This is a genomic window from Nocardiopsis sp. TRM 82005, from assembly GCF_056312425.1.
On the sequence record NZ_JBWDTQ010000027.1, the window covers coordinates 1 to 56,051 of the forward strand.

Here is a 56,051-nt window from a genome sequence, read left to right on the forward strand (position 1 = left end):
AAGCCCGTTTCGCTTCCGCGTTTCCTTGGGAGCGCCCCCTGAGCTTACCGGATCAAGAACACTGCCTGAACCAGTTCAACTCGGAGAGGGTTCCTTGAACTTCAAGGGGATCCGGCACGCCCGCGAAGAACCCGCGTTCGTTTCGCCGGAAGGAGTGTCGCGGCTCCTCGTGGCCTTGGGCCCTTCGAAGGCGACTCGGAGAACATTACCCCCGCTCCCGTGGTTCGGCAACTCGAACTTCGCGTGACCTGGGTCACGCTAGTTCAACAGCTTGCCCGTGCCGTTCCCCGGTGCGGCGTACAGCCACTCCACCTCCAGTTCAACGGCCGCGACCGTGGACGGTGCGTAGGCCGTCAGGGCCCCGTTTCCCACGAAGGACGCCGCCAGCTGCGCCACCGTCGGGTTGTGCGCCACGACCAGGACCGTCTCCGCGTCGCTGTCGACGTAGTTCACCAGCTCCAGGAGCGTGTCCACCCCGGACGAGTAGGCGGCCTCGGAGTAGTCCACCTCCGGCCGGGGCACGGGCCGCATCGCTCCCAGCACCCCGTCCAGGGTCTGACGGGTGCGCTCGGCCGTGGAGCAGATCACGTGGTCCGGTACGTGTCCCAACCCGGTGAGCAGGCGCCCGACCGCCTCCGCCTGGCCGCGCCCCCGGTCGGTGAGGGAGCGGTCGGGGTCCTGGAGCCCGTACCCGTTCTCGGCCTCGGCGTGCCGCATCAGCAGCAGCGTGCGCGTGCCGCTCATGAGGCCAGGCTCGTCGCGACGACGGCGAGCGCGCCGATGAACCCCACCATGATCGCCACGATGACGAACAGTCCCTTCATCCCGGACACCGGGAACCACTCCTTCGGTTGTCGACACGACCAGCGTGTGTGCTGGTTCGTCCCCGTGGTTCCAGATTAGGTGCGGTCACGCGCACGGGTGCGGCCGCCCGGGAGTTCCCGGGCGGCCGCACCTAGGCGTGTCTTTTGCATCATTTCGGGCTCGCGTCCACCGGGCTGCCTCTCGCTACGCCTGCGCGCTCGTGAAGCACGACCAGGCTGAACTTCGCACACCGTCTTGCGAGAGACGGCCCAAACGGCCGCTCACTGACCCGAAAGCCTTCTAAAAAACACTCCCTAGGTCCACGCGCCACCTCGGAGGCTCCGGACGCTCCCCGGAGGCGGAGGTCCTCCTACCTACTTGCCGTCCCCGGCACGGGCCTCCTCCCTGCGGTCGTCCGCGCCGGGGTCGACCGCGCCGTCCTTCGCACGGGTGGCCCCGCCAGAGGAGGCGTCCTCCTGCGGATCGGCGTCACCGCCCCCGGCCTGGGGAGCGCCCTTGGGCGCGGACCGGCCGTCCGTCTCGGCGAGGTCGGTCTCGGTGCCCGCGCCGCGGCGCTTGGACCACAGGACCGCGCCGACGATCGCACCCACCGCCACCGCGGTCACCACCACGCGAAGGACGACGTTGTCCGCGTAGATCACCACACTGGGCGCCACGATCAGCGCGACGAGGTTCATGACCTTGAGCAGCGGGTTGATGGCGGGGCCGGCGGTGTCCTTGAAGGGGTCGCCGACCGTGTCGCCGATGACCGTGGCCTCGTGGGCCACCGAGCCCTTGCCGCCGTGGTGGCCGTCCTCGACGAGCTTCTTGGCGTTGTCCCAGGCGCCTCCGGAGTTGGCGAGGAAGACCGCCATGAGCACGCCCGCGGCGATGGCGCCGCCGAGGAACGCGCCCAGCGGCGCGTAGCCCAGGGCGAAGCCGACCGCGATCGGCGCGAGGACCGCCAGTAGGCCCGGGGTGATCAGCTCACGCAGGGAGTCCTTCGTGCAGATGTCGACCACCCGCGCGTACTCGGGCTTTTCCGTGCCGTCCATGATCCCCGGACGGGTGCGGAACTGGTTGCGCACCTCCAGCACCACGCGGCCCGCCGCACGGCCGACCGCCATGATGGCCAGTCCGGAGAAGAAGAACACCACGCTGGCGCCGATGATGACGCCGACGAGCACGTCGGGCTGGTCCAGCGAGAGCGAGAACGCGTCGGCGTCGCCGAGTTGCGCCTGCACCGAGGTGCGGAAGGCGCCGAACAGCGCGGTCGCGGCCAGGACCGCGGTGGCGATCGCGATGCCCTTGGTGATCGCCTTGGTGGTGTTGCCGACGGCGTCGAGCCCGGTGAGGATGTCCGCGCCCCCGCCCTCGATGTCGCCGGACATCTCCGCGATGCCCTGGGCGTTGTCGGAGACCGGGCCGAAGGTGTCCATCGCCACGATGATGCCGACGGTGGTGAGCAGGCCGGTCCCGGCGAGGGCGACGGCGAACAGGCTCAGGGTGATGGAGCCGCCCCCGAGCAGGAACGCGGCGTAGACCGCGCCCGCGATGAGGAGGGCGGAGTAGACGGCCGACTCCAGTCCGACGGAGATGCCGGAGAGGATGACGGTCGCCGCGCCGGTCTCGGAGCTCTCACCGATGTCGCGGACGGGACGCCGGTCAGTCTCGGTGAAGTAGCCGGTGAGCAGCTGGATGGCTGCGGCGAGCACCAGGCCGATGAGGACCGCCGCGACGGCGATGAACCTCGGGTCCGGGTTGGTTCCGGCCGCCTCGATCTCGTCCAGGACCTGCGGGCTGACACCGGACAGCCCGTCGAAGCTGCCGGGCAGGTACCAGAATGCGGTGCCGATGACGAGCACGGCGGAGATCCCCGCGGAGATGAAGAAGCCGCGGTTGATCGCCGACATAGCCGTCCTGTCCCGGGCGCGGGGAGCGACCAGGAAGATGCCGATGATGGCGGTGAGTACGCCGATCATGGGGACCAGGAGCGGGAACACCAGGCCCTCGGTGCCGAAGGCGACCCGGCCCAGGATCAGCGAGGCCACGAGCACGACCGCGTAGGACTCGAAGAGGTCCGCGGCCATGCCGGCGCAGTCGCCCACGTTGTCGCCGACGTTGTCGGCGATGGTGGCGGCGTTGCGGGGGTCGTCCTCGGGGATGCCCTGCTCGACCTTGCCGACGAGGTCGGCTCCGACGTCCGCGGCCTTGGTGAAGATTCCGCCGCCCACACGCATGAACATGGCGAGGAGTGCCGCGCCGAAGCCGAAGCCCTCCAGGACGATGGGTGCGTCGCCCCGGTAGAGGAGGACGACGGCGGCCGCGCCGAACAGGCCGAGGCCGACGGTGATCATGCCTGCCACACCGCCGGTGCGGAAGGCGATGCGCATGGCGGTGCGGTTGGCGGCGTCGTTACCGCCCCGGGCGGCCGCGGCGACCCGCACGTTGCCGCGTACGGCGAGCCACATGCCGATGAAGCCGGTCGCCGCCGACAGCAGGGCGCCGAGGGCGAAGAAGACCGACCGGCCGATGGCGATGGCCCAGGAATCGGCGGGGAGCAGGAGTAGCAGGAGCGGGATGACGACGGCGAAGACCGCGAGGGTACGGAACTGTCGTTTGAGGTAGGCCGCCGCTCCTTCCTGCACCGCGACCGCGATGTTGCGCATTCGCTCTGTGCCCTGCTCTGCGGCGAGGACCTCACGTACCAGCATTCCCGCGACGGCGAGCGCCAGAAGGGCCACCACCATGACGATGATGACGAGGGTGAAGTCGGTGCCTGCCAGTGATAGGGCCATGCCGCTTTCAGCGGCGAGGTTGAGCCCAGACAATCCGTCCTCCTTGAGACGGGCACGACCTTTTCGGCCCCGTCCACCGGAAAACGCACGGAACGGCTCGCCGTAGGGGCGGCGTTCCCGCGCGCAGCTGTGGACGTACCGCCGTCCGGAAGGAGCCTGAGCTGGCCCGACGGCACGCTTGGCGGGGTCGAAGCGGTGCCACCTTTGGTTGTGGTGCGTACCGCCCGTGCCGCGTAATCACGGGCGGTGATCCGGGGATTCTACGCACGACACGGAAAAAAGGTGAGGCCCGGCCCGGGTGTTCTTCAAGACAATCCGAAGATGTGATCTCCCGGTGACCCAGAAAGAGGATAAATGACTTTATTGGCAATATTCGACTTACATAACATCGTATAATGCCGCAACACGATGTTAACGCTAAAGCCCACATAAGGCTATAAAAAGGAATAAGCACCACTGGCCACACAAATCCCACTGGCCTCAGAGGTACCGCACTCTCAGCAGGCTGGAGAGGCCGCCGGGAACCGGCGGCCGTGTGCGCCCGCTCCGTCGCGGCCGCCTCCTCCCACGGGCGCCCGGGTGCCGTCGGCCCTTCGGCGCGCCCACGGGCTACCGTCCGAGCAGCCGCATCCCCGAGGGATCGATACCGTCGCCCGGCTGGGCGCGTCCGGCGTCCAGGTCGTCGGCCAGGGCACGGGCGAACGCCGCCACACCGGCCACGTCCACCCCGTGCGGAGCGTCCGGACCGAACGGCTCCACCCGGTCCGCGCCCCGCCTCAGCAGACGTGCGGCGCCGACCGTGTTGCCGCGTTGTGCGTGGGTGATGCCCACCGCCGTCTGGGCGAGGCCGCGCCACAGCTCCCGTTCCGGGTCGGGCGAGGACTTCCACACGGCTTCGAGAACTTCGTGGGCGGTGAAAGCGTATCCCCCGTCAAGCAGGTTCTGGGCCTCTTCCAGGCCTTCGGCGGCGGAGAACACGGCGTCGTCGGGGACCCGCTCGACCTCGCCCTCGCTCCCGTGGGGCATCGGCCGTCCGTAGCGGTCCCGGGGCCGCTGGTTCTGCGCCTGACCGGTGGTGTTGCGGTCCCGGCCGCCGGCCCGGCCCCGGTGGCCGGGGGCCTGCTCGGTGTGTCCGTTCGCGGGTTCTGTCGTCATCAGTGCCTCACCGCCGTTCCCCCTCGCCCCCGAGGGCTCCGTCCGCCTCCCCCGGAGAGGCCTCCGCCAGCCACTCCACGAGTGCTTGGGAGAACTCATCGGGACGTTCCTCGTGCGGAAAGTGTCCCGCATCCGGGATCCGCCTCCAACGGTAGGCCCCCGTGACCATGCGCCGCGAGGCGCGTGCCGTCTCGGGCGGGAAGACCGGGTCGAGGTCACCATGGATCTGGAGGACGGGGACGCGCGCGGGCGTGCGCATCCTGGCGTAGTAGCGGAGGCCGTCCGTGCGCCACCGCGACCGGAAGATCCAGCGGTGGCACTCCAGGGAGCAGTGGGAGACCTTCGGGATGGCGAAGGCGCGGCGGTAGCGCTCCTCGGCCTCGCTGTCCGGCCAACCGGGCCCGGACCACTCCCGCAGCAGGTCGCCCAGGCGCACGCACCCGTCGGCCAGGAGCCGGTGCTCGGGAAGGATGGGGATCTGGGCCTTGAGCATGTGACGGACCCCCGGTCCGCCGGAGACCAGGGCTCGCGCGGTGGCGCGCGGGTGCGGCGACGACACCGCGGTCAGGGCGCGCACGGCTCCCGGGTGGTAGGCGGTCATGGTCCATCCGACGAGGCCGCCCACACCGTGCCCCACCACGGCCGCGTCCTGCGATCCGAGCGCCCGGACCAGCCCGGCGGTGTCCTGGGCGAGGGTGACGAGGTCGTAGCCGCGCGGGGTCTTGTCGCTGGCGCCGTAGCCGCGCAGGTCGACGGCGACCGCACGGTAACCGGCGGCGGCGAGCGCGCTCAGCTGGGAACGCCAGGCCCACCAGAACTGGGGGAAGCCGTGCAGGAGGAGTACGAGCGGTCCCTCACCGGCCTCGGCGACGTGGAACCGGGCCCCCGCGGCGCTTACGGTCCGGTGGCTCCAGGGGCCGTCGACGTAGGCGGCGGAGTCGTCCAACACTGAGCGGGACTACCGTGCCGCGGGGGCGGACGCCTCGACGGAGCCGGCGGTGTCGACGGAGTTCCCGGGCGGGCGGATGTCACCGCGCAGGATGCCGCTGAGGCGCGAGGTGGTCAGCGTGGTGCGCCGCAGGCCCTCACGCTTACGGAAGTTGGTGAGGGCGTACAGCCCGAAGGCCACGATGAGCAGCAGGTAGGCGAGCGTGACGATGCCGAGGCAGGCCCACACGGGCAGACCGAACAACTCGTACAGGGCGAAGGCGACGGTCACCGAGAGGAGGATGATGAAGATGTGGGCGAGGACCCCGACGATCACGAAACCGGTGGCGCCCTTGCCGACACGGACCGCGTCGGCTTTGGCCTCCATCTTGGCCAGCCTGATCTCCAGGCTCACCAACCTGGAGATGTTGCCCGTGGCGTCTGAGACCAGTTCGCTGATGGAGCGGTCGGTGTCCCTGGTGGCGCCAGGTGCACCGGTACCCGGCTTGTCCGCCATCGTGGGGGTTCCCTTCTCTCGGTCCGAACGCACGGATGATCCTCCGCATCCTCGCACATACCCCATCTCCCATGTCTCTCACGGCACGCACAATGACGTCGCCGGGTTTCGTCACACGGGTGAGTGGGAACGGGGCGGCGCCCCGGCCCGTGGCCGGGGCGCCGCGGTCTCCCGTCAGGCGGAGGCACGCCCCTCGCGGCGTGCGGACCGTCCGGACCGCACGCTCAGCCCTCCTGCTTGGCGGACGGCATCTGCTTGGCGATGACCTCCATGATCGAGGAGTCGGTCAGTGTGGAGGTGTCGCCGATGGCCCTGTTCTCGGCGATGTCGCGCAGCAGGCGCCGCATGATCTTGCCGGAGCGGGTCTTGGGCAGCTCGGGGACCGCCAGGAGCCGGGCGGGCTTGGCGATCGGACCGAGCGAGGCGCCGACGTGGTTGCGCAGCTCCTGGACCAGGTCCTCGGGAACCTCCTCCTCGCCGCCTTGCAGGATCACGAAGCCGACGATGGCCTGCCCGGTGACCTTGTCGGTGGCGCCGACGACCGCGGCCTCGGCCACACGCGGGTGCGAGACCAGTGCGGACTCGACCTCGGTGGTGGAGAGGTTGTGTCCGGAGATGAGCATGACGTCGTCCACGCGGCCCAGCAGCCACATGTCGCCGTCCTCGTCCTTCTTCGCGCCGTCTCCGGGGAAGTACAGGCCCTCGAAGCGCGACCAGTAGGTGTCCTTGTAGCGCTCGGGGTCACCCCAGATGCCGCGGAGCATGGACGGCCACGGCTCGCGGACGACGATGAAACCGCCCTCGCCGTCGGGAACGGAGTTGCCCTCCTCGTCCACGACGTCGGCGGCGATGCCCGGGATGGCGCGCATGGCGGCGCCGGGCTTGCCGGACGTCACGCCCGGCAGGGGGCTGACCATGATGGCGCCGGTCTCGGTCTGCCACCAGGTGTCCACGACCGGGGTGCGGTCACCACCGATGTTCTTGCGGTACCAGACGTAGGCCTCGGGGTTGATGGGCTCGCCCACCGATCCGAGGACACGCAGGCTGGACAGGTCGTACTTGGCGGGGATCTCGTCGCCCCACTTCATGAAGGTACGGATCGCCGTGGGCGCCATGTAGGCGATGGTGACCTTGTACTTCTCGACGATCTCCCAGAAACGGCCCTTGTGCGGGGTGTCCGGAGTGCCCTCGTACAGGACCGTGGTGGCCGCGTTGGAGAGCGGGCCGTACACGATGTAGGAGTGGCCGGTCACCCAGCCGATGTCGGCGGCGCACCAGTAGACGTCGGTCTCGGGCTTGAGGTCGAAGACCGCCCAGTGGGTGTAGGAGGTCTGGGTGAGATAGCCGCCCGTGGTGTGCAGGATGCCCTTCGGCTTGGCCGTGGTGCCGCTGGTGTACATGATGTACAGCGGGTCCTCGGCGTCGTGCGCCTCCGGGGTGTGCTCGGTGCTCTGGGACTCCACGGCTTCGTGCCACCACACGTCGCGCTCGGTCCACTCGACGTCCTGGCCGGTGCGGCGGACGACGAGGACCTTCTCGACCGCGGGGCGGTCGGCGACCGCGGAGTCCACCGTGGGCTTGAGCGCGCTCGCCTTCCCCCGGCGGTAACCGCCGTCGGCGGTGACGACGAGCTTGGCCTGGCTGTCGTCGAGGCGCTGACCGAGGGCGTCCACGGAGAATCCGCCGAACACGACCATGTGGACGGCGCCGATGCGGGCGCAGGCGAGCATGGCCACGACGGTCTCGGGGATCATCGGCATGTAGATGGCGACGCGGTCGCCCTTGCGGACCCCGAGCTCGGTCATGGTGTTGGCGGCCTGGGACACCATGTCCTTGAGTTCGGCGTAGGTGATGGTGCGGGTGTCGCCGGGTTCGCCCTCCCAGTAGTAGGCGACCCTCTCGCCCAGACCGTTGGCCACGTGGCGGTCCACGCAGTTGACGGAGGCGTTGAGCTTGCCGCCGACGAACCACTTGGCGTAGGGCGGGTTCCATTCCAGGGCGGTGTCCCAGGGCTGGTCCCAGTGCAGCCTGCGGGCCTGCTCCTCCCAGAAGGCGAGACGGTCCTCTTCGGCCCCGGCGTATGCGTCGGCCTTGACGTTGGCGTTGGCGGCGAGGTTCTCCGGCGGGGGAAAACTGCGCGTCTCGTGGAGAAGGTTGGACAGTGTCTCCTGGCTCGGGGGAGTGCTGTCGGCCACTGTGATTCTCCTTACGTAGGCTGTTCACACCCAATTAATCATGTGGTGCGATACCGCGTGAACAACCGGGTCGCCGTACAGCGGCGGGGGCGTCCGGAGACGCGATGAACGGGCGGCGAACGGTCGCCCGGCTGCGACGAGCGGTCGCGGGGCGTCGGTGGAGGCAGCCGGTGTTACCGGCGCGTAGTGTTGTTCCCCGTGAGCCAATCGACTTCTGCCTCCGCGTCCGACCCACTGGCCCGGATCGCCGAACTGCCCGGTGTGGCGGACGCGGTCGCCGAGACACGAACCCTGGTCGACCGTCTGCTGGGACACCGCGTGCTGCGCCGCCGCAGCAGTGATGTGTCCATGGAGTCCGCCCTGCGCGGCGCGTGCGCTTCGGCGGCGCTGGAGGGCGCCGAGGTCTCGATGGACGAGGTCCGCGAAGGACACGTGTACGACACGCGTATCAAGGGCGCGCTGCGGGTGTCCGGGGAACTGGGGACCCTGGTGGACACCTGGCCGAAGGCGCCGCGCCAGGCGCTGGCCCGGCTGCACACCCTCGCCGCGGCGGACGCGGTGTCCGAGGACGCGCTGGGCCGCCCGCGGACGGCCGGGGAGCGGGTCGAGGACCCGCTGGAGCTCGGCCCGGCCCCGGCTCCGGAGGTGGCGCTGACCCGGCTGGAGGGCCTGTACTCGCTACTGGGTGCCCGTACGACGGTTCCCGCGCTGGTGACGTCGGCCCTGGTGCACGGCGAGCTGATGGCCGTCCGTCCGTTCGGGTGGGGTGACGGCCTGGTGGCGCGCGCGGCGGAACGGCTGACCCTGGTCGAACGCGGGCTGGACCCGAAATCGCTGGTGACGTCGGAACTGGGACACCAGACGCTGCGGGACGAGTACGGCCCGGCGCTGCGCGGGTACATGGGCGGCACCCCGGAAGGTGTGGCCGGGTGGGTGGTGTACTGCTGCCGCGCGGTCCGCGCCGGCGCGCAGGACTCGCTGGCTACCTGCGAGGCCCTCAAGCGCGGTTGAACGCAAGGCGGTGAGCGGACGGACGGGACCGTGTGCGTGCTCGGACGCCGGATGGGGCGCGGGAGCGTCCGCGTGAGGCCCGAATGCGTGCGTGAGGCGCGGAACGGATACCGCCTTCGCCAAAAGACAGTTGTGCCCCACTGAAAAGGTGGGGGCCAATCACTTCCCGACTCACGCGCAACGACGACAAAAGGTCTCGTTTGTGTCACGCTTCCTGGCGTGCGAATGGCACGGGATTGCGACGTACCCGTGCGCGCACAAGCGGGACGACGCCCCGTCCTGTCTTGCGGGGCGCCGTCTCCGGCGCGTCCCACCGGGTTATCAGGCGTCCGTGTTCTTAGTCTGACCGGGCGAGACATCAAGTCGTCCGGCCTAGACGGGCCTCACGGGGCCAGGTGGCGCGTGGGTTCCCGGCTGACGCGTCGGGGTGGGTCTGAGCCACCAACTGCTTTCTTTCTACGCTGGGGTTCCGGCTACGAAAAGGTGGTTTACCCAAGTTTTTCTCCTGGATTCCCGAACCTATACACAGCACCACGTGGTACCGTCTGTTCCGTCGTTCTCCGGAGGACCGGCCCACGCCGCTTCGCCGTCCCGCCCAACGCGCCCCATTTCGCGTTTTGGCGGATGCGTCCTCTTGGGAGAACGTCAGCGAGTCTGGTCTTTCGGTGGTCACGAGAGCGCGCCTCTCCACAGACCCTCACCGGAGAGCGGATCCGGTTCGACCCCCCGGAACCGGAACCCGCGTGGCGGCCTTCGCTCCCCCGGCGAAGGCGGGCCCGCGTCCGCTCCTCTCGCCTGTCGGGCGGGGATGCGTATTCGCCCCCGTGTACGCATCCCGCCCGTCAGGTGAACCCGCCCGCGAGCCGCGGACCCACGGCCCTTCTTCCGGCCCTCGTGCGTCCGATCCCCTCCGGAGTTGTCCACAGCTTCCGGACGGGGCTTTTTTTGTGCCTCCGGGTCGGCGAAGGTCAAGGAGAGCTCCTCCTGATCCGGAAGGTCCCATGGACGTCCAGCACCGACCCCTGCTCGCGACCGCCGACCCCCTCCTTCTCGACGACCTCCTCAGGCTGGCCACCGCGGCATCCACCGAGGTCGCCGTCGCGCACACACTCGACCGGGCGCTGAGTCTGTGGCCACACGCCCCTCTCGTCGTGGTCGGTGCCGACCTGCGCACGGTCCTGCGGAACACGGACCCCCCGCCGGGCCACCACGTGGTCGTGGCCCGCGACTCCCAAGTCCGAGCCCCCCAGGCCCGCGACTCCCAGGCCACGGCCGCAGGAGGACAGCGCCTTCTCCTACTGCCCCGGGACGAGCCCGTGCTGGTGGACCTGCTGGCGAGGGCGTCGGCCCCGGCCAGAGCACCGGCGCCCACCGTCTCCGTGGTCGGGGGCCGGGGAGGCGCCGGAGCCAGTCTGACCGCGGTCGCCCTCGCCCTGGCCGGTGAGCGGACCGGGCGCTCCACCGCCCTGCTGGACGCCGACCCGCTCGGGTGCGGTGCCGACCTCTACCTCGGCTGCGACCACGGTTCCGCCCCCGGGCCCCGGCGGCGGACCGGCTGGGAGGACCTGCTGCGAAGGAGCGGCCGGGTGCGCTGGCGCGACCTGCGCGCCGGGCTTCCGGGCACCCCCCGGGTGTCCGTGCTCACCTGGACCCGCGGGAGGGAGCCGGCGGATCCGCTGCCGGTCGGGGCGGTACGCGCGGTCCTGTCCTCGGCGAGGGAGGGCACCGACCTGGTGGTGGCCGACCTGCCGCGCTCCTTCGATCCGGCCACCACCGTGTTCCTGAACCGCTCCGACCTGGTGCTGCTGGTGGTCCCGGCGGACGTGCCGTCGGTGGTGGCGGCGACGAGGGTGCTCTCCCGGCTGCGGGACGAGGCTCGGGCCGTGCGGCTGGTGGTACGGGGTGCCCGGGGGGAGCTGAGCGCGGACGTGGTGGCGAACACGCTGAGGGTGGGCCTGGGCGCCGACCTGCCACCCGAGCCGGGGCTGGCGCGCCTGCTGGCCGCGGGAGAGGTTCCCGCCCGCCGGCCCCGCTCGCCCCTGGCCCGGTTCGCTGACCGGATCGTGGCGGGACTGCCCTCCTCGGAGGCGGCCCGGTGAGCGCGCTGGTGGAGGCCGTGCGTAACCGCCTGGTGGCCTCCGGGGTACCGGTGAGCCCGTCGAGCGTCGCGGCGGCGCTGCGTGCGGAGGGAGGGCCGCTGGGCGACACCGAGGTGCTGTCCATGACCCGCCGCCTGGCCGCCGACCTGTCCGGTGCCGGGCCGCTGGAGGAGCTCATGACCTCGGGGGTCACCGACATCCTCGTCAACGGCCCCGACGAGGTGTGGGTGGACGACGGCGGCGGTCTGCGCCGGGCCGGGGTGCGGTTCGAGTCGGCGGACGAGGTGCGCCGCCTGGCCCAGCGGCTGGCGTCACAGGCGGGGCGGCGGTTGGACGCGGCCGTGCCCTACGTGGACGCCCGGCTGCCCGGAGGTGCTCGTCTGCACGCGGTGCTGCCGCCGGTGGCGCCCTCAGGAGCGTGCGTGTCCCTGCGGCTGCCGCCCCGGCGTGCGTTCACCCTGGAGGACCTGGCCGGGAGGGGGACGGTGACCCCGTGCGGGGCCGCGCTGCTCCGGGCCCTGGTGGCGGCCCGGGCGCCGTTCCTGGTGAGCGGGGGGACGGGCACGGGCAAGACCACCCTGCTGTCCAGCCTGTTGTCCCTGGTGGATCCGGGGGAGCGGGTCGTACTGGCCGAGGACTCCCCCGAGCTGAGGCCCGACCACCCGCACGTGGTCCGGCTCCAGACCCGACCGGCCAATATCGAGGGAAGCGGCGAGGTGTCCCTGGAGACCCTGGTGCGGCAGGCGCTGCGGATGCGCCCGGACCGGCTGGTGGTGGGCGAGGCGCGCGGACCGGAGATCGTGTCGCTGCTGGGTGCTCTGAACACCGGTCAGGAAGGCGGGTGTCCGGCCTAACCACACACGTAAGGGGAAAAGGGGGCCCCGGGCGTCCCCGGGGCCCGTACGCGGTGCGCGGAGGCGGCTTACCCGTGCGTGATGCGCTCCGGGTCACCGGACGCGATGGCGTCCGCGTCCCGCGTCCAGCGCTCCGCCTCGTCCTCCGTCATGCGGCCGTCGGCCACGAGGTCCGCCACGAGGTCCGTGACAAGCATGGAAAGGCCGTTGATTCGGTCGGTGTCGGTCATGCTGTTCTCCATGTCGGGGGGTGTAAGTCCGAGGGCCGGGGCGTTCGCGGTCGTGGTTGCGTCCAGTATCAGCGAGGCACGGGAGCGGGACACGGCTAGCGCGTCCACGGGTCGGGAAACATGCCGTCCCGGGCGAACCCGTCCAGCCGCTCCCATTCCAGCCGTGCGGCTTCCAGCGTGGCCCGCGCGGCCACGACTCCGCCGCGCTCCCGGAGGGCTTCCGAGAGTGCGTCATACGCGCTTGTGGCCACGAGGCACACAACCGCGCTGGACGGAGCGGCCCGCCAGCCGGACGGGCCCGGCCCGCCGTCGCGCATGTGGCGGTCGATCGCGCTAAAGATCCGGTCGCACTGCCGGAGGCGGATACCCGCGTGTGCGGGATGGCCCGGACGGCGGAGGATCGCGTCTAGCTCGTCCACGCGCGCGTCAATGCGGGTCACGGACACGGTGTCCTCCGTCGTGTCGTTGGTGTCTAGGGCGTCCTCGTGGGCGTTCACGCGGCCCCCTCGTTCACGTACGCGGAGAGATCGGCCAACACGGCGAGTCCCAACCGGGAGCGGTCCGCACGCGCCACGCGGGCCCGCGCCTGCCTCCGCTCCCAATCGCGGAAGTGGCCCCGGACAAGCTCCGCCGGGACGGCCACGGCCTCCGGGTCCACAACGCGGACGTAGTCGGCAGGAACGGGAACGAGGACGGCCGGAGCCTTGTCCGCCGGACGGCGTGGAGCGGGGACGGCCGGGACGGCGTCCGCTGCCTCCGTCACGGTGTCGAACCCGGGGCCGGACGGCCAGGCCGGGAGCGGCCGGGCGTACTTCCGTACGCGGTTCGCGCGTGCCTCGTCCTGAACGTCACGACGGACCGCCAACGGCGCACGGTGGACGCCACGGGACGGCCGGAGGACCCGGAGGATCAAAGCCAAAAGGGACGTTAGGGTCTTCACTGTCTGCCTGCTTTCTCCAGGTGGACCACGCCCCGGAACGTGTAACAGCACGTTGCCGGGGTTCCGCGTGTGCGGAGCACCTACCTTACGTGCTCCATACCGCTTTATGAAGCGGCATAGAGCTATCGGGGCGTTTGTGCAGCTCAAAGGCGTCTTACGGTGCTCTCATGAGTGGAGTTCCCGACTTTGAGCCATCAGCAGACGCCTACGTGTACGCCGAACTTGCCGACTACATCGCGGCCCGCATCGCGGCTGGAGACCTGCCAGCAGGGGCGAAGCTTCCCGGGGAGAGGGAACTAGCCGAGACGTACGGCGTCGCCATCGGGACGGCCCGGCGTGCCACGAAGGAACTCCGGGACCGGGAATTGGTCAAGACGCTCCCCGGGAAGGGGACCTTCGTGGTCTAGTCGGTTACCAAACCGTCACGGATTGTTGTATAGCGCTATAAAGCTCTGTATCGCACCGTGCCGCGTTGGGCCCCGTTCTCCGGACGCCCACACGCGGGTAAGGCTGTTCGGGATTTCCCCTGGTCAAATGGGGTGCGTCTGTTTGACCGGTACTGATCAACTCCAGGCACAAAAAACGAGGGGACGCGTCCCGCGTGGAGCGCGTCCCCTCGTTCACTACTCGTCCGCCTCGTCCACGACGGAGCCGATAGCCACGCGGCGGACCTCGTCCACCGTGGCCCCGCATTCCTCGCACGGGCCCGCCGTCTCCGCCGGGCCAACGACCGTCCGTGCGGGCCGGAGGATCGCACGGTGACCCGCTCCGCGCTCGTCCGGACGGACGTCCGGACGGACCGGCGGGGCCACGCGCTCCACAACGGCCGTAGCGCACGACCGGGAGCACGCGGGGAACCGGACGGATAGCGGTACCGGCTCCACGCGGCGGACCGTCACCGTGAACGGCCCAACCGCCGGAGCATGGGCCCACGGGTCCACGTCCACGACCGGCCCCGGAGCGGGACGAGGTCCGTCCGCGCGTTCGGGCCCTCGTCCACCTGGACGGCGTGCGGGCCGCGTGTTCTTCGCGGCGGAACATGCTTTGCAGACGTAACGGCGTCCGTCCCGTGTCCCCGCGTGACGCGCGAACGCCGTAAGCGGTTTCACGAGGCCACAACGACCGCACGGTTTGGACACGGTCGGTTCGTTGACGTAGGTCATGCTTCCCCCTCCGGCCACGGGCGTACGTCCGTGGCGGTGTTCATGGTTGGGCCCGGAGGCGGCCCGTGTCCCGGCACGGGACGGCACACGAGGCGGCACGGCCGGAACGGCGGAACGAGGCCAGCGGCAACGGCGGCACGGGCCCGGCACGGGGGACCTCGTCCAGCGGCACGGCCGGAACGGGCCCCGGAGGGCGGCACGGGAGCGGTAAGCGCGGGGGCCAGAGACAAGAATTTCCGGAACGAGCGGCATAACGACTGTTCACAGGGTTGCCGCTTTCCGGCCCTCGTCCGCCTGGTGGACGAGGGCCCCGGCACGGCCCGGCATGCTCCGGCACGGTTGCCGCCCTGGACGTGGCGGAGCGGCACGGGACCGGAACGGCGTCCGGGACGAGGCGGTAACGCCAGCGGCACGGGGCCGGGACCGTACCGACACGGCCCCGGCATGGGCCCCGTCCGCGTCCGGCACGTTGCCGCGTCCTCCGGCGGAGCGGAACGGCCGTGCCACGCGTGCGCGCGTGTAATGTGCGCGCGTTGGTCCGCGTGTTCGTCCTGATCAGTACTGGTCAAGGAAAAGGCCAGACTCGTACACACCCAGAGTCGCTACCCCGGACCGAGGAGGCTTCCCCGTCGATCGGGGACCCCCCCGCCACCCCCTGACCAGGGGAAACGCCACGGATCACGCGCGCGGATGCTGCTCTGGCTTGCGTGTTCGTGTTCGTCGTGGAATCCACGCGTGATGAATGGCACGGACTTGTTCATAGACAACGCGGTCCAAGACATCACCCTCTGAAAGCGCGTCCAACGCGGTAAACGCGTGCGTCACTGCGCGGGCGTCTCGGCTCCTATCCCGCCCATAGGGCGCGTTGGTACGGCGCACAATGGCCACGGCCGCATGATGCGCCATGAAACACGAGACACTGCAATAGGCGTGAGAATGTCCAGGATTGCGACCGTCATTAGTCTTTTCCCGCTGGCATCCTGGACGGATACAACGGCGGTTAATGTCAGACAAGGGAACTCCAGGATCACAGCAGAAAAGCCCCGGGAGAATATCCCGGGGCCAATTTATGAAGGTTCGCGGATGACTAAGCCGCAGTAGCAACCGCGAAAGCCATGAACCGTCGGGGGTCCATTACGGCGGCCCCAACGAACGTCGCCATGAGGGACACGTCCGCGCGGACGGAAATGTCGAAATCACGGAGGTAACGGAGAGAATAGCCATTGTAGGCGCGCGTCTCCGCGTACCCGGCTCCCTCGGGGGGAAGCGGGGCCCGGCACGCCAGCGTGAAGGCTTCCCGCGTGAAAGCAACGGCCCCCTCGGTATAGGGGGAAACGCGAACAGAGAAACCCATAAGCCGGGTCAACTCTCCACCACGAAGGGCCTCGTCCGCTCCGGCGGAACCTACATCCTGGAGGGCGGGAAGGTTCAGAAAGGCTTCCAGCATCTCCGGCCCGATGACCAGAACGCGGCCGTCCATGGAAAGCTCGCGACGCGTGAACTCCGCCGCCGCCTTTGCGATCGCGGCGAGCGGGTTAGCCGGGTCAATGGTAAGCGTGTTCGCCGCGTCGTTGACCTGGGCGTTCATCACGCCCGCAATGGCCTTTTCGCAGTACTTCGCGACGCCGGACGCCTGCGGCTGGAGAACCTGGGAACCGAAGTTCTCCAGCTTGAGCGAAAGCTCTTTGTCTGTGAGCTTGACGGCGGAATAGGCCTCGTCCGTGAGAGTGACGGAGACGGCCCCCTCCGCGATGTCAGTAAATACGGTGGCCTGCCCGCTGCCGTTCTGGGCTTCAATCACGTTGGGCACGCGGACGCGGACGGCGTCACCTACTCCGCCAACAAACCCGGCCTCCGCGTCACGGTAGACGAGGTTTCCTAGAACGCTTTCGGCTTCGATCAGTCCGAGCGATGCGTTAATAACGTCGGAAACCGGAATGGTGTTGGCCATGTGGCCACCTCCAAAATAGAAACAGCGCTACGGGCATGCCGTGCGCTGGAAGTCAGAAATAGGGCGGCTTACTTGCCGTTCTTTGCCTTCATAATCGCGGAGACGAGGGCGCGGGGATCGTCCTTCATCTGTCGATCCACGAGCCGCTTATTGAGCGCGGAGGCGACGCGCTTAAGCTCGGAAAGGTCCCCGTCCGTCGCCAGCTTTTCCAGCTCCGGCGGAAGCTCGTTTCGCCTTTCCTCGATTGCGGCTGTCACGCGGCCCGTCTGGCCGATGGAAACGGCCACTAGTCGCGCTCCCCGGCGGGGACGTAGGCGTCCCGGAGGTCCGGGTAAAGGGCGGCGAACTCGTCGCGGGTAGCGATCAGGCCGGGAACCTGCTTCGGGTCGCGTCGGGTCGCGGCTCCGTGGATGGCGTAGGTAAGGCCGTCGATAACGCGGGTATACAGATCAATGGTCACGGGAGAACTCCGTTGGTTGCGGGAACGTGCCGGGCGGAAAGCTGCCCGACAGAGTTCTGTGTCCCGGTGTTCATAGGGCCCTCCACGGACGAGGCCGGAGCCGGGCCGGGGCCGCATAACGAACGGGAAAGCCTTGTAATCAATTCTCCCGGCCTAGAATCGGCGGGGCCTATCCCACTCCGGAGGGCCCTCGTTCGGGCGTCCACGGGCATTTTGTGGACGCATAGGGATATGGCGGGGCCGTGTCCCTCGTCCAGGTTCGCGGGGCCGTCCCGGAGGCCACTCCGGACCGGGGCCGGGGGCCGTTCGCGGACGAGGCGGACGAGGTCCGGCGGGCCGTTCGCGGGGCCGTGTCCGTGCCGTTCTCCGTCGTCCTGGACGAGGACGGAGCGGGAAGCGCGGGACACATGAGGGCCGGACCGCTGGACGATCTACATAGAAGCTCTCAGATCAATTCTAACAGCTTCTATGGATCTACCCTTACCCGTGTTCGGAAACGGAGCAACGGGCCGTCTGTGTGGATTCTGTGGATGCACAGAGGGCATAGGGGGTCCCGTGCCCTCGTCCCGGAGGGCCGGGGCCGGGGACCGTGCTGGACGCCTCCGGTTCGCGGGGACGAGGTCCGGCGGGCCCGCTCGCGGGGCCGGAGCCGGAGGCGGTGACGGAGGCGGTGACGAAGTGACGTTTCGGACGGTACTTCTGTATTTCCTTAGAGTTTTCTTATAGATACCAAAAAACATCTTCAAATCGTCACTTCGTCACCATCCCTGGTCAGAGGGCGTTTCCCGGAGAGTGGCCTAGAGCACTTCGTCACAGGCGTCACGCGCGTCTCCGCGCACAAAGCCAGAGGGCACCCGCTCCGACACGTGCCGTAACCAATCATGTAACTATTCGTCGCCCGCCGTCACCTGATGGGCTACCGTCCGATTACACATTGTCGCCAGCGGCCCCGCTCCGCCGTGACGCGTCCGTGCGGTCCCGGGGCCCGGAGGGCGGCTACTCCGCCGCGTCGTCCTCGTCCTCGTCCTCCGCCGGAGGCTTGGCCGTGGCCGGTTCGCGGGGCCGTCCAGGGGACGGAACGGAGGGCATCCGGTACTTTATGGCAGACACAAAAAAGGCCGCTCCGGAACCCGGAGCGGCCTCTATAATTCACGCGTCCACTAGCACGCGTTCACGCTGCTTTCTGCGGCCGTCCCATTCTCCCACCTTTGATGCCCAAGACTTACAAGCCCTGGAGCAGAATACCGGCTTCCCCGGAGCGGACTTGTAAACCAACGTTGCGTCATTCCGGCAATTCTTCCGCTGGCATTGGCGCGGCGTGCATTCCTCCGCGAAAGCGGCGGCGACGCGAGAGTTAAACGGAAATTCTGCCAATGCCTCCGCCATTACCACGCGGTGTAGATCAATCCGCTTGCGAACCTCGTTGGCCTGGACTCCGTAGAGTCTGGACACATTGTCCAGGGCAGAAACGTAGGCGTTGCGAAGTTCGTTGATAATCTCTGATTCGGTCGCTGTTGCTATCGCCGTTGCGCGCATAGGGCGGTATCTCCTCGTCCACGGTTCTCCCTCGGTTGTGTGTCCCGGCGGCCCGGAGCGTTCGCGGGAAGTCCGGAAAATTCGCGGGGCCGGGGACCGTCCCCGTCCGGCCGTGCGGTCCGCCGGAGGCGTCCAGGTTCCGGACGGCGGACCGCGAACGAGGACAGCGCGGACGCGGCCTGGTGGACGAGGACGGGCCCCTCCGGGACCTGGACGAGGCGGCCCGGCTCCGGAGCCGGAGGGGGCCGGACATGACGACGGGCCCCGCTCCCTACGAACGAGGGAACGGGGCCCGGGGGCCGGAGACGGGGGCCGGAGCTACGCGGCGTCTTCTAGGGCGGCGGCCTCCGGGTTTTCACGCCACCATGCGGGCCCCGCAACGTCTACGTGAACGCGGGAAGGGTCGAACTGTCGCGGCGTCCCGGGGACGTACGGGGACACGGTGGCCGATACGCCGAACTCCCGGAGTAGCGCGTTCCGGCCCGCCGTGTCTCGCCTCGTCCACTCGTCCGCGATCGTGCGGCCGGTAGGTACGTGCTCCACGCCAGCGGGGACAGCGTCCTCCGCCTCTAGCTCTGCGTACTTGCGTTCCAGGGCTTCCAATTGGCCAACCACGGCCTGTGCCGCGCGGCCCCCGGTGGGAAGGGCCGCTAGGTTCCCTGCTAGCTGGTCAATGGATGTGGCGGTCTGTCGCAACTCCCGGGACACGTCACGGCCCCCGGTACGAACCTCTTTCATCAGGTCGAAGCGGCCTAGCACCTTGAGAAATTCGGTCTCCACGGCCGTCTCAAGTCCGTTCGCGTTGATGTTGTTGCCCTTGTGTCCTCCGCGTTTGGCCCCGGTCCGGCAGACGTACAGAGAGAAGTCCTTTCCCCGCTCTGTCCTCCGCTGGCGATACATCAGGTCCCCACAGACGCGGCACGTGGCGACGCGGAGTAGGACGGACTTCCCGGAGCGCTCCGCGCTCTGCCCGCGTGAACGCTTGCTCAACTTGGCCGTGACGGCCTCGTGGACGTCCGGGGCCAACAGCTCCGGACCAATCTTGCGCGGCTCTCCGTCCTCGTCCAGGACGGGGAGCAAGTTCCGCGCTTTGCGCTTGCCGTCGGGGGCCGCTTGGAGCATCCAACCGCGCACGGCCAACGACGTCATGACGTCGCGGAGCGTGGACGTGGACCACTTGGTCCCGCGCGGCTTGTGGCCGTCCCGGATACGTGCGTGGTCCGCCGGGGACGGGACTCCGCGCTCGTTCAGGTCGTACATAAGGCTTGTGAGTGACGCGCCCTCGTCCAGGATGCGCCGTGCGCATTCGCGGACCACGGCGGCGGACTCCGGGTCAAGGTCTAGGTATGCGCCACCGGAGCGGCGGACGAGGCGATATCCGTAGGGAGCGGCCCCACCAAGCCAGCGGCCAACGCGGCGAAGGTGTGTTTTGGAACTGGCGACACGCGCGCGGATCATGTCGCGCTCGTACTCCGCAAACGCGGACAGGACGTGAACGATCAAACGCGATGTCTCCGGGGCCAACGTCCCGTCCGCCGTGACGAGGACGGCCCCCGTGTCATCCCCTGCTTTAAGCAGACGGGAGAACTCCAGGACGGACCGCGCGTAGCGGTCTAGTTTGGCCGCAAGTACGTAGTCCGCGCGCGGCATGGCTTCCAGAACTTCCGCCATGCCTTCCCGGTCTTCTAGACGCGACGCTCCGGAGACGTCCACGTCCTCCGCCACAAAGAGGACTTCCCATCCGCGCGCTTCCGCGTACACGCGGCACGCTTCGGTCTGGGATTCAACGGACGTGGACGCGTCAGAGTCACGGGAGAGACGAACGTAGATGATGACCAGCGGCTTTGACATCGGGGACCTTCCACACAGAACACGGTCCCGGGAGTTGTGTGTCCCGTTCGGGCCGTGTGTTCGGGCCGTGTGTGGTTAAGCCGTGCATCCGGGCGGGGCCGGCACCCTGCACGCCAACGGCGCCGGTGACGTGCCCGCGCGGGTGGAGGCGCTGGGATGCGCGGCCGGGCTGGACCGGGCGGCCGTACACAGCCAGCTGGCCGCCACACGGGTCATGGTCGTGCACCTGGTCCGGGACTCCGGAGTGCGCCGCCTCGCCGAGCTGAGGGTGCTGCACCGCGCCCCGGCGGGGCTGGTGCGTGCGGTACCCGCGGTGTCCTTCGGCCCCGACGGCGTCCGCCGGGAGCACCCGGGCGCGGAGGATGTGGTGGCCCGGCTGGGCGGGGGGTGGCGCCGATGGTGACCGTGCTGGTGGTCTGCGTCGCGGCCCTGTCACTGCTGTGCCTGGTCCCCGGGAGTCCACGGAACCGGTTGGAGACCGTGCTGGTCCGCCCCCGGCCCCGGACGCGCCGGCTGCCGGGGTGGAGGGCGCTGGTGGTCCGTTCCGGCGAGGGGGCCGAGCGGCGCCGCGCGGTGGTGGTGCTGTGCCGGGTACTGGCCACCGAGTTGCGCGCCGGGCAGCCGCCGGATGAGGCCCTGCGGATCTCCGCCGCCGAGGCGGGTCCGCTGCTGGGTGCGGTGACCGACGCTGAGTCGTTGCGGCGCGGTGCCGATCGCGACCCGGACCTGTGGGCGCTGGCCTACCTCGCGGTGTGCTGGGAGGTGGCCGCAGACACCGGCGCGGGCCTGGCCGAGGTGGTGGACGCGCTGGCGGAGAACCTCACCGAACAGGAGGAGCAGCGCGCCGAGGCCGACGCGCGTACCAGTGGCCCGCGCACCACCGCGATCGTGCTGGCCGGCCTGCCGCTCGTCGGTGTGGTGATGTCCGCCGGCCTGGGCGGGTCGCCGCTGACGTTCCTGTTCACCACGCTGCTGGGCCTGGCATGTCTGGTGTCGGGGGTGGTCCTGGACGTTCTCGGAGCCTGGTGGACCCTGCGTATGGTGCGCTCGGCCACCGCCGTCCCCTAGGACGTGCTTTTGCGTCCTCCCGGTCCCCTGCCGCGCGCTCCGACACGGATTCCGTGCTCTGACAGGCGTCCGCGGTCCCGCGGTCCTCCGATCGGGCGAAGACGGCCCCTGGGCCCCTGAAACGCGGGGAAGTCCCTGGCCCGGGCTGACAGAACACGGATGTGGACGCATGGGTGCGCGGGGCCCTCCCAGGCCCCTCCGCGGGCCACAGGTCGCGACGGGTGGTCCAGCCCGGCGCCGAACGACGGTTCCGCCACTGTGGTGGGCGGATGAGAGGGGGGCGGGTGTTCCTGACGGCTGCGGCGGTGCTCGGATCCGCTGGTGTGTGGGTGCTGATGGGGGGAGGGCCGGCACGCAGACTGCGGCCGCCCTCCCCCGGGGCGGACCGGAGGGAGCTGCCGATCCGGCAGCTGGGGCTGACCCTCGCGGGAGTGTTCTCGCTCGTCATGGCGGTGGCCCTGTTCGGGGCGCTCGGGGGTGTACTCGTGGTCGGGGCGTGCGTGGCCCTGTGGGTGCGTGCCCGCAGGGTCCGGGCCCGCCCCGACCGGCTTCCGGTGACCGCCGACCTGCCCGTGGTGATCGGTCTACTCGCCGCGGGCATCCGCGCCGGGGCGACGGTGCCCGTCTGCCTCACGGCGGTCTCCCGCGCGACGCGGGGGCGGCTGGGAGAGGAGCTGTCGGCGGTCGCCGAGCAGCTGCGGCTGGGGGCGGACCCCGCCGGGGCGTGGCGACGCCCGCTGCTTCCCGGCCCCCTGGTCTCGGTGGGACAGGACCTGGCGCGGGCAGCGGACACGGGGGCGCCGGTCGCGGACCTGCTGGACCGGCACGTGTGCGACCTGCGCCGGGCTCTTCGGGCCCAGGGGACGGCCCGGGTGGAGCGGCTGGGCGTGCTGGTGGTGGCGCCGCTGGGACTGTGCTTCCTGCCCGCGTTCGTGCTGGTCGGGATCGTCCCGATGGCCGCGGAGCTCCTGTCCCGGGCTCTGGGCGGCTGAGCCCGGGCCCGGCGGAGGACGGAGATCTTCGGATCAGTGTTGCCGGCGTCCGGATCCGCGGCGCCGCTGTCCCTCGTACGGGGTGGGAAACCGCGGCCAGCCGACGGACAGGCGCAGGGCCGGTACGGCGACGCACAGCACCAGCAGGATCCCGGTGGAGGCGCTGCCGATGACACGGAGCGCGGTGTCGGCCGGGTCCGAGGCCGACGTGTGGTGGGCCGCCCGCGCGTCGACGGGTGACGGGGCGGCCGCCGGGCGGCGGCCGCCCTCACGCGGTGGTTCGGACGCCTGGGGGTCGGCGGGTACCGCGGAGGGGAGGGCGCACGGCTCCGGAGCCGCCGGACCGGCGGTGTGCGGCGCGGGCGTGGCCGAGGCGGGGCAGGGGGACGGTGTTTCCCCGGACTGGACGGGACCGCACAGCATGAGGACGCACATCAGCGTGGAGACGGGGGCAGGGCTCATTCCACTTCCTCGTTGGAGATGGCGGCCGGTCCTGCGCGGGCGCGCGCCGTGACGGGCCGGTCGATGAGGGATGAGGGGACCGAGACCACCACCTCGGCGATGGAGCCGGTGAGGCCACAGGATTCGAGGGATGCCCGGTTGGCCTCGGCGGTGTCCCGAGCCTTCGCGCAGGCTCGTTCCGTTCCGTGGACGGCCCGGGCGGCGGCCGCGAGTGCGGCGAGATCGGCGGCGGTGGTGGCGCGGTCCCTGTCGAGCCGTGCCGTGGCGGTAGCGAGAACGGTGAGGGTGGCGAACCAGAGCAGTGTGCCCAGGGCCACCCACCAGACGGCGGCGTAGCCGGAGTCGGAGCGCATGGGGTCGGGCCGTGTTCCGTGGACCATCTCGCTCTCGCATCCCAGGCCGTCTCCCACCGCGCCGATGACGCCCGCGAAACACGGCCAGGTTGAATCACGTGTCACGTCCTGAGGGGAGACCGCCTCGGTGGCCGCGCGCGAAGAGCGGCTTCGCCGATACGGGTGAAAGCGTCCAAGGACGCTTCCTAGCTCCCGGGTTCGAGGGGTACGGCGGCACTGCCGTCCACCTCCACGGAAAGCGCGGTCAGGGGACCGAGGCCGGGTTCGGCCCGCACGGTGACACGGGCCATGCCCCCGTCCTCGGACAGGTGGACCTCCGCGTCGGCGGGCGCCGCGGACAGGGCCAGGGCGCGGACCTGGTCGTGGTGTTCGCCCCGAGCCAGGGCCCGGGCGCCCACACGTGCGGCGTCGGCACAGGAGAGCTGGGCCGACGCGGCCCCGACGGCGCCGAGGGCCACGCCCAGGACGAGCAGCAGGGAGGGCAGCGTCATCGCCGCCTCCGCGGTGACCGCGCCGCGGTCAGAAGCCCGAGCTGAGCGCATCGACGACGAGGTTGGTGAGAGCCTCCCGGACCGCTCCGCTGGTGAGGACGGCGTAGAGGACTCCGGCGAACGCGACGGCGGTGATCGTGCAGAAGGCGTACTCGGAAGTGGTCATTCCGGTGTCGTCCCCAGCGGCTTCACGCGGGAACGGGCGTGCGAGAGCGAGCATGGCGGTCTCCCCGGCCAGGGGCCGACGGGGTGTCGGCCCTCCTTCTTCCAGGTTCGGGTGGCCGGAGCCGCGGCGAAAGCCCCGTCCCCAGCCTGTGGAAAACTCCGCGGCTCCGACTCGGTACACACGTTCGAATGGGTCGAAGGAGAGTCGTCCACAGGCTGTGGACGGACTCAGCCCCCGCCGCCCCGCTCGGTGAGCACCTCGTCCAGCAGCCGCAGCGCCCCGGCCTTGCTCAGCGGTTCGTTGCCCGTGCCGCACTTGGGCGACTGGATACAGGAAGGACAGCCCTGCTCGCACTCGCAGTCGGCGATGGCCATGCGGGTCGCGGACAGCCACTCGCGCGCCGCCGAGTACCCGCGTTCGGCGAAGCCCGCGCCGCCCTCGTACCCGTCGTAGACGAACACCGTCAGCCTGCCCGTGTCGCCGTGCACGGAGGTGGACACCCCGCCGATGTCCCAGCGGTCGCAGGTCGCCAGCAGCGGCAGCAGGCCGATCGCGGCGTGCTCGGCCGCGTGTGCGGCGCCCGCCAGCCCCACGTCCTCCCCGCGCAGCCGCGCTTCGCCCTCGGCGGGCAGTGTCCACCACACCGCTCGGGTGTCGAGGGTGCGCTCGGGCAGATCCAGCGGCTGCTCCCCCAGCACCGAGCCGGTGCGCACGTCCCGCTTGAGGAATCCCACCACCTGCCGGACCACCTGCACCGCGCCGAAGTACACGGTGGCCCCGCTCGGCCACTCCTCCTCGCGCAGCACCGACCGGACGGTGATGTCGGTGGTGTCCCGCGCCCAGGTGCTGTAGGGCGGGTCAGCGGCGCGGACCAGGGCGACGCCCTCGTCGAGGTCGAGGTCGTCGACCAGGTACGTGGACCCCTGATGCAGGTACACCGCCCCCGGGTGCACGGTGCCGTGGGCGGCGGGCTCGTCCACCTCTCCGAGCAGCTGTCCGCTCCCGGTGTCGACGATCTGGACCGGCGGGCCACCCGAACCCCGAATATCGGCCAGGTCACTAGCTCGTTCATTTCTGGTCCAGAACCAGCCCCGTGGGCGCTTGCGCAGTAGCCGACGCTCGACGAGTTCGCCGAGCCGCTCCTCCGTCGTCCCTCCGAAGAGATCGAAGTCGTCCTTGGTGATCGGCAGCTCCTGGGCGGCCGCACACAGATGCGGGCCCAGGATGTGCGGGTTTTCCGGGTCAAGGACGGCGGACTCTACGGACTGGCCGAAAATGGCCTTCGGGTGATGCGCCAGGTACGTGTCCAACGGGTCGTCCCTGGCGATGAACACCGCCAGCGCGTCCTCCCCGCGCCGGCCGGCGCGGCCCGCCTGCTGCCACAGCGACGCCAGCGTCCCCGGCCACCCGGCGATGAGCACCGCGTCCAGCCCGCTGATGTCCACGCCCAGCTCCAAGGCGTTGGTGCTGGCCAGACCCAGGAGCTCCCCCGAGCGCAGCGCCTCCTCCAGGTCCCGGCGCTCCGAGGCCAGGTATCCGCCCCGATAGGCGGCCACCCGGCCGGCCAGGGCGTGGTCGCCACGTTCCGAGAGCATCCGCTGGGCGGTCAGCGCCACCACCTCCGCACCCTGGCGGGAACGTACGAACACCAGTGTGCGCACCCCGTCCCGCACCAGGTCGACGAGCATCTCGGCGGCTTGGGAGGGCGCCGTCCGGCGGATCGGGGCGCCGTTCTCACCGGTCAGGTCGGTCAGCTCCGGCTCCACCAACGCCACGGACATCCCGGGACGCGGCGAGCCGTCCTCGCTGACCGCCGTGACGGGCACACCCGTCAACCGGGTGGCGCTCTCGGCCGGACTGCCCGAGGTGGCCGAGGCCAGCACGAACACCGGCTCCGAGCGGTAGCGGGCACAGACGCGGCGCAGCCGCCGCAGGATCTGCGCCACGTGCGAGCCGAAAACCCCCCGGTACCGATGGGCCTCGTCGATCACCACGTAGCGCAGCCGCCGCAGGAAGCGCGACCACGCCCCGTGGCGGGGGAGGATGCCGTGATGCATCATGTCCGGATTGGTCAACACGTAGTTGCCGTGCTCGCGTACCCAGGAGCGCTCCTCAGGCGAGGTGTCACCGTCGTAGACGGCTGCCCGCACACCCGGTAGGGACAGGTCCGATATCCACCGCAGCTGGTCCTGGGCGAGTGCCTTGGTCGGGGAGAGGTAAAGCACGGTCCCACCTGCGTCGACCGCGTCCACCGCGGGTACGAGGAAGGCAAGCGACTTTCCCGAGGCGGTGCCCGTGGCTATGATCACATCACGGCCCGAGCGTGCGAGGTCGGCGGCCTCGGCCTGATGGGACCACGGTTTCGCGATCCCCCGGTCGGCGAGCCTCTCGATCAGGTGGGGCGCGGCCCATTCCGGCCATTGCCCGCCCACCCCGCCGTTGCGGGCCACGTGCTCGATGTGAGTCACTTGCGGGTACCGGGTATCGTCACGCCACACACTGGGGAGCACGGGCTCCGGCCGCCTCATCCGAGACCCCTCCTCACTGGACACGTTCGAGGCCCGCATGCGCTCTCCGACGGAGGGCGGGGCGCTGGGACATCGGTTTCAGTGTGACATCCGAGGGAACAGTGGCGCGGTGTCACGGTTTTTCTGTGCATCACAGGAAGACGCACTCGACACGCGTGGTTGAATGCGTGCTGGTGGGGTAACGCCCGGCAGAGATCATTCGCGATTTTTCGCGGTTCGGCGCTGGAGGACTAGTGGACTTGAAGCTTGATCATTACACCGAGGGCGACACCGAGATCGTCGTCGTTGAGGGTGAGATCGATGTCTATACCGCGCCCCGGCTCCGCGAGCTGCTGATCGACCTGGTCAACAAGGGCAACTTCCACCTCGTGGTCAACATGGAGAAGGTGGAGTTCCTGGACTCGACGGGCCTCGGTGTGCTTGTGGGCGGGCTCAAGCGCGTCCGGGCCCATGACGGGACGCTCGATCTCGTCTGCACCCAGGAGCGCATCCTGAAGATCTTCCGGATCACCGGTCTGACCAAGGTCTTCGGTATCCACGGCTCGGTGCAGGAAGCCATCGACAAGCGTTCGGCGAAGTAGCCCAGAGCGAGCGATGGCAACCATCACGCTCACGATCAGCGCGCTTCCCGCCCACGTGCGCACGGCACGGCTCATGGCCGCGACCGTGGCACGTCGGGCGGGTATCGCCGCCTCTGCGATCGACGAGATCAGACTGGCCGTCGGTGAGGCGTGCTCCCGGGCGGTGGCGGCGCACAAGCTGCACTGTCCGACACAGCCGATCCTGCTCCAACTGATCGACGGCAACGGGCCTGAGGCGTCGGAGTCCCGCACCGACGCCACGAGCCACATCCTGCGCGCCGACGGGAGCGCGACACAACGTTTCGAGGTTGTCGTCTCCGACCGTGCCCCCGCCAAGGACACGGAGGAGAACGCCGACGCGTCCATACTCGACGGGCTCTTCCTGGACGGTGAGGACACACCCCCCGGCGGGATCTCCGGGTTCTCCCCGGGGCTGGGCCTGGCGGTCATCACGGGCCTTGCCGACGAGGTGAAGATCGATCCCAGCGACAGGGGCACCGTCGTACGGATGAGCTGGCCGCTGGCGGCGGAGCACTCCCCCGACCCTCGTTCGAACTAGAACCGACGCGAAAGAGGGCGCCTTCCCGGTGAGGGCGCCCTCTTTCCGTGTTCTCCGGGACCGGATCAGTCGCAGGTCTGGGAGGAGACCTCTCCGGTGGCCTCCATGCCCGCTTGGGTGTTCTCCGAGATCTCGTCCGCTGTGAGTACGTATCCCGTCTCCGGCTCGTTCGTGGCGGCGGCGAACACCACCCCGTACACGGTGCCGTCCGGCGCCAGCAGCGGGCCGCCGGAGTTGCCCGGGCGCACCACGGCGCGCACCTGGTAGATCTCCCGGCTCACTTGCTGCGAGTGGTAGAAGTCCGGCCCCTGCGCCGTCTGGCGGGCCCTCACACGCGCTGGGACGGCCGTGAAGCCGCTGTTGCGCGGGAAGCCTGCCACCACCGCGTCACCGCCCTGCGGCGCCTCGTGGGTGAACTCCAGCGGCTCCAGGTCCAGGTCCGGCACGTGCAGCACGGCCAGGTCCTGCTGGGCGTCGAACAGCACCAGGGTGGCGTCCAGCTGGTACCCCTCCCGGGTGACCACCCGCAGGTCCTCGCTCACCCCGGCGACCACGTGCGCGTTGGTCATGATCCGATCCCCGGAGTAGGCGAACCCGGTCCCCTCCACGCGGCGCTGGCAGGACGGCGCGGTGCCCAGTACCTTGACCACGCTCCGGCTCGACTCGATCAGCTCCGGCGTTGTGAGCACGTCCGGGTCCGGCGGCTCCACCTCGGCCAGCTCACCGGTGCCCAGGCCGCTGAACACTTGCGGGAAGGCGCTCTGGTCCACGATCCGACGGAACGTGGAGAACCCGTGGTGCGCGGACTCCGGCATCAGTGTGTCCACCGCTTGCAGGATTCGCGATTCCTTCACCTGGCCGGCCACGAACGGCAGCGCCGAGTTCGCGACCGTGCTGCCGATGAACCAGGCCACCAGCAGCACCGACAGCCCGCTGACCACGGCGCCGCCCGCGGCGTCCAGGACCCGGGCCGAGTCCCACGTGACCCTGTTGCGCACGAGGGTGCCCAGGTAGGAGCACAGGAACTGGCCGAGCGCGGCGGACAGGAACACCACCGCGATGGCCAGCAGCGCCTGTCTGCCGGGATCAGCCACCCACTCCTGGATGAGGTCCGGGGCGGTCAGTGCGGCGAGGACGCCTCCACCGATGAAGCCCGCGAAACTGAAGACACCGACGATGAAACCCTGTCGGTAACCGGTCACCGCGAACAGCAGCAACAGGACGACCAGGATCACGTCGAGCACATTGGCCTCCAAGAATGAGCGCTACCCGACGGGCCGCAGGCCCTGCGGGGTGGCTTCGAACACGTCAGTGAGACCCTCGTCGCGCCAAGGAAGTTCCCAGCCGCCCAGGCCGAGCAGACTGTCGATGATCGCCCCGGTGAAGCCCCACACGAGCATGCCGTCCACCCGGAAGCCGGGACCCCACCGGGAACCGTCGCCGTAGCGCACCATGACCCGGTTCGCCGGTTCGGCGAGGTCGGCGACCGGAACGCGGGAGACGGCGGCGACCTCGTCCAGGTCGGTGGGGCGCACCTCGCTGGGAACACGCCACCAGCCCAGGACGGGCGCCACCCGGAAGTCACTGAAGCTCAGGTACAGCTCGGGCAGGCGGCCGACCACGTCGACCCCGGCTGGGACGAGCCCGGTCTCCTCCTCGGCCTCTCGGAGCGCGGCGGCCTCGGGGGAGGCGTCGGAGGGCTCGATCCGGCCGCCGGGGAAGGCGGGCTGGCCGGAGTGCCTGCGCAGGCCGTCGCTGCGCTGGATCAGGAGCACGTCCGGTCCATGGGCACCCTCACCGAAGAGGATGAGGACGGCGGACTCGCGCCCGCCGCTCCTCGGCGGCCGCATGGGCGGCGGCACGGTCATCGTCGCGGCGGCGTCCGCGAGCGCGGCCAGCCAGAGCGGGAGCGGGTTCATACGTGGGACCTGTTCCGAGGATCGTCGCGCCATCGGGTGGGTGGTTGGGACCGCGTGTGCGCAACGCTTCGCGGGACCGCGGGGTTCCCGCTGGTCACGGGGCGCCGCCGAGTGGGGGGACGCGTCCGGAAGAATTCATCACGTGATCGGACCTTCCCGGGGCCGGTGGGCGGGATCGCCGCCGTCGTACGGGTCCCCGAGGGACGAGGGGCCCGCGGTGGAGCCGATGTGCGCGCACTCACGTAATCAGGGTACAAATGCCGGTGCGTGCTTTCCGAGGGTCGTCCGGCGCCGCGAGTCCCTCCCGGTGCCGGGCCGGCGGGGCCCCGCCGGCCCGGCGCCCCGGTGGGACGCCGTTCCCGGGCACGGCGTTTCGCCGGAGGTTCAGGAGAAGGAGCGCATCCTCAGCAGCTTGGTGGCCGTCACGGTGTCCGTGGGGCCCTCGCCAAAGGAGGGGCACAGGCGGGCCAGACCGCAGGCGCCACACGCTGGTTTGCGGGAGTGGCAGACCCGGCGTCCGTGCCAGATCACCCGGTGGGAGAGCATCGTCCAGTCCCGGGCGGGGAAGAGCTCGCCGACGGCGTGCTCAACCTTCACCGGGTCTTCCTCGTCAGTCCACCCGAAACGGCGGACGAGCCGCCCAAAGTGGGTGTCGACGGTGATACCAGGCACATCAAAGGCGTTACCGAGCAGTACGTTTGCGGTCTTTCGTCCTACACCGGGTAGTTTGACCAGGTCGGCGAGGCTCTCCGGAACCTCTCCGCCGTGCCGGTCACACAGCGCCTGTCCGAGTCCGATGAGGCTGTTGGTCTTGGCCCGGAAGAAACCGGTCGAGCGGATCATCTCCTCCAGCTCCTCCCGCCGGGCCGAGGCGTAGGCCTCGGCGTCGGGGTAGCGGGCGAAGAGCGCGGGGGTGACCTGGTTGACCCTCTTGTCCGTGCACTGCGCGGACAGGATCGTCGCGACCAGCAGTTCCAGCGGGGTCGTGAAGTTCAGTTCGCAACGGGCGTCCGGGTACAGCTCGGTGAGCTGCCGGTACATCTTGCGTGCGCGGCGGACCAGCGCGAGCCGGCTCTCACCCGTGGGAGTGGGAGTGGCCGTCTCCGCCGTCGCGTCTGGTGTGTCACGGGGCATCGTCACAGGGTAGGCGCCCCGGCGACGGTGCGGGGGCGCCGTCACCGGCCGGATACACGGATGTTCCGGGCCCCCTCCGGTGTTCGGACCGATGCCGGGAGTATGTAACCAATGTCCGGTGGCGCGGCGCGGGCGGCCCTGATACAGAACTGATGACGACTAGGATCGTAGGGGCTGGCGTCGGCTGTTGTGGGCACGTTGTCTCTCGGCGGACAAGCCGAGATAACACCCTGGTTTCACACCAGGGTGCGATATACGTCACACTGTTGACGGTCAGGTTTTAGGAGGACGTGTGGTGGACGAGATCAATGAGGTGCTGCGGAAGGCCCCTCTGTTCGAGGCGCTCGACGAGGAGGACACGGCCGCGCTCCGCTCCTCGGTGAACGAGGTGCGTCTCGGCCGCGGTCAGACCCTGTTCGGCGAGGGCGACGAGGGCGACCGCCTGTACGTCATCCTCAGCGGAAAGGTGAAGCTGACCCGCACGGCCGTGGACGGCCGTGAGAACCTGCTCGGGGTACTCGGCCCCAGCGAGATGTTCGGTGAACTGTCCCTGTTCGACCCGGGCCCGCGCACCGCTAGTACCGTCGCGGTCACCGACTCCGTGCTCGCCGGACTGGGCCACGACGACCTGCGCCCGTTCCTGTCCAGCCGCCCGCAGGTGTCGCTACAGCTGCTCAAGGCACTGGCCGCCCGTCTGCGCCGGACCAACGACGTGATGGCCGACCTGGTCTTCACCGACGTTCCCGGCCGTGTCGCCAAGGCCCTGCTGGAGCTGGCCGACAAGTTCGGCAAGGAGGGCGAGGACGGCCTGCACGTCCACCACGACCTCACCCAGGAGGAGCTCGCCCAGCTGGTCGGCGCCTCCCGCGAGACGGTCAACAAGGCCCTCGCCGAGTTCGCCCTGCGCGGCTGGCTGAGGATCGAGGCCAAGGCCGTCGTCCTGCTCGACGTCGAGCGGATGCGGCGCCGCGCCCGCTAGGGACCGCACCGGACGCCCCGGGCCTGAACGCTGTGTGGCCGCTCTCCTCCAGGGGTGAGCGGCCACAGCGCTGCCCGGGTTCCCTCCGTTCCCGGGCCGGGGACCGCCCGGACGGCGTGCTCATCGTCGCGCGGCCGGGTGCGCCGCTCAGAGCTCGACGCCCTCGGGCAGTCCACCCCGCGACGACAGGTAGCGCAGCTGGGCGCGCACCGACGAGACCGCCGCGAACCGGATCTGCTCGGCGACGTCGGGGTAGACACGGTCGACGATCGCCTCGACCGTGGTCGCGCCCGCCCGGACCGCCTCCAGGACCTGGGCCAGACGCGATTCGCGGTGGTCGACGTAGGAGTCCAGCACCGCGGCGGGGGACGTGAGGATCGGACCGTGCCCGGGCAACAGGGTTCGCACGTCGTACTCGCGCACGAGTCCGCGCAGCCGGTACAGCGAGTCCATGTAGCGGCCCAGGCCGTCGTCGCCGTCGATGACCGTCGTGCCGTGCCCCAGGACGGTGTCACCGGTCAGGACGGTGTTGTCCGCCTCCACCATCAGGCACACGGAGTCATCGGTGTGCCCCGGGGTGGCGACCACCCGCACCTCCAGGCCGTCGGCCTCCAGGACCTCGCCGTCGGTCAGGCCGTGCCCGCTGATCCGCACCGCCGGGTCGACCGCGTGCACCGGCGCGCCGGTCAGCTCCGAGAAGTACCGGGCGCCCTCAGCGTGGTCGGGATGGCGGTGGGTCACCACGGCCATCAGGACCTGGGCCCCCTGCTCCTGCACGGTGCGCGCCACCCGTTCCAGGTGGCGCTCGTCGTGGGGCCCGGGGTCGACGACCACGACCCCGCGTGCACCCGGTTCCCGCAGGATCCAGGTGTTGGTGCCCTCCAACGTCATCGGGCTGGGGTTGGGGCACAGTACGCAGCTGGCGCGCAGTGTCCCGGAACCATCGATCCTCATCGCACCTCGCTTCGCTCGCCGAACCGGACCGGGGAGAACGGCCGGGGGCGTGGAACCCGCCTGGCGGTCCGCGCCGTGGTTCGGGGCACTTCAGGGGGTCGCGCCAGGTTTCGGCAGAGGATAGTCGACCCCGTTCGGCAGGACGACGCGGATCTGACCGTCAATCTTCCGGAGAACCGGTTCAATGGGGACGATATCCCGTCGCGCCTCCCGCACGCCCCGCAGGGTCCGGCAGTCCGCGAGCTCGGCGCAGGACGCCACCGTGGGCGGCAGCATCGGCATTCGGCCCTCCTCCCACTCCGAGGCGACCCCGGCCGGGTCGGTCCACCGTGTCAGGTCGGCCTCGCCGCCCACGTCGCGCGGGGCCTGCCCCGGGGGGAGTTCGGCGACGAAGAACCAGGTGTCGTAGCGGCGCTGCTCGGCCCGCGGGGTGACCCACCGCGACCACGCGCGCAGCCACTCAGCACGCAGGACCAGGCCGCGCCGGGACAGGACCTCGGTGAAGGAGCGGGAGCGGTCGATCAGGCCCAGCCTGTCCCGCTCCCACTCCTCGGTGTCCGTGTCGAGGGTGATGGCCTCCCCGCCCGTGCGAGCGGGCTCGCTGGCCAGGAGGACGCCGGTCTCCTCGAAGGTCTCGCGGACCGCCGCGCACACCAGCGCACGCGCCATCGGCACATCGGTGCCGAGCGTGCGCGCCCACTCCTCGGGGCCGGGTCCGGTCCAGGGCACACCGCCGTCGGCGTCCCGCTCGTCCACCCTGCCTCCGGGGAAGACGAAGGCGCCCGGCGCGAACCCCATGGAGCGGACTCTGCGCATGAGCAGAACCTCCATGCGGCTGTCCGTGGCCGCCCCGCTCCGGTCGGGACCGCCCGCCGCGGCCCGCCCGCCCTCGGCGGACCGCAGGAGCATGACCGTGGCGGCGGGACGGGGCGGAGCGGCGGCGCCGTCCCGCCCTCCGTGCGCCGGACCGCCCTGCTCGTCGCCGTTCGGCACTGGGCCGTTGTGCATCGACGTACCCTCCTGGGTCTCGGGGTCGGGAAGCCGCGCCGCGGCCCGGAGGTCCTCACCCCGCAGGGGCGGACCGCTCAACGGACCTCGACGATCATCTCAACCTCGACCGGGGCGTCCAGCGGCAGGGCGGCCACGCCCACGGCGGCCCGGGCGTGCACGCCCGCGTCACCGAAGACCTGCGCGAGCAGGTCGCTGGCACCGTTGACCACGCCGGGGTGGCCCGTGAAGTCGGGGGCGCTGGCCACGAAGCCGCCCACCTTCACCACCCGGACCACGCGGGACAGGTCACCGACCTCGGCGCGCACCGCCGCGACCGCGTTCAGCGCGCACATCGCCGCCAGCTCCTGCGCGGTCTCCGGGCTGACCTCGGCTCCCACCTTGCCCGTGGCGGGCAGCTTGCCCTCCACGAACGGCAGCTGGCCGGACACGTACACGTGGTCGCCGCTGCGCACCGTCGGCGTGTAGGAGGCCACGGGCGCCGCCACCTCGGGCAGGGTCAGCCCCAGTTCGGAGAGCCGCTCCTCGGGTGTGGCCATCACAGTTCACGCTTCATGTAAGCCACGTACTGCTGGTTGCGGGGGTCGGTGCCCTCCGGCAGCGGTGCGGGCACGACCGAGACGAGCTCCCAGCCGTCGGCACCCCAGTTGTCCAGAATCTGCTTCGTGGCGTGCGACAACAGCGCCACGGTCTGGTACTCCCACTTGCTCATGCGTCCTACCCCTGTTCGGTCACCGGCGGCCCGCACCTGACAGGCCGGGCGCCGCACGTCAACGCCGCCACCCTACTCACCCGCGCGATCTCGCGCGTCCACCCCGACGCGGCCCCGGCCCCTCCCGGACGCCCGCATAGACTGCCTGGAGTGAGCGAGGGCGAGCACGGACCGCAGCCTCCGGACGGGAGGCGCACAAGAGCACGACTGCACATCGTCACCGGGAAGGGCGGAACCGGCAAGACCACGGTGGCCGCGGCGCTGGCGCGGGCACTGGCATCCGGCGGCGGCAAGGTGCTGTTGGTCGAGGTGGAGGGCCGCCAGGGCATCGCCACCCTCCTCGGCGGTCCTCCGCTGCCCTACGAGGAGCGGGAGATGATCTCCGCGCCCGGTGGCGGCACGGTGTGCGTGCTGGCGGCCGACGCCGAGGCGGCGCTGCTGGAGTACCTGGAGATGTTCTACGGGATGCGCCGGGCCGGTCAGGCGCTCAACAAGCTGGGGGCCGTGGACTTCGCCACCACCATCGCGCCGGGGCTGCGTGACGTCCTCCTCACCGGCAAGGCCACCGAGGCGGTGCGCCGGCGCCGGGGCCCGCGCCGCAAACCCTCCGACGCTCCGTCGACGGCTCCCTTCCACTACGACGCGGTGGTGATGGACGCGCCGCCCACCGGACGGATCGCCCAGTTCCTCAACGTGAACTCCGAGGTCGCGGGACTGGCCAGGGTGGGGCCGATCCGCAACCACGCGGACCGGGTCATGGAGGTCATCCGCTCCGACCAGACACGAGTGCACTTCGTGTCCCTGTTGGAGGAGATGCCCGCCCAGGAGACGCGGGACGGTATCGCCGCGATCCGTGGGCTGGGACTCAGACTAGGCATGGTGTTGGTGAACATGGTGCGGCCGCCGCTACTGGACGAGACCGACCTGGCCGCCGCCGCGGACGGGGGGCCGGACCTGGACACGCTCTCCGCCGGGTTGAGCGAGGCACGGCTCGAGAGCCCCGGGGAGCTCTCGGCGGCACTGGCGGCAGAGGTCCGGGCGCACGCGCTGCGGGTCCTGCTTGAGCGCCGGGTGCGCTCAAGCCTGGAGGAGCTGGGTCGCCCGCTGATGGAGCTGCCCCTGTTGGAGGGCGGTGTGGGCCGCGCCGCGCTGGACGTCCTGGCACGCCGGCTGGCCGAGCAGGGGGTGGGCCGGTGAACCCCGCGGCCACCGAACGGCTGGACGTGGACGCGCTCGTGGACGACCGCGGGACACGGATCGTCGTGTGCTGCGGCGCGGGCGGGGTCGGCAAGACCACCACCGCCGCCGCGCTGGGGCTGCGCGCGGCCGAGCGCGGCCGCAGGACCGTGGTGATCACCGTGGACCCGGCACGGCGGCTGGCCCAGTCGTTGGGGCTGGAGTCGCTGGACAACACCCCGCGCCCGGTGCCGCTGCCCGAGGGGACCACGGGCAGCATGCACGCGATGATGCTCGACATGAAGCGGACCTTCGACGAGGTCGTGGAGCAGCACGCGGACCCCGAGCGGGCCCGGCAGATCCTGGCCAACCCCTTCTACCAGACCCTCTCCACGAGCTTCTCGGGCACGCAGGAGTACATGGCCATGGAGAAGTTGGGCCAGCTGCGCCAGTCGGGGGCCTGGGACCTGATCGTGGTGGACACCCCGCCCAGCCGGTCCGCCCTGGACTTCCTGGACGCGCCCAAGAGGCTGGGCCGCTTCCTGGACGGGCGCCTGATCCGCTTCCTGAGCGCACCGGCCAGCACGGGGGCGTTCCGGCTGCTCGGTGCCGGGTTCAACCTGGTGACCTCGGCGGTCAGCAGGATCGTGGGGGCCCAGTTCCTCGACGACCTGCGGTCTTTCGTGTCGGCGTTCGACACGGTGTTCGGCGGGTTCCAGGAGCGCGCGGAGCGCACCTACCGGCTACTCCAGACGCCGGGGACGGCGTTCGTGGTGGTGGCCGTCCCGGACACGGACGCGATGCGCGAGGCGTCCTACTTCGTGGAGCGGCTGGCCACCGACGCCATGCCGTTGGCCGGACTGGTGGTCAACCGGACCCACCCGCTGCCCGAGGGCCCCGCGGCGGCCTTGGGCGCGCGTGAGGCGGCGGCGGCCGCGGAGTCGCTGGAGCGCTCGGGCGCGCACCCGCTGGCGTCGGCGGCGCTGCGGCTGCACTCGGAGAGGGTCCTCGCGCGCGAGCGCGAGGGTCGGCTGCGGGACACGCTGCTGGCCACGCACGGCGGCGTGCGCGTGGCCGAGGTGGCCGCCCTGCCCGAGGACGTGCACGACCTGGCGGGGCTGCGCGGGATCGGTGAGGCGCTGGCCGGCGCGGTACCGGACCGCTGACCGGTCAGGCCGCGGACGTGCTGGCGGCGCGCGCGGCCGCGTGGGCCGTGAGGCCGCCCCCGCCCTCGCGGTCGGCCTCCTCCAGGAGCGGTTCCCAGCTGGTGACGCCGGGGTGCTTGCGCAGCAACGCGCGCCGCTCACGCTCGGTCATACCTCCCCAGACCCCGAACTCGACCCGGTTGTCGAGGGCGTCGGCCAGGCACTCGGTGCGTACCGGGCACCCCTGGCAGATGAGCTTGGCGCTGTGCTGCGCCGCGCCCTGGACGAACAGCGCGTCCGGGTCCACACGTCGGCACAGTGCCCTGGTCGTCCACTGGTCGGTCCACATGCCCTACTCCCCTGTGTGCGCCCCCTCGCGGGCGTCAGCGGGCTCCCGGAACACCGGACCCCCGTGTGTCCCGGACCGGTGAGGCGGACACGGTAGGCTCCCGCTGCCGCGTGGGGTGCGTTTCGTCCACCCCCGTTGCCTAGAAGTTACGGATCTGAACGCCGCGCCGACAGAACCCGATCGGCCCACTTTCCGTCTCACTGAATATGGCCCGTCCGGGCCATTGCGTGGGGGCTCGGTAGCTCTCCGCATCAGGTGGGCAGACCCTCGCAGCACCGAACCGTGTAGCGATTGGTCTGCGATAAGCATGAAAAGATGGCATGGGGGCGCAGCCCGCGGTACAGCGCGGGCGTTTCGGCGCGTTCGCGCACTATCCGTTCCACATCGCACCACTTCACGCGTTCGTGGTCACTTAGTCTGATGGGGTGGGTCAGGGGACATTGCTTCAACGAATCAGCCAACTGCTTGTCGTCGGCGTCATCGCGGGTCTCCTCGTCGCCGCTCTCGCACTCCCAGCGGTCGGGGGCCTGGGGATAACAGCCCGCAACGTCGCCAGCGGCTTCCTGGACATGCCCGGCAACCTGGAGACTCCGCCGCCTCCGCAGAGATCGACGATCTACGACAGCGAGGGCGGCGTCATCGCCGAGATCTTCGACCAGAACCGGGAACTGGTCGAGATCGAAGACGTCTCGCCGGTCATGATCGACGCGATCCTCGCCATCGAGGACGCCCACTTCTACGAACACGGCGGGCTTGATGTGGCGGGCACGCTGCGTGCCGCCGTCCGTACGATGGGAGGAAACACCCAGGGTGCTTCCTCCATCACCCAGCAGTACGTGAAGAACGTGCAGGTCGAGTCGGCCACCTCCCAGGAGGAGCTCGACGAGGCGCGTGAGGAGACCATCGCCCGCAAGATCCGGGAGCTGCGCTACGCAGTGGCCCTGGAGCAGCGGATGTCCAAGGACGAGATCCTCGAGGGCTACCTCAACATCGCCTACTTCAGCGACGGCGCCTACGGCGTCGAGTCCGCCGCGCAGCACTTCTTCCAGGTGTCCGCCAGCGACCTGGAACTGCACCAGGCCGCCACCATCGCGGGCCTGGTCCGCTACCCCTACCTGTACAACCCCCGGTTCTTCCCCGAGCAGACCGTCGAACGACGCAACGTGGTGCTCGACCGCATGGTGGCCTCCGACGCCATCACCGAGGCCGAGGCCGCGGAGGCCAAGGAAGAGCCGATGGAGCTGGACCTGTCCACCCCGCCCAACGGCTGTGTGCCCAGCGACCAGCCGTTCTTCTGCGACTACGTGGTCCAGGAGATCGAAAAGGACGAGCGCTTCGGCCCCAACGAGACCGAGCGGGCCCGCTGGCTGCGCACCGCGGGCCTGGACATCCACACCACGCTGGACCCGCAGACCCAGCAGGCCGGGCAGGATGCGGTGGACGAGTGGGTGCCACGCGACAACGAGTCCCGCAAGGTGGCCGCGGAGGTCGTCATCCAGCCGGGTACCGGCCAGATCCTCGGCATGGTGCAGAGCCGCGACTACGGACCCGACGAGAGCAAGCTCGGCGAGACCTCCGTCAACTTCGCCACCGACGCCGACCGCGGCGGCAGCAACGGCTTCCAGGCCGGATCGACGTTCAAGGCGTTCACCCTGGCGGCCGCGCTGGACGAGGGGCTGCCGTTCAGCACCTCGTTCAACTCCCCCTCACAGGTGTCCATCTCCGGGCAGCGCAGCTGCAACGGCGGCTCCCTGAACACGTGGGAGCCCAGCAACGCCGGCGACACCAACTCCACCACCACGCACAACATGATCTCCGGGACCAAGGCGTCCTCCAACACCTTCTTCGCGCAGTTGCAGGAGCGTGTGGGCATCTGCGACGTGATGAAGATGGCCGAGACCCTGGGGCTCAAGCGCGCGGACGGCACTCTGTTCACGGAGAACGAGAGCTCACTGGCCAACAGCAGCTTCACGCTGGGCAGTGAGGAGGTCTCCCCGCTGCGGGTGTCCAACGCTTACGCGACCTTCGCCTCGGGCGGGATCTACTGCGAGCCGCAGGCCATCACCAGGATCGAGGACAACCAGGCGGGCACCACGATCGAGATCGAGCCGGAGTGCTCGCGGGTGATCGACGAGGAGGTCGCCGACGGGGTCAGCTACCTGCTGACGCAGCCCTTCAACGGCGGCACCGCCGGAAACATCAACATCGGCCGTCCGGCGGCGGGCAAGACCGGCACCACCGACCAGTCGGCGGCCGCCTGGTTCGCCGGTTTCACCCCGCAGATGGCCGGCGCCGTCTTCGTCGGTGACCCGCGCGGCCCCCAGCAGCACAAGCTGCGCAACGTCACCATCGGCGGCCAGTACTACAGCGTGGTCTACGGGGCGACGATCCCCGGCCCCATCTGGGAGGAGACCATGCAGGGCGCCCACGAGGGGCTGGACGTCGAGCAGCTGCCGTCGCCGCCCTCGCAGTTCGGTTCGACGTCGGGTCCGCCTCCGCCGTCGTCGGACTCGGACGAGGACGCCGACCAGGCCAGTGACGAAGGCGGTGTGCCGAACGTGATCGGCTTGTCGGAGGGAGCCGCTGTGAGCGCCCTCGAGGCCGCGGGCTACACGGTCAACGTGTCCGGGACCCGGGTCCGCTCCCCCGAGGCGGCGGGCACGGTGGCCGCGGTCAACCCGGATCCGGGTACGCGGCTGCCGGACGGGGCCACGGTGAACGTGTTCCTGAGCCGGGGCGGCGAAACGGCCAGCGATCTGGACAACGACGAGGACTGGTTCCCCGTCGGGCCCGCGTCCACTCCCACGGTCAGGAACGAGGAGTAGGCGGGACGAGCGGTGAAGGGGCGGCGGTGCCGGGCACCGCCGCCCCTTCGCGTGCCGGGCGCGGCTCGGCGGGTGCGCCGAACGCGCGCGGAGCCCGCACCACGGGAGCCGTACCGGTGACCGGATCAGCGTGACCCGGTCCTCCCCGGCCCGGTCACCCGGTGAGCTGGCGCTTGACCTCGGCCGCCACCCGGGAGCCTTCGGCCCGACCGGCGATCCTGGGGTTGACCGCCTTCATGACCTGGCCCATGGCCCGAGGGCCGTCGGCGCCGGCCTCCGCGACGGCTTCGCTCACCAGCCCGGCGAGCTCCTCGTCCGTGAGCTGCTCGGGCAGGTAGTCGGAGATGACCTCACTCTCGGCACGCTCGGCCTCGGCCTGCTCGGGCCGGCCGCCCTTCTCGAACGCCTCGGCCGCCTCACGGCGCTTCTTGGCCTCGCGGGTCAGCAGCCGGGTGACCTCCTCGTCGCCGAGGTCGTGCTGGGCGGAACCGGACGCCTCCTCGGTCGAGATGGCCGCCAGGACCATGCGTAGGGTGCCGGTGCGCACCTTGTCACGCGCCTTGATGGCGGTGGTCAGGTCGTTCTTGAGGCGCTCTTTGAGTTCGGACATGGACTGATCCTATGGCGGCGTGCGACCGCCCCACCAACGGTTTGCGCGCGGGTGCACCGCCGGGTCTGCGACGATCGTTCCGACGACGAAGGAGGAAGATGGGCGCCGACAACAGACGACTCCTACGCCGGGTGGGGCGCGCGGCCGCGGTCACGGGCGCCGTCGGGGCGGCGGGCCTGGCCTACGCCTCGGTCATCGAGCGCAACTGGTTCCGGCTGCGCCGCTACGAGCTGCCCCTCCTGCCGCCCGGCAGCCCGCGGCTGCGGATCCTGCACCTGTCCGACGCGCACCTGACGCCGGGGCGGAAGATGCTCATCGACTGGATCCGGGGGCTGGACGCCCACGATCCGGACCTGGTGATCAACACGGGCGACTCGCTGGCGCATCCGGACTCGGTGGGACCGTTCACCGAGGCCCTGGGACCGCTGCTGGAGCGGCCGGGCGCGTTCGTGTACGGGTCCAACGACCTCTTCTCCCCGCAGCCGAAGAACCCGGCCCGCTACCTGTGGCGAACGAGCAAGGACGACTACGGCAAGCGCCGGGTGCCTGACCTGCCCTGGCGCGAGCTGGGCGCGGCCATGTCCGCGTCGGGGTGGCTGGACCTGAACAACCGCAAGGGCGCGCTGGAGGCAGGCGGTCTGAACGTCGCCCTGGCCGGTGTACACGACTCCCACATCAAGCTGGACCGGTACGAGGAGGTCGCCGGACCGGCGGACCCGTCGGCGAACCTGCGCCTGGGCGTGCTGCACTCCCCGGAGCCGTCCAACCTGGACCGGTTCGCCGCGGACGGCTACCAGCTGCTCCTGGCCGGGCACACGCACGGGGGCCAGCTGTGCCTGCCGTTCTACGGGACGCTGGTCACCAACTGCGGGATCGACCGCAGGCGCGCCTGGGGGCTGCACGAGTACCAGGACGCGTGGCTGCACGTGTCCGGCGGCCTGGGTACCTCGCCGTACGCGCCGGTTCGGTTCTGCTGCCGGCCGGAGGCCGCGCTGCTGGACCTCGTGGCGGCCTCCTGAGGGCCCGTCTGGAGACAACCGGAAAAAGCGTGCCCGAGCACTCCTGACGTCCGCTAGACTTGGGGACGTTGCTTCGGGGTGTAGCGCAGCTTGGTAGCGCGCTTCGTTCGGGACGAAGAGGTCGTGGGTTCAAATCCCGCCACCCCGACAAAGGAACGGGTGTCCACGCAGGTGGGCACCCGTTCTTCGTTTTGTGGGCTCCGAGCCCTCAGGGCCGCAGTGCACATTCATTGCACATGGCGGGGGTCGGGGTCGGTCTGTTGGTCAGGCGGCGAGCACCCGCAGCCGGGCGGCGTCCATGGCTTCGGCGACCTCGTCCAGGCGGTCGGGGAACAGGTGCCCGTAGCGGTCGAGGGTCATCGTCGCTGTGGCGTGGCCGAGCATGGCCTGTACAACCTTGACGTCCGCCCCGGCCGCGATGGCCAGTGACGCGGCGGTGTGCCGGAGCTTGTGCGGTGTGAGCCCGAGCCCGTCCAGGCCCGCCGCCTTCACGGCCTTGCCGAATTCCCGGTTGCGCCAGTTGCGGAGACGCACCTCACTCCCCCGCTTGGTGGTGAACACCAGATCGGATTCCGCGCGCCCCCGCACGAGCGGAAGCAGCTCGGCGACGAGGGACGCGGGAATGGGCACGGTCCGGCTCTTGCCCGTCTTGGGGGACTGCTCTACGAGCTTGCCCTCCACCTCGGCGAAGGCCGTCACGATCCGGATGCGCCGTCGGTCCAGATCAACCCGCCCCACGCGCAGCGCGGCGGCCTCGTTGAAGCGCAGGCCCGTGTAGGCCAGCAGGAGGATCAGCGGCCGGTTGATGTTCGCGGCGGCGGCGATCTGCCCGTACTTGGTACGCAGCGTTCCGGCCGCGTCCGCCAGCGCCTCCACCTGGAGGTGATCGAGGTAGACGTGTTCGGCCTCACTCGGCTTCGGAAGTGGGACACCCCGGGCAGGGTTGGCCGGGAGCCGTCGAGGAACGCACCACTCCAGGACCATGGAGAGGACGCCGTAGGCGTGCCGGGTCTGGGAGGCCCCGAGGTTGGCCCCGTCCTCGTCCTGCGGCTTCTGGAGTTCGGCCACCCACACGGCGACGTCTTCCGAGTACACCGCCGAGATCGGGAGTTCTCCCCAGCGCGGCAGCACGTGCGCGTCCAAGAGCCCCCGGTACTTCCACCAGGTGGACCGCTTGATGTCGGTGCGCGTGCTCAGCCACTTCTCGGCCATCTCCGCCACGGTGACCTTGGCATCGTGCGGATTGCGGTAACTGCCCTCGTGCAGGCTGTTCTCGATCTCGGTCTGCTTCTTCTCCGCGTCCGGCTTCTTCTTGAAGGTGCCACCGCTCTTGATCTTGCCGGAGGGGTCGTAGTAGCGGACCATCCAGCGCGCGGGAGGCGTGCGCCTGGTCGCCCTGGCCTTTCTCACCGCCTCCACGTACGCCTTGTCCTTGGTGCGGTCGTAGACCCACGCACGGGCCATGAGTGTTCCTTTCGGGGGGTGGAGTGGGGTGGCGTCAGCGGGAGGTGACCCAGGCACGGACCTCGGCGGGCACGTAGCGCACGTACCGGCCGATCCGATGGGACGGGGGACCGTCGCCCTTGTAGCGCCACTCGTAGAGGGTCTTGGCGGGCACACGGAGGTAGGCGGCTGTGTCCGTGACCGACCACAGAGCAGAGTCGGTACGGAGCCGGGGAACGGTCGGGGTGGTGGGTGTGGGGTCATGCGGCTCTCGTTTCCGGAGTTGCCGAAAGTTCGTTCTGCCGTGCGGCGTCGAGTTGGGCGCGGCGTTTGAGGGCTTCTCCCACCGCGCGGAGGAGGCGTTGTTCCCGGGGTGCCACGTCGGGGTCGGTGGGTTTGGCCAACTCCCATTCGAAGGAGCCCGAGGAGACCGAGGCCAGCACCGGAGGCCGGTTCTCCTCGTCCGCCTGGTCCTCGTTGGCGGGATCGACGCCGAGGGTTTCCAAGACCCAGGAGAGCCGGTCCGCCTTGTGATCGGCCAGGGTCTTGCCCGACCACTTGCGCGAGACCAGGACGCGGCGGCCCGCGTAACCCAGGTGTTCGCGGCGGTGGGCTTTGGACCGACAGAACCCGGGGCGCAGACCGGCCTTGGGGTCTTGGGGTTGGATGCCGTAGCGCAGCCAGTTCGCGCACCGGGGCGAGCAGGGCTCGAAGCGCAGCGCCTCCAGGAGCCGGTCCACGTGCTGTTCCTGGGAGATCGTCTCCACCTGGTGGCAGTCGGCGATGTACTTGGCCAGGTAGCGCACGCACCGGTTGGCGTCCTCGGAACCCGCTACGACCCCTTTGGCGTCGACCTGTCGGCCGAAGCGGACCACGTGGAAGGGTTCCGCGTCCGGGTCATCATCGAGGGTGTCCAGTGCCTCGTCCCAGGTGGGCAGGACTTCCCCGGTGGTGGGGTCGAGGTAGGTTCGGGCGTCCTCGTCCCACACGGGCAGGTGGTCCCCTTTGAAGCGGACCGTGTCGGCGGCAGGCCACCACACCTGGTGGTAGGTCGCGGCGGCGATCTGCCGTAGCTCCACCCGGGGGATGGTGCCGCGTGTGGCCATGTGCAGATGCGGGGCCAACCGTCGTTGGGGTTCCACGGCCGCGAAGTACTGGACATCGAACCCAGCCACTCGGCGCAGGTTCTGCACGAACCGGTCGATGAGCTTGGAGAAGTGCAGGGTGTCCCGAGCGGCCCGCCGGTAGTCGTACGTCGAGGGGTCGACCGGGGTGCCATCAGAGCGCACCCGCCCGTAGGAGTCCAACGTGAGCGTGATGAACAGCGAGGGCCGGAACACCTTCCCCGAGGCAGGGTCGGTGAAGGCGCGCCCGACCGTCTTGCGGGTCATGGGTCGCTTGGGAAGGTCCGGGACGTCCTGACGTCGCTTGGTCGAGCGGACCCGACGCGCCTCCGACGAGCCCGAGGAGTCAGCGGAGCGGGTGATGGAGCCGCGTAGGCCGGAGGCGGTGACCTCTTCGTCCAGGTCCGCGATCGCCGCATCCAGCGCCGAGAGCTGTTCCGGGTCAGCGGCCCCCGTGGCGGCGAGGCGGTCGCGTTCGGCGGTGACCATCGCACGCTGTTCCACCCAGGCCCGTTGCTGTTGAGTGGGCGGGTCAGGTTCCACGACGGGTTCGGTGGCCAGGTGCCAGCCCTCTTCGCACTGGGTGCGCCGCAGCGACCGCTTGCGCTTCGCGCAGGCCGGGCAGCGGGATTCCAGGGTGGAGCCGCACGGAACGTCGATCACCTCACTGGCACCCGTCGCGAGGTCAGTGCGTCGAAGGGACACGGGGCGGATGCACACGCCGTGGTCGGCAGCGACCTGTTCGGCGACCTCCCGGGCCAGGGGTTGCGCCAGCCGTTCGGCCCGTGTCGACTTACCGGTAGGAGTCGGCATCAGACCACCACCCGGAAGGCACGAAAGCCTTGTCTATGGACGAACGACGCCGCTTTCGGCTCATACTCTTGTGCGTACTGCCCACGATGCTGCTCATACAGTTTGTCGACTTTCCAACACACGTGATCGGAGTCGTTCTGTGGTTGGCTCTGGTATTGGCGTGGGCCGAGTGGTACAGGCGTAGGAAGGCACGGGCCAACACCCATCAAGCCACCTCCGGATCGGAAGACGAAGCCGCGCCGTAGACGTCGGTCATGGCCGTGATGTTCTCGTCTGAGACGTAGGCAGCCCGCACCCGCACCGGGGAGGGAGAGTCCTCCAGACGGACGTAGGCCACCCCGGGAAGCGCGGGGTCGATCAGGTGCGCTTCCGCACCCCGTTCCCTCGCGCCTTCGCCGAGGACCATGTCCACCTGCGACGCCTCGTCCAACCTCAGGGCGACCTTGTCCGGGAACAGGTTCCGAAGGTTCATGACCTCCTTGCGCGGGTCCTGCAACGCGGCCAGGACGGCGAAGCCGACCGAACGTCCCTGTGAGGTCAGGGTGGCGATGGCGTTCTCCGCCCGACGCCGGATGTCGCGGTCGGGGTGGTAAGCGGTCAGGAAGGCGACCTCGTCCAGGAGCACGACCACGAACGGGTCATTGACCGTGGCCACGTGAGAGCGCTGCTTTCCGGCATAGCGTTCGGCCCTCTCCTGCATCGAGGCCACCGCACGTTCGAGCAGGGCCACCGCGGTTTCCCCGGTGTCGGCGTAGCGCGCGAACAGGTCCCGCCCGTAGGCCAGCTCCATACGCTTGGGATCAATCGCCCACACCTGCGCCGTGCCGTCCGCCAGGGCGGGGAGCATGGTCCGCACGGTGGACCAGATCACCGACCCCTTGCCGGCCCCGGTCACCCCGACCACGAGCACGTGGGTTCCGTGCAACCGCAACAACCACGGGGAGCCGTCTTCCCTCTGCCCAACCGGGAGCGCGTCCAGGTCCGGGGAGTCGGACACGGGCAGGGCGTCGAGGGGTTCAGCCAAGGTGTCACGCCGGGGGAACTCCAGGGTGACGTCCCGGGGACCGTTGACGACCACGCGGCAGGAGGGGGCGGCGAAGCCGTGCGCCAGCTCGGCCACGCGGTGTTCAAAGTCGGCCGGGGCGGTGCCAGCGACGAGGGAGACGCGGACGTAGTCGGCCCAGGAGTTACACCGGACTCGGCGGATGCGGGGCAGGTAACGGCGTTTCTGGTAGGACTCGGCCAACCCGGAGATCACCAACACCGGCTGCCAGTGACGCTTGTACACCGCCACATGCCGCCACCACGCCAGCAGACGCAGGGTGACGCAAGTGCGGTAGGAGTCCGGCCAGGTCCGCCACCACACCAGGGACACCACGGCAGCGGCACCCCACAGCGAGGCGAGGCCGGGCCAGTCCAGCCACCACCAGGCCCCCGCCGAGGCGGTCAGGCAGGTGACCATGACGGGGAATCGGAAGGGCAGCGTGACCAGGAAACGCAGGAGCCGCCAAATCCAGGAGGCCAGGACGACGATGCCGGGGGTTTCCACGATCGGGGTCGTCCACCGCACCCCCTGAGCCGGGGTCGGCAGGGTCGGAGAGGACTGGGCGGAACCGATCTTGGGCTGTCGCATCATCACAGGCCACCCCGGTTCTCGTCCTCGATCTGGGCCAGGAGTCGGTCACGGTCGGCACGGGCACGGGCGGCGAATCGCGCAGCGGTGGGGGTTCTCGTCCCGGTCCGCAATCGTGGCGAACACACGGGCCTTGAAGTCGAAGAACTCCACCCGCTCAGCGTCGGTGGTGGGTGGGGGGTTGGTCGCGTCCAGCAGCAGACGGACCAATTCCGGGCCGCTCAACCCGGACAGGTCACGGGGGTAATCGGACATACTGAAGACACCTCTTCACGAAGCTTGTGCAAGGGCTTGGGGAGGGATTCAGGGGCGGCCCAGGTGTTGCAGCACCAGGCCGCCCCGCTTTCACGTCTGGGGCAGGGTCAGGCGGCATCCTTCGCAGCCGGGGCACGGCGACCACCGCCGCCGGGAGCCTTCACGCCACGGGCTCGCAGCGAGTACGCCACCCGGGGACGGCGTCCGTTGTCGTCGATGTAGGGCATGACCGCCATCTGTTCGAACTCGATCGGGCGGAACGGCAGGCCGGGAACCTCGTCGGGCAGGGTGGGGCACACCTCGGCGGCGACCTTGACCTTCACCGACTTGGCCTTACCGCGCGCCTCGGGATCGGCGTCGATCACGTCCACCGCCCACAGCGGAAGACCGGTCTCCTTGTCGAGTTGGGGGCGCTTGGTCTCGAAGTCGGTGATCGCCTCCACCCCCAACGCGAACGCACCGTGCGGGAACACCGTGCCGAACGCCACCGGCAACGCACCCTGAATAGCCATCTCTCAGCCTTCCTCTCATGACCACTCAACCACTCGATCGGTCAAGTAGAGGCTCAGAATAACCGGCCACACTTGATCAGACAAGCAGATAAGTGGCCGGTGTTCTGCCCGCGCCTACACGGCCGGGTAGGAATCCTCCAGTTCGTGCAGGTCACCGGGGAGCACCACCTCGGCGACCGCGATCACCTTCTCTGAGGCATCCAGTATCCGCGCGGTGATGCCCAGCACCGGAGTACCTTCGCCCAAACCCAGGAGTTCGCGTTCGGCACTGGTGACCACGCGTGCGCAGAGCCGTTCGACGACCTTGGAGGGCCGGAGCTGCTTGACCATCTGCACGTGTTCGCGTGCGCCGATGCTGATCGGCTGCTCTTCGCCCAGGTCGGTTCCCTCAGCCACGTCCAAGGGGAACCACAGAGTGACCAGCTCACTGGGTTCGCCCTCGTCCAGGACCAGGCGTTGACGCATGATGGCCGGGGAGCCTTCAGGCACACCGATTGCCTCAGCAACGGCAGCGGACACCGGGGCGCGTCCAGCGATCAGGATGCGGCTCTTCTTAGCCTCCTCGGAGGCGTCGAAGGCACTGGCCCCGGCATGGGAGCGCTCGGAGCCCTGCTGGGGCACGCCGCGCACGAAGGAGCCTCGTCCGTGTTCACGGTCGATCCACCCCTGCATGCTCAGGATCTGCAAGGCCCGCACCACCGTGGAGCGCCCGGCCCCGAACTCGCGCACCATCCGTGACTCGGAGGGAAGCATCTCCCCCACCGGATAGGTACCGTCCTCGATGCGCTCTTGGATCGCCCGCACGATCTGTACGTACTTGGGCGGAGCGAACTCCAGACTCGACATGATGTCCACCTGGTGACTCTAGTACTCGTGTGATCGAGTAGCTTACTTGGGTTGACTGTCCCTGTCAGCAGGTAGGGGCACATATGAACCCCACCGCTGGCCAGGGAGCACGGCGGAAAGCACACCGCAGAGGCGTACACGTCGCCGTGAAAGAGGGGAAGGCCCGCGTGCCCTGGGCCCCGTGGTCTCGAAGAGACGTCAGGGCACGCGGGGGTCTTTCAGTAGGGCCGCCAGTACTGGGCGCGCTGCACGGTGTAGACGGTGAGGTTGTCCACCGTGGCCCCGCACACATTCCGGCGTTCGGCCTCCACCAGAGCCGCCGCGACCAGCGACACGTCATGGCGGGCCGCCTCGTCCGCTGAGGAGAGCACCGGGGGCACGACTCGGCGGACGTGGTTGCACGCCGCCCCGCCCACGTCGTGCCAGAGCCCAACGATGTAGGTCAGCCGCAGGCGTCGCAGCGCCATAGCCGGAGGCAGCACGCACCGGTACCGCTGCACCACCGCGGTTCCGTCCAGGCCGGGTGAGACGGCTTCGTAGGTGATGGACTCCCAGTCCTCACAGGCCACCCGCACCCGCACACCCTGTTCCCGTGCCCACTCGGTCAGCGTTTCGCGGCCAGCTACGGGCTCATATGCATCCGCGTTCATCACCGCACCGCCCCGACCGCGATAGCCGTACGCACCAGATCACGCAACTCGGCCATGCCATCGAGAGCAGGAGTCGAACGCGCAATCTGCATCAGCAGGTCAATCCCCCGCCGGTCCCGTTCGGCCCGCTGCATGCGGCGCCGGTTCTCCAGATGGGTGTAGGGGCCGCGCTGGAGGGAGTAGGCGCGAGGGTCGGCGCCGTCCATCACGATGGGTTCCGGTGCGGGCCACAGCTCCACCCGCGCGGGTGTGGGCAGGTAGTACGGCCGAGGGCCGGTGCGGTGGTGCCTGCCGTGTCGTTTCGGTCGAATCAGAGTCACCCAAGCCCGAACCAGGGCGATAAGGTCGCTCACGTCAGCCTGCTTTCCTCAGGTTGGCCGCGCCCCCGGACGCCTTCCACCGCGTCGCGGGGGTCTGTCATGTCATGGATCAGCAGGCGAGACCACTGCCATGGGACGGAGACGCCATGGCGGAGCTCTGTCCCGTCCCCTTGCAGAAGGGGCACATCGCGGTACGCCTGGTCGGCTCCGTATCGGAGGGGACCCGAACGACGACCAAGCGCCGAGGGCGGACGGACTTCCAGCCCCGTCCGCGACATGACCTGCACGTGGTTGCGCTGCTGCTGTCCATGAGGCCAACAATCCCGATTCGGATTCCCGAAACCCATTCCTCCTCGGGATGACAAGGGGGGATACTGGCCGTCCCCCTGCACTCGCACCGCCGAGGAGTCACGATGCCGGGACACCCGACGAGCCGGATCAGCATCCCGTCGTGGGCATGGGAACGCGAGCACACGGCGGAGTTCCTGAGAAAGCGCGATGTCCAGGCGCTTTTCCAGTTCGGGCGCCAGTACGGTGGTGCGAGCCAGATGGCGATCTCGGCGGCGACTGGCCTGTCACAGGGGCGGGTGAGCGAGGTACTGAACGGCCGCAAGACCGTCACGGCCTTCGAGGTGTACGAGCGGATCGCCGATGGCTTCGGTATGCCCGACCGCGCGCGGATGCTGTTCGGCCTTGCACCGAAGAACCCCGGCACGTTCACTGGATCCGACAGCGCGGAGTCCTCGGCATCGCCGAGGCGACCCGCGCCCAGGAGCCCAGGCCCGGGGGAGGATGCGAAGGTGCGACGTCGCGCATTCGTCGGACTGGCCGGAACCGCCCTGTTCCAGGCCACCACAGGTTCAGTGCTGGACATGGACGAGATCGCCGCAGCACTCACCAGGTACGCGGGGGGCCGCCGGTCGGCTGTGCGAGCGGCAACGAGTCTCGGCGAGCTTGCCAAGCGGACGCACGCGGCCAAGGCCGGATACCAGGCGTGCCATTACACGGCGGTGGCCAAACGGCTACCCGAACTGCTACGCGGCCTGGATGACGCGGTGTCCGGTGTGGAGGACGACGACCTCTCCCAAGTGCACGCACTTCGGGCGGAGGCGTACCACGTGGCGGCGAGTCTCCTGCTCAAGTGCGAGGAGCGCGGGTTGTCCTACCTCGCGGCCGACCGAAGCATGCGTGCGGCCGAGAACAGTGAGACCCCCGCGATCGTGGGCGCGAGCGCCAGGGCATTCACTCGGGCACTGATGCGTGAGCGCCACTACAAGGCCGCGACGGAACTGGCGACGAGCACCGCCGAACGGGTGGACAGCGCCACGGACGAGGCCACACCAGAATCGCTGTCGGTGTACGGAGCGCTTCTCCTGAGCGGCGCGGTCTCTGCGGCCAAGCGCGAGGACCGGGGCCAGGCGCTCAGTCTGCTTGACGAGGCCGACGACGCGGGTGAACGGCTCGGTGGAGATTTCAACTACCAGTGGACCGCTTTCGGTCCGACCAACGTCCTGCTGCACCGGGTGAGTGCGGCCGTCGAGCTGGGCGACGCGGGCAGCGCGATCGACTACGCACGCCAGGTGCGGTTGGACAACATCGACGTCATGGAACGCCGGGTGACGCTGTTCATCGACGCGGCCCGCGCGTATCAGCAATGGGGCAAGACCGAGCACGCGTATCAGGCGTTGCGCACCGCCGAGGAGATGGCGAGCGAGGAGCTGACCGCACGTCCGGTGGTGCACCAGTTGATCGACGACATCCGTACCAGGGCAAGTGGTCATCTGTACGACAACGTCAGCGAACTAGCGGAAAGGGTCGGTGCCTGACTCAGTGAGTGAGCAGAAGACTCTCTACGTGGTGGTGTGCGCGGCAGGTCCGGCTTCGGATGTCGGCACGCTGGTGGATCTGGCTCAAGAGCAGGGTTGGACCATTCAGGTCATGGCCACACCATCAGCGGTGGGTTTCATCGACGTTGAGGCGTTGGAGAAGCAAACCGGCCGGCCCGTGCGGAGCCAGCACCGCTCGCCAGGAGACCCTCGCTCTCCCAAGGCAGATGCCATCGTCATCGCCCCGGCCACGTTCAACACGATCAACAAGCTGGCCAATGGGATCGCCGACAACTATGTGTTGGACGTGGTGAACGAGGCGATTGGCCTTGGCGTACCTACCATCATCCTCCCCTTCGTAAATTGTGCCTACGGAAAAAGAAAACCTTTAAAGAAAAGCATCAGATCCCTGATGGAAGAAGGGATTGTTTTTCTTTCAGAAATCGGAAGTAACTACTACCACGAGCCCGGAGAAGGAGAGAGCCGGGAAATCTCGAAACTCTGGAAAAAAGCCACACTCAAATTGAATGAGAGCATACAATGCAACTTCGGAGCCTCGAAGTAAAAGGCCTTTTTGGGAAGTACAACCATACTGTGAATTTTCCAACCCCGGGAGAAGAGGAAGGGACGCCATCTATTACCATTCTCCACGGGCCGAATGGGATAGGAAAAACAACTCTCCTGAAAATGCTAAACGGAATCATGTCGCTAGACTTTGATATATTCTTCTCAACCCCATTTGAAACATGCACACTACGCTTTGACAACAGGCGTCGATTCCAAGTTAAGCGGGCATCCACTGGGCTTCATTTTAGCTTTAGTGGTAAAACTCTAACCCTACCCGCCTGGGAGGCAGAAGAAATATCAAGCAATAATGCAATGGAGGAGTTTCGAGAGCACTTCATTGAACAAACCATGGGAGTGTCCCTCTCATTTCTTCCAGCCGAGCGCGCAAATCACCGCATCTACGAAACTGAAATGATCAGCCCGGTCGGTTATGAATACGCCCCAAGCGCGGCAATAAGGATGCGCGAGAGGGAGATGATTGCACGTAGAACACGGAGGCATAGGGAAGAGCGCTCCTTGGCATCACGAGTTAGAAACTTTACTCGAGACGCCCTAATAGACTACAGGGAGTTCTTCACAACGCGGGAACCCGATCTATTCCCGAAAATAGTTCAGAACCTCAAAGATATGCAATCCCAGGAGACCAAACCCTCACAGAGAGAAATACAAAAGGAACTCTCAAGAATTCGAGACCTTGAAAGGGTACATAGGCGCCTAGGGATACCTACAGATAAATGGGAGTACCGAACCATTCTAGAGCTACTAGAAGACTTGGGTGATGACAAAACCAACGAATATGCCCTTGTAGTCCTGAACACATACGTGGAGTTTCTATCTTCGCGCATGAACGCCAGAGATCTGGTTGCCCAGAGGCTACTAACATTCGAAAATGTCATGAAGAGCTTTTTGATTGACAAAACAATTGAAGTTAGCCCTCGGGCTGGTGTAGAAATAAGAGGTCATGGCGGGACTCTTCTCCATGAGTCAAGCCTAAGCTCAGGAGAATATCAGCTTCTCTATCTTATGGTATCAGCACTAACGACACGACGCCGTGGCACTGTAATAGCCATCGACGAACCAGAACTTTCTATGCACATCGAATGGCAAAGAATGCTCGTCAAAAACTTGCTCCGATGCGCTTCCGGAGCCGCCCCCCAACTCATATTGACTACCCACTCTCCAGACATCGCAGGGGAGTACCCAGAGAGCATGATAAGGCTCTCCAAGGAGGGTAAGTAAAAACTATGCGCCGCCCTCCTCAAGCTGTCATCGCTGCGCACATGATGGATCCAAAACGCCGTGAGCTATACGTGGAAGGATCGAGAGACAAGTCTTTTCTGGGTTGGCTTGCAGGAGACTTGATAGACGATAACTCAATGATCATAACCATAGAAATGATCGATACGCCAGAAGTTAACGAAGGGGGGAACCGAGAGAGGATTGTCAAATTTATATCTGACATCGAGAACAAGGTGTCCAATGTTCGAGGATTGATCGATGCAGACTCAGATTACCTCAGCCAGAAAAATCGAAGATATCCGAAAAATGTCTGGCTGACAGACTTTCGCAGCATTGAATCTTATGTAATATCTATCGAAAACCTAGACAAAACACTTAGACTTGGATGTTCCATTGATCACATATCTGCGTCTGTACTCTACCCTCAAATAATAGCAGCCTCTCGCTCGATAGCGGCGATCAGGTTCCTCTCTGAGAGCGAAAACCTGGGACTTCCAGTCGGGAAAAACTCATGGACAAAGCAACTAAATTGCAATCCACGAGGAGGGATATCATTCGATGAGACTCGCGCACTCCAGTCTCTCCTACAAGCAGCATCAGTAGGCCTTTCTGAACTCAGCCCATTAAGCAACAAGCTTGCGGAAATTAAAAGCAAGCTTTCCAACTTGGACGACAATAACGTTGTCCACGGAAAAGACTTCATGGCAATATTGACAAAGCAACTCAATGCCATGAAAGTTAAAATTGACGATGCAGGCCGTTTTATGTGGTTAAATTTTGACAGAGAGTCAATTTACAAATACCCTAACCTTGGTCGCGTGATAGATTACTTGGCAAACAAAGACTGATACCTCCCATGGTATATATCATGTTGAATGGCTTTGCCGAATTGGGCTGTATCGGGTCAAGGCGACGGCGCGAGCGCCGTCGCAGCGGCCCTCGGCCGCCGCTCGGGCTGCGGGCTGCCGCCCGGTCCCGAGCTCACGGCCGTTGGCCGCACGCCACATGCCGGATCTCCAACAGGCCCGTACGGCGAGCGGGGCCAGAGCTTCCCGGAGTCTTCATGGTGACCATGGCATACCCGTTCCGCAGGGCTTTGAGTACCAATGGTTGATGTTGTGTTCAGTCCCCGAGTCACCCGGTAGCGCGGATACGACTGCCTTGGGTGACCGATCCCGGCGCTACCGGGCGCCTCGGCCCGAATTCCGTGGTGCTCCGAGCACGAACCTCAGGAACCCTCCAACCGCCGCATCTCACCCATACGTGTCATCATCCGCCTCTAAGCTGACGTCATGAGTCTGGCGGACATCACACAGGACGCGGTTCTCAAGGCGATGGCCGAGTACGACGAGCTCGGACAGGACGTCTTCTTAAACACCTACGGGTTCGAGCCCTCGCATTCGTACAAGCTGCTCCACGAAGGCAAGGAGTACGACTCGAAAGCCATCTGCGGAGTAGCGCACAAGTACGCCCATGGTGACCTACTCCCTGCTTCGAAGTTCTCAGGCGGAGCAGCAACCGTCGCAAAGAAGCTCCAGAAGCTCGGCTTCGAGGTCAAATCCACTCGAAATCCGAACTGGGCTTGGGACGAACTCGTGCTGGCTTGCGACCTGGTAGCCCGGAACGGTTGGAAGGGGATGGACGCAAGTAAGCCGGAAGTCATCAATCTTTCCGAGCTTCTACAGCGTCTCCCACTCCACCCTGAAAGCGAACGAGCACCCACCTTCCGCAACCCAAACGGGGTCGGACGCAAAACCCACGACATCGCTACCGCTCACCCAGACCACACCGGAGCGCGGACCAACGGCGGCCAGCTCGACCGGGAGGTGCTTCAAGCGTTCCTCGAAGATCCCGAGCGCATGCACGCCGCGGCCAAGGGCATCCGTGAAGGCGTCCTCTCCGGCGAGCTGGCCGAGCTGCCCGCCTTCGAGGAGGAGGAACCGGACGAGGAGATCAGCGCGCCAGAGGGCCGTCTGCTCATCCGCAAGCACTACGCCCGTGAACGCAACCGCAAGCTCCGCACGCAAAAGATTGACCAGACCCGAGCCCGAGGCCTGCCCATCGCCTGTGAGGCGTGCGGTTTCGACTTCGGAAGGACCTACGGTGCCCGCGGCAGCAGCTACATCGAGGTCCACCACATCGTTCCGCTGCACCACATCGGGGAGAGTCGGACACGTCTCCAGGACCTCGCGCTGATGTGTGCCAACTGCCACCGCATGATCCACGTGTCCAAGCCCTGGCTGACCGTCGAACAGCTCCGTACCCTCATCGAGGAGCAGCGCCAGTTCCAGGTGTGAATGCACCGCGGACGCCCCAACGCAGTGCACATTCAGTGCACATGGCTTCGGAAGAGCCCCGGGAACGACGAGAAGCGACCGGGGCGAACGGCGAGGTCAGGGCCAGTTTCCGAGGTCGATCCACAGGCCACCGTAGGGCCCCGGTACGGGAAGAGGTCGTGGGTTCAAATCCCGCCACCCCGACAGAGCGACTAGGGGCTGTTATCCCTGGTCAAAGGCCCGCTTTCAGTGGTTTCCGAACCACCGAAGGCGGGCCTTTCTCGTGCGCGTGCGTCAGGCACCCGCGATCGATCCGGGGCATGGTGCTCCCGTGGCTGAGCGGTGGTCACCGCCACAGTCCACGGCGGCCGAGGTGAACGCCGCGGCGTGGCGGAGCTTGTGCGGAATCAGCCCGAGCCCGTCCAGGCCCGCCGCCTTCACCGCCTTGCCGAACTCACGGTTGCGCCAGTTGCGGAGACGCACCTCACTCCCCCGCTTGGTGGTGAACACCGGATCCGATTCCGCGCGGCCCCGCACGAGCGGAAGCAGTTCGGCGACGAGGGACGCGGGGATGGGGACGGCCCGGCTCTTGCCCGTCCTCGGAGACTGCTCCACGAGCTTGCCCTCCACCTCAGCGCAGACCGGGCACCGGGATTCCAGCGTGGACCCGCAGGGGATGTCGATGACCTCGGGGGCACCGGTCGCGATGTCGGTGCGTCGAAGGGCCACGGGGCGGATACACACGCCGTGGTCGGCCGCGACCTGTTCGGCCGCCTCACGCGCCAGCGGTTGCGCGAGCCGTTCGGCACGGGTTGTCTTACCGGTAGGCGTCGGCAACAGCCCACCCCCACCAGTAGAGGACGGAAGGACCGCACCGCGTGAATCCCAAGCGGCCGAAGACGGGCATGATCTTCCACTGGGTTGGGTGCCTCGTCTTCATCCCCTTCCTGGGCTGGTGGATGTGGGCCTTCGAGGACGGCCGCTGGAAGGTTCTCCCCTTCTGCTGGCTGCTGTTCCTGTGGTTCC

The 56,051-nt window shown here is 68.6% G+C and carries 55 protein-coding genes, 1 tRNA gene and 2 pseudogenes (1 of these 58 running past the window's edge); 21 read left to right on the plus strand and 37 right to left on the minus strand.

The window, feature by feature from the left end; translation table 11 throughout:
• Positions 1–258: 258 nt before the first annotated feature.
• From AC0T5L_RS21030 to acs, 6 genes are all read right to left on the minus strand, one after another.
• Positions 259–744 carry a SixA phosphatase family protein gene (locus AC0T5L_RS21030; protein WP_476167179.1) on the minus strand — a complete coding sequence of 162 codons (486 nt, stop codon included), beginning with the start codon at positions 742–744 and terminating at the stop codon, positions 259–261.
• A 434-nt stretch (positions 745–1,178) separates the two neighbouring features.
• Positions 1,179–3,602 carry a sodium-translocating pyrophosphatase gene (locus tag AC0T5L_RS21035; RefSeq protein WP_476167279.1) on the minus strand — a complete coding sequence of 808 codons (2,424 nt, stop codon included), beginning with the start codon at positions 3,600–3,602 and terminating at the stop codon, positions 1,179–1,181.
• 609 nt (positions 3,603–4,211) lie between these two features.
• Positions 4,212–4,757, minus strand: coding sequence for a DUF309 domain-containing protein (locus tag AC0T5L_RS21040; RefSeq protein ID WP_476167180.1), 546 nt, complete (start codon positions 4,755–4,757; stop codon positions 4,212–4,214).
• 7 nt (positions 4,758–4,764) lie between these two features.
• On the minus strand, positions 4,765–5,706 hold the full coding sequence (locus AC0T5L_RS21045; protein WP_476167181.1) for an alpha/beta fold hydrolase: 942 nt from the start codon (positions 5,704–5,706) through the stop codon (positions 4,765–4,767).
• Between the two features lie 9 nt (positions 5,707–5,715).
• Positions 5,716–6,201 (minus strand): phage holin family protein, encoded by a 486-nt coding sequence (locus tag AC0T5L_RS21050; RefSeq protein ID WP_476167182.1) that lies wholly within the window; start codon positions 6,199–6,201, stop codon positions 5,716–5,718.
• Positions 6,202–6,425: 224 nt separating this feature from the next.
• The gene (gene acs, locus AC0T5L_RS21055; protein WP_476167183.1) at positions 6,426–8,396 is read right to left on the minus strand and encodes an acetate--CoA ligase; all 1,971 of its coding nucleotides are present in this window, start codon (positions 8,394–8,396) and stop codon (positions 6,426–6,428) included.
• Between the two features lie 198 nt (positions 8,397–8,594).
• On the opposite strand from acs, the gene AC0T5L_RS21060 reads away from it, so the two are divergent.
• From AC0T5L_RS21060 to AC0T5L_RS21070, 3 genes and pseudogenes are all read left to right on the plus strand, one after another.
• Positions 8,595–9,407, plus strand: coding sequence for a Fic family protein (locus AC0T5L_RS21060; protein ID WP_476167184.1), 813 nt, complete (start codon positions 8,595–8,597; stop codon positions 9,405–9,407).
• Between the two features lie 1,001 nt (positions 9,408–10,408).
• Entirely contained in the window at positions 10,409–11,506 is a 1,098-nt protein-coding gene (gene ssd / locus AC0T5L_RS21065) for a septum site-determining protein Ssd (protein WP_476167185.1), read from the plus strand.
• Positions 11,503–12,348: pseudogene (locus AC0T5L_RS21070) on the plus strand (TadA family conjugal transfer-associated ATPase); the annotation flags it as partial. The gene ssd and the pseudogene AC0T5L_RS21070, both read left to right, overlap by 4 nt.
• An 80-nt stretch (positions 12,349–12,428) precedes the next feature.
• Here the strand turns inward: AC0T5L_RS21070 and AC0T5L_RS21075 are convergent.
• From AC0T5L_RS21075 to AC0T5L_RS21085, 3 genes are all read right to left on the minus strand, one after another.
• On the minus strand, positions 12,429–12,590 hold the full coding sequence (locus tag AC0T5L_RS21075; RefSeq protein WP_476167186.1) for a hypothetical protein: 162 nt from the start codon (positions 12,588–12,590) through the stop codon (positions 12,429–12,431).
• A gap of 95 nt (positions 12,591–12,685) precedes the next feature.
• Positions 12,686–13,087, minus strand: a complete 402-nt coding sequence (locus tag AC0T5L_RS21080; RefSeq protein ID WP_476167187.1) for a hypothetical protein — start codon at positions 13,085–13,087, stop codon at positions 12,686–12,688.
• Positions 13,084–13,353: a hypothetical protein gene (locus AC0T5L_RS21085; protein ID WP_476167188.1), complete on the minus strand. Its 270-nt coding sequence runs from the start codon at positions 13,351–13,353 to the stop codon at positions 13,084–13,086. Before AC0T5L_RS21085 ends, AC0T5L_RS21080 begins: the two co-directional genes overlap by 4 nt.
• A gap of 344 nt (positions 13,354–13,697) precedes the next feature.
• Here AC0T5L_RS21085 and AC0T5L_RS21090 point away from each other — a divergent pair, with 344 nt between their 5' ends.
• Positions 13,698–13,937, plus strand: coding sequence for a winged helix-turn-helix domain-containing protein (locus AC0T5L_RS21090; RefSeq protein ID WP_476167189.1), 240 nt, complete (start codon positions 13,698–13,700; stop codon positions 13,935–13,937).
• 1,843 nt (positions 13,938–15,780) lie between these two features.
• Here the strand turns inward: AC0T5L_RS21090 and AC0T5L_RS21095 are convergent.
• From AC0T5L_RS21095 to AC0T5L_RS21110, 4 genes are all read right to left on the minus strand, one after another.
• Positions 15,781–16,644, minus strand: a complete 864-nt coding sequence (locus AC0T5L_RS21095; RefSeq protein WP_476167190.1) for a major capsid protein — start codon at positions 16,642–16,644, stop codon at positions 15,781–15,783.
• Between the two features lie 68 nt (positions 16,645–16,712).
• Complete coding sequence (locus tag AC0T5L_RS21100; protein ID WP_476167191.1) at positions 16,713–16,931, minus strand: hypothetical protein; 219 nt, start codon at positions 16,929–16,931, stop codon at positions 16,713–16,715.
• On the minus strand, positions 16,931–17,104 hold the full coding sequence (locus AC0T5L_RS21105; RefSeq protein WP_476167192.1) for a hypothetical protein: 174 nt from the start codon (positions 17,102–17,104) through the stop codon (positions 16,931–16,933). Before AC0T5L_RS21105 ends, AC0T5L_RS21100 begins: the two co-directional genes overlap by 1 nt.
• A 1,854-nt stretch (positions 17,105–18,958) precedes the next feature.
• Entirely contained in the window at positions 18,959–20,491 is a 1,533-nt protein-coding gene (locus tag AC0T5L_RS21110; protein ID WP_476167193.1) for a recombinase family protein, read from the minus strand.
• 85 nt (positions 20,492–20,576) lie between these two features.
• On the opposite strand from AC0T5L_RS21110, the pseudogene AC0T5L_RS21115 reads away from it, so the two are divergent.
• The 3 genes and pseudogenes from AC0T5L_RS21115 to AC0T5L_RS21125 all read left to right on the plus strand — a co-directional run.
• Positions 20,577–20,894: pseudogene (locus tag AC0T5L_RS21115) on the plus strand (TadA family conjugal transfer-associated ATPase); the annotation flags it as partial.
• Entirely contained in the window at positions 20,879–21,559 is a 681-nt protein-coding gene (locus AC0T5L_RS21120) for a type II secretion system F family protein (protein ID WP_476167194.1), read from the plus strand. The pseudogene AC0T5L_RS21115 and the gene AC0T5L_RS21120, both read left to right, overlap by 16 nt.
• Before the next feature lie 284 nt (positions 21,560–21,843).
• Positions 21,844–22,551 (plus strand): type II secretion system F family protein, encoded by a 708-nt coding sequence (locus tag AC0T5L_RS21125; protein ID WP_476167195.1) that lies wholly within the window; start codon positions 21,844–21,846, stop codon positions 22,549–22,551.
• A 33-nt stretch (positions 22,552–22,584) separates the two neighbouring features.
• On the opposite strand, the gene AC0T5L_RS21130 is transcribed toward AC0T5L_RS21125, so the two are convergent.
• The 5 genes from AC0T5L_RS21130 to AC0T5L_RS21150 form a co-directional block, all read right to left on the minus strand.
• Entirely contained in the window at positions 22,585–23,013 is a 429-nt protein-coding gene (locus AC0T5L_RS21130; protein WP_476167196.1) for a hypothetical protein, read from the minus strand.
• Positions 23,010–23,471 carry an Rv3654c family TadE-like protein gene (locus AC0T5L_RS21135; protein ID WP_476167197.1) on the minus strand — a complete coding sequence of 154 codons (462 nt, stop codon included), beginning with the start codon at positions 23,469–23,471 and terminating at the stop codon, positions 23,010–23,012. Before AC0T5L_RS21135 ends, AC0T5L_RS21130 begins: the two co-directional genes overlap by 4 nt.
• Before the next feature lie 80 nt (positions 23,472–23,551).
• Complete coding sequence (locus AC0T5L_RS21140) at positions 23,552–23,908, minus strand: TadE family type IV pilus minor pilin (protein WP_476167198.1); 357 nt, start codon at positions 23,906–23,908, stop codon at positions 23,552–23,554.
• Positions 23,886–24,077, minus strand: coding sequence for a DUF4244 domain-containing protein (locus tag AC0T5L_RS21145; RefSeq protein ID WP_476167199.1), 192 nt, complete (start codon positions 24,075–24,077; stop codon positions 23,886–23,888). The genes AC0T5L_RS21140 and AC0T5L_RS21145 overlap by 23 nt, the downstream gene beginning before the upstream one ends.
• Before the next feature lie 173 nt (positions 24,078–24,250).
• Complete coding sequence (locus AC0T5L_RS21150) at positions 24,251–26,551, minus strand: DEAD/DEAH box helicase (protein ID WP_476167200.1); 2,301 nt, start codon at positions 26,549–26,551, stop codon at positions 24,251–24,253.
• Between the two features lie 233 nt (positions 26,552–26,784).
• Here AC0T5L_RS21150 and AC0T5L_RS21155 point away from each other — a divergent pair, with 233 nt between their 5' ends.
• On the plus strand, positions 26,785–27,132 hold the full coding sequence (locus AC0T5L_RS21155; RefSeq protein WP_159944311.1) for an STAS domain-containing protein: 348 nt from the start codon (positions 26,785–26,787) through the stop codon (positions 27,130–27,132).
• 13 nt (positions 27,133–27,145) lie between these two features.
• Positions 27,146–27,691 carry an ATP-binding protein gene (locus tag AC0T5L_RS21160; RefSeq protein ID WP_476167201.1) on the plus strand — a complete coding sequence of 182 codons (546 nt, stop codon included), beginning with the start codon at positions 27,146–27,148 and terminating at the stop codon, positions 27,689–27,691.
• A 65-nt stretch (positions 27,692–27,756) separates the two neighbouring features.
• On the opposite strand, the gene AC0T5L_RS21165 is transcribed toward AC0T5L_RS21160, so the two are convergent.
• From AC0T5L_RS21165 to nth, 3 genes are all read right to left on the minus strand, one after another.
• Positions 27,757–28,935 carry a MarP family serine protease gene (locus AC0T5L_RS21165; protein ID WP_476167202.1) on the minus strand — a complete coding sequence of 393 codons (1,179 nt, stop codon included), beginning with the start codon at positions 28,933–28,935 and terminating at the stop codon, positions 27,757–27,759.
• A gap of 21 nt (positions 28,936–28,956) precedes the next feature.
• Positions 28,957–29,610, minus strand: coding sequence for an NUDIX hydrolase (locus AC0T5L_RS21170; RefSeq protein ID WP_476167203.1), 654 nt, complete (start codon positions 29,608–29,610; stop codon positions 28,957–28,959).
• A 384-nt stretch (positions 29,611–29,994) separates the two neighbouring features.
• Positions 29,995–30,744: an endonuclease III gene (gene nth, locus AC0T5L_RS21175; RefSeq protein ID WP_476167204.1), complete on the minus strand. Its 750-nt coding sequence runs from the start codon at positions 30,742–30,744 to the stop codon at positions 29,995–29,997.
• Between the two features lie 292 nt (positions 30,745–31,036).
• Between nth and AC0T5L_RS21180 the strand changes: the two genes are divergently transcribed.
• Positions 31,037–31,723, plus strand: coding sequence for a Crp/Fnr family transcriptional regulator (locus AC0T5L_RS21180; protein ID WP_476167205.1), 687 nt, complete (start codon positions 31,037–31,039; stop codon positions 31,721–31,723).
• Between the two features lie 147 nt (positions 31,724–31,870).
• Here the strand turns inward: AC0T5L_RS21180 and AC0T5L_RS21185 are convergent, their stop codons facing one another.
• The 4 genes from AC0T5L_RS21185 to AC0T5L_RS21200 all read right to left on the minus strand — a co-directional run bounded on the left by AC0T5L_RS21185 (position 31,871) and on the right by AC0T5L_RS21200 (position 34,397).
• Entirely contained in the window at positions 31,871–32,677 is an 807-nt protein-coding gene (locus AC0T5L_RS21185) for an MBL fold metallo-hydrolase (RefSeq protein ID WP_476167206.1), read from the minus strand.
• A gap of 90 nt (positions 32,678–32,767) precedes the next feature.
• Positions 32,768–33,685 carry an NUDIX hydrolase gene (locus AC0T5L_RS21190; protein WP_476167207.1) on the minus strand — a complete coding sequence of 306 codons (918 nt, stop codon included), beginning with the start codon at positions 33,683–33,685 and terminating at the stop codon, positions 32,768–32,770.
• A 77-nt stretch (positions 33,686–33,762) separates the two neighbouring features.
• A complete protein-coding gene (locus AC0T5L_RS21195) occupies positions 33,763–34,224 on the minus strand; it encodes a RidA family protein (protein WP_476167208.1) in 462 nt (153 codons plus the stop codon).
• Positions 34,224–34,397 (minus strand): DUF4177 domain-containing protein, encoded by a 174-nt coding sequence (locus AC0T5L_RS21200; RefSeq protein WP_013156298.1) that lies wholly within the window; start codon positions 34,395–34,397, stop codon positions 34,224–34,226. The genes AC0T5L_RS21195 and AC0T5L_RS21200 overlap by 1 nt, the downstream gene beginning before the upstream one ends.
• Before the next feature lie 150 nt (positions 34,398–34,547).
• Here AC0T5L_RS21200 and bagA point away from each other — a divergent pair, with 150 nt between their 5' ends.
• Together bagA and bagB are read left to right on the plus strand one after the other, a co-directional pair.
• Complete coding sequence (gene bagA / locus AC0T5L_RS21205) at positions 34,548–35,594, plus strand: ATPase BagA (RefSeq protein WP_476167209.1); 1,047 nt, start codon at positions 34,548–34,550, stop codon at positions 35,592–35,594.
• On the plus strand, positions 35,591–36,739 hold the full coding sequence (bagB, locus tag AC0T5L_RS21210) for an ATPase BagB (protein WP_476167210.1): 1,149 nt from the start codon (positions 35,591–35,593) through the stop codon (positions 36,737–36,739). The genes bagA and bagB overlap by 4 nt, the downstream gene beginning before the upstream one ends.
• 4 nt (positions 36,740–36,743) lie before the next feature.
• Here the strand turns inward: bagB and AC0T5L_RS21215 are convergent, their stop codons facing one another.
• Positions 36,744–37,067, minus strand: a complete 324-nt coding sequence (locus tag AC0T5L_RS21215; RefSeq protein ID WP_476167211.1) for a WhiB family transcriptional regulator — start codon at positions 37,065–37,067, stop codon at positions 36,744–36,746.
• A gap of 440 nt (positions 37,068–37,507) precedes the next feature.
• Between AC0T5L_RS21215 and AC0T5L_RS21220 the strand changes: the two genes are divergently transcribed.
• Positions 37,508–39,892: a penicillin-binding protein gene (locus AC0T5L_RS21220; protein ID WP_476167212.1), complete on the plus strand. Its 2,385-nt coding sequence runs from the start codon at positions 37,508–37,510 to the stop codon at positions 39,890–39,892.
• Between the two features lie 154 nt (positions 39,893–40,046).
• On the opposite strand, the gene AC0T5L_RS21225 is transcribed toward AC0T5L_RS21220, so the two are convergent.
• On the minus strand, positions 40,047–40,502 hold the full coding sequence (locus tag AC0T5L_RS21225) for a GatB/YqeY domain-containing protein (protein WP_476167213.1): 456 nt from the start codon (positions 40,500–40,502) through the stop codon (positions 40,047–40,049).
• Positions 40,503–40,600: 98 nt separating this feature from the next.
• On the opposite strand from AC0T5L_RS21225, the gene AC0T5L_RS21230 reads away from it, so the two are divergent.
• A complete protein-coding gene (locus AC0T5L_RS21230) occupies positions 40,601–41,521 on the plus strand; it encodes a metallophosphoesterase (protein ID WP_476167214.1) in 921 nt (306 codons plus the stop codon).
• Between the two features lie 74 nt (positions 41,522–41,595).
• Positions 41,596–41,669 (plus strand) — tRNA-Pro (locus AC0T5L_RS21235).
• 116 nt (positions 41,670–41,785) lie between these two features.
• On the opposite strand, the gene AC0T5L_RS21240 is transcribed toward AC0T5L_RS21235, so the two are convergent.
• From AC0T5L_RS21240 to AC0T5L_RS21280, 9 genes are all read right to left on the minus strand, one after another.
• The gene (locus AC0T5L_RS21240) at positions 41,786–42,985 is read right to left on the minus strand and encodes a tyrosine-type recombinase/integrase (RefSeq protein WP_476167215.1); all 1,200 of its coding nucleotides are present in this window, start codon (positions 42,983–42,985) and stop codon (positions 41,786–41,788) included.
• Positions 42,986–43,019: 34 nt separating this feature from the next.
• On the minus strand, positions 43,020–43,175 hold the full coding sequence (locus tag AC0T5L_RS21245) for a helix-turn-helix transcriptional regulator (protein ID WP_476167280.1): 156 nt from the start codon (positions 43,173–43,175) through the stop codon (positions 43,020–43,022).
• Between the two features lie 49 nt (positions 43,176–43,224).
• Positions 43,225–44,901 (minus strand): replication initiator, encoded by a 1,677-nt coding sequence (locus AC0T5L_RS21250; protein ID WP_476167216.1) that lies wholly within the window; start codon positions 44,899–44,901, stop codon positions 43,225–43,227.
• Positions 44,902–45,106: 205 nt separating this feature from the next.
• Positions 45,107–46,537 (minus strand): cell division protein FtsK, encoded by a 1,431-nt coding sequence (locus AC0T5L_RS21255; protein WP_476167217.1) that lies wholly within the window; start codon positions 46,535–46,537, stop codon positions 45,107–45,109.
• Positions 46,538–46,582: 45 nt separating this feature from the next.
• A complete protein-coding gene (locus AC0T5L_RS21260; protein ID WP_476167218.1) occupies positions 46,583–46,789 on the minus strand; it encodes a hypothetical protein in 207 nt (68 codons plus the stop codon).
• A 107-nt stretch (positions 46,790–46,896) separates the two neighbouring features.
• Positions 46,897–47,301, minus strand: a complete 405-nt coding sequence (locus AC0T5L_RS21265) for a plasmid replication, integration and excision activator (protein ID WP_476167219.1) — start codon at positions 47,299–47,301, stop codon at positions 46,897–46,899.
• A gap of 114 nt (positions 47,302–47,415) precedes the next feature.
• A complete protein-coding gene (locus tag AC0T5L_RS21270) occupies positions 47,416–48,156 on the minus strand; it encodes a GntR family transcriptional regulator (RefSeq protein WP_476167220.1) in 741 nt (246 codons plus the stop codon).
• 209 nt (positions 48,157–48,365) lie between these two features.
• A complete protein-coding gene (locus AC0T5L_RS21275; protein WP_476167221.1) occupies positions 48,366–48,797 on the minus strand; it encodes a hypothetical protein in 432 nt (143 codons plus the stop codon).
• A complete protein-coding gene (locus AC0T5L_RS21280; RefSeq protein ID WP_476167222.1) occupies positions 48,797–49,150 on the minus strand; it encodes a hypothetical protein in 354 nt (117 codons plus the stop codon). The genes AC0T5L_RS21275 and AC0T5L_RS21280 overlap by 1 nt, the downstream gene beginning before the upstream one ends.
• A 380-nt stretch (positions 49,151–49,530) precedes the next feature.
• On the opposite strand from AC0T5L_RS21280, the gene AC0T5L_RS21285 reads away from it, so the two are divergent.
• The 5 genes from AC0T5L_RS21285 to AC0T5L_RS21305 all read left to right on the plus strand — a co-directional run bounded on the left by AC0T5L_RS21285 (position 49,531) and on the right by AC0T5L_RS21305 (position 55,046).
• Complete coding sequence (locus AC0T5L_RS21285) at positions 49,531–50,943, plus strand: helix-turn-helix domain-containing protein (RefSeq protein WP_476167223.1); 1,413 nt, start codon at positions 49,531–49,533, stop codon at positions 50,941–50,943.
• Positions 50,936–51,508 carry a flavoprotein gene (locus tag AC0T5L_RS21290; protein WP_476167224.1) on the plus strand — a complete coding sequence of 191 codons (573 nt, stop codon included), beginning with the start codon at positions 50,936–50,938 and terminating at the stop codon, positions 51,506–51,508. The genes AC0T5L_RS21285 and AC0T5L_RS21290 overlap by 8 nt, the downstream gene beginning before the upstream one ends.
• Complete coding sequence (locus AC0T5L_RS21295) at positions 51,484–52,749, plus strand: AAA family ATPase (RefSeq protein WP_476167225.1); 1,266 nt, start codon at positions 51,484–51,486, stop codon at positions 52,747–52,749. Before AC0T5L_RS21290 ends, AC0T5L_RS21295 begins: the two co-directional genes overlap by 25 nt.
• A gap of 5 nt (positions 52,750–52,754) precedes the next feature.
• The gene (locus AC0T5L_RS21300; protein WP_476167226.1) at positions 52,755–53,597 is read left to right on the plus strand and encodes a hypothetical protein; all 843 of its coding nucleotides are present in this window, start codon (positions 52,755–52,757) and stop codon (positions 53,595–53,597) included.
• Positions 53,598–54,041: 444 nt separating this feature from the next.
• Positions 54,042–55,046: an HNH endonuclease gene (locus AC0T5L_RS21305; protein WP_476167227.1), complete on the plus strand. Its 1,005-nt coding sequence runs from the start codon at positions 54,042–54,044 to the stop codon at positions 55,044–55,046.
• 273 nt (positions 55,047–55,319) lie between these two features.
• Here the strand turns inward: AC0T5L_RS21305 and AC0T5L_RS21310 are convergent, their stop codons facing one another.
• Positions 55,320–55,862, minus strand: a complete 543-nt coding sequence (locus AC0T5L_RS21310) for a replication initiator (RefSeq protein WP_476167228.1) — start codon at positions 55,860–55,862, stop codon at positions 55,320–55,322.
• A 41-nt stretch (positions 55,863–55,903) separates the two neighbouring features.
• Between AC0T5L_RS21310 and AC0T5L_RS21315 the strand changes: the two genes are divergently transcribed.
• Positions 55,904–56,051, plus strand: partial view of a hypothetical protein gene (locus AC0T5L_RS21315; protein WP_476167229.1) — the 5' portion only. It continues 92 nt past the right edge of the window; the window shows 148 of its 240 coding nt (coding positions 1–148); the start codon lies at positions 55,904–55,906; its stop codon lies beyond the right edge, outside the window.

Bases quoted from the DNA above. Each gene is read 5' to 3' on its own strand.
- AC0T5L_RS21030 (WP_476167179.1), bottom strand. From the start codon at position 744: ATGAGCGGCACGCGCACGCTGCTGCTGATGCGGCACGCCGAGGCCGAG.
- AC0T5L_RS21035 (WP_476167279.1), bottom strand. From the start codon at position 3,602: ATGGCCCTATCACTGGCAGGCACCGACTTCACCCTCGTCATCATCGTC.
- AC0T5L_RS21040 (WP_476167180.1), bottom strand. From the start codon at position 4,757: ATGACGACAGAACCCGCGAACGGACACACCGAGCAGGCCCCCGGCCAC.
- AC0T5L_RS21050 (WP_476167182.1), bottom strand. From the start codon at position 6,201: ATGGCGGACAAGCCGGGTACCGGTGCACCTGGCGCCACCAGGGACACC.
- ssd (WP_476167185.1), top strand. From the start codon at position 10,409: ATGGACGTCCAGCACCGACCCCTGCTCGCGACCGCCGACCCCCTCCTT.
- AC0T5L_RS21075 (WP_476167186.1), bottom strand. From the start codon at position 12,590: ATGACCGACACCGACCGAATCAACGGCCTTTCCATGCTTGTCACGGAC.
- AC0T5L_RS21090 (WP_476167189.1), top strand. From the start codon at position 13,698: ATGAGTGGAGTTCCCGACTTTGAGCCATCAGCAGACGCCTACGTGTAC.
- AC0T5L_RS21095 (WP_476167190.1), bottom strand. From the start codon at position 16,644: ATGGCCAACACCATTCCGGTTTCCGACGTTATTAACGCATCGCTCGGA.
- AC0T5L_RS21110 (WP_476167193.1), bottom strand. From the start codon at position 20,491: ATGTCAAAGCCGCTGGTCATCATCTACGTTCGTCTCTCCCGTGACTCT.
- AC0T5L_RS21130 (WP_476167196.1), bottom strand. From the start codon at position 23,013: ATGAGCCCTGCCCCCGTCTCCACGCTGATGTGCGTCCTCATGCTGTGC.
- AC0T5L_RS21140 (WP_476167198.1), bottom strand. From the start codon at position 23,908: ATGCGCTCAGCTCGGGCTTCTGACCGCGGCGCGGTCACCGCGGAGGCG.
- AC0T5L_RS21145 (WP_476167199.1), bottom strand. From the start codon at position 24,077: ATGCTCGCTCTCGCACGCCCGTTCCCGCGTGAAGCCGCTGGGGACGAC.
- AC0T5L_RS21150 (WP_476167200.1), bottom strand. From the start codon at position 26,551: ATGAGGCGGCCGGAGCCCGTGCTCCCCAGTGTGTGGCGTGACGATACC.
- AC0T5L_RS21160 (WP_476167201.1), top strand. From the start codon at position 27,146: ATGGCAACCATCACGCTCACGATCAGCGCGCTTCCCGCCCACGTGCGC.
- AC0T5L_RS21170 (WP_476167203.1), bottom strand. From the start codon at position 29,610: ATGAACCCGCTCCCGCTCTGGCTGGCCGCGCTCGCGGACGCCGCCGCG.
- nth (WP_476167204.1), bottom strand. From the start codon at position 30,744: ATGCCCCGTGACACACCAGACGCGACGGCGGAGACGGCCACTCCCACT.
- AC0T5L_RS21185 (WP_476167206.1), bottom strand. From the start codon at position 32,677: ATGAGGATCGATGGTTCCGGGACACTGCGCGCCAGCTGCGTACTGTGC.
- AC0T5L_RS21190 (WP_476167207.1), bottom strand. From the start codon at position 33,685: ATGCACAACGGCCCAGTGCCGAACGGCGACGAGCAGGGCGGTCCGGCG.
- AC0T5L_RS21195 (WP_476167208.1), bottom strand. From the start codon at position 34,224: ATGGCCACACCCGAGGAGCGGCTCTCCGAACTGGGGCTGACCCTGCCC.
- AC0T5L_RS21200 (WP_013156298.1), bottom strand. From the start codon at position 34,397: ATGAGCAAGTGGGAGTACCAGACCGTGGCGCTGTTGTCGCACGCCACG.
- AC0T5L_RS21215 (WP_476167211.1), bottom strand. From the start codon at position 37,067: ATGTGGACCGACCAGTGGACGACCAGGGCACTGTGCCGACGTGTGGAC.
- AC0T5L_RS21225 (WP_476167213.1), bottom strand. From the start codon at position 40,502: ATGTCCGAACTCAAAGAGCGCCTCAAGAACGACCTGACCACCGCCATC.
- AC0T5L_RS21230 (WP_476167214.1), top strand. From the start codon at position 40,601: ATGGGCGCCGACAACAGACGACTCCTACGCCGGGTGGGGCGCGCGGCC.
- AC0T5L_RS21240 (WP_476167215.1), bottom strand. From the start codon at position 42,985: ATGGCCCGTGCGTGGGTCTACGACCGCACCAAGGACAAGGCGTACGTG.
- AC0T5L_RS21250 (WP_476167216.1), bottom strand. From the start codon at position 44,901: ATGCCGACTCCTACCGGTAAGTCGACACGGGCCGAACGGCTGGCGCAA.
- AC0T5L_RS21255 (WP_476167217.1), bottom strand. From the start codon at position 46,537: ATGATGCGACAGCCCAAGATCGGTTCCGCCCAGTCCTCTCCGACCCTG.
- AC0T5L_RS21260 (WP_476167218.1), bottom strand. From the start codon at position 46,789: ATGTCCGATTACCCCCGTGACCTGTCCGGGTTGAGCGGCCCGGAATTG.
- AC0T5L_RS21265 (WP_476167219.1), bottom strand. From the start codon at position 47,301: ATGGCTATTCAGGGTGCGTTGCCGGTGGCGTTCGGCACGGTGTTCCCG.
- AC0T5L_RS21275 (WP_476167221.1), bottom strand. From the start codon at position 48,797: ATGAACGCGGATGCATATGAGCCCGTAGCTGGCCGCGAAACGCTGACC.
- AC0T5L_RS21285 (WP_476167223.1), top strand. From the start codon at position 49,531: ATGCCGGGACACCCGACGAGCCGGATCAGCATCCCGTCGTGGGCATGG.
- AC0T5L_RS21295 (WP_476167225.1), top strand. From the start codon at position 51,484: ATGCAACTTCGGAGCCTCGAAGTAAAAGGCCTTTTTGGGAAGTACAAC.
- AC0T5L_RS21300 (WP_476167226.1), top strand. From the start codon at position 52,755: ATGCGCCGCCCTCCTCAAGCTGTCATCGCTGCGCACATGATGGATCCA.
- AC0T5L_RS21305 (WP_476167227.1), top strand. From the start codon at position 54,042: ATGAGTCTGGCGGACATCACACAGGACGCGGTTCTCAAGGCGATGGCC.